Here is a 57671-nt window from a genome sequence, read left to right as displayed (position 1 = left end):
GCAGAAGGCTACCTTTTTCAAATTCTCAACCACAACTTTGAATTTACCGGAGATGTATGCGTATTTCCCAGTGTCCGATTGTGGAGGAATAGGCCTGAATACCGTTTTGTTGGCGCTCTTCATGAACAAATTACTTTGTCTATTATTAAACGGAGCACAACGGACAGCTTGTTAATGACACCGATTCGTATTCATCATTATGGATATTCGGCAGCAGTAATGCAGAAAAAACGCAAAGTAGAACGAAATATAAAAATTGCTGAAGCGGAGGTGAAAAAACATCCTGGCCATCCATTTCATTATTACAATCTTGGTACGGAATATTTAAATGTAAAGCGATATTTGGAGGCAAGTCAGCAATTTCAACTTGCTCGCAAGCATTTGCAGGACTTTCAAGAAATCTGGGTAGCAAGCTTGTTCAAGAATTATACCAGTGCGCTACTGGCGATGCGGAACTTTCCCGAAGCCATCCATCTTCTTGATGAAGGAATACAACTTTTTCCGGATTTTACAGATCTCATTTATTTGAAAGCAGTTTGCCTTTTTGAATTAGGTGAATACTCACAAGCGATAGAGATGTTTCACCAATGTCTGGCTATGGGATCATCTCCTATTCATAAGTATCCCAGCAATAAGGCATTAAGTAATGAGAAAGCCCATTATGCTTTAGCGCTTTCTTACAGAAAATTAAATCAAGTCGATAAGGCGGTTCACCATTTCCAGCAGGCATATGTATGTAACCGAAAATGGACGGAGCCTCTTTATCAACTGTTTCCTTTGCTTTGTAAGAAAAGTTCGGTGGAAAAAGCAACGGCGAAATTGCATGAGCTTGTCCAGCCTGCCCAGACCGTAGACTATATGTTGATGGCGCAACTCCTCATAACATGGTATCAATTTACAGCAGCCAAACATTATTTGCTGGAAGCAGAACGGATAGAACCAGCTAATCAACAGATTTTTTACCTTGCGGGAATTTGTGCGTTGCGAGAAGGAAACTATGCTCAGGGCATTTACTGGTTGGAGCGCCTGAATAAAACGTTCCCTAATTATGGCGTATCACGCCTTTTTCTTTACTATTGTTACGCAGCGAGCGGGCAACAAGAAGCCGCCCTTCATTTGATGAGCAGCATTGGAAATAATGAATCTCTTTTGCGCGCGCTTGCGAAAGTATATTTAGAGGAAGCCGCCCTGTTGCTACAGGAAGGGCTGTTTTATCATCCTGATTCTAGCATCATCAACAAAGAACAAATTCATCAAATCCTGGAGGTTATGTCCCTTGCCTAAGTTCCCTTGCCTGAGCTTGTGTATGCTTGTTAGAGATGAAGAAGAGTGGATGGCCCGTTGTTTAAATAGCATAAAAGATGTAGTAGATGAAATGATCATTGTCGATACAGGCTCGTCTGACCGTACGGCAGAAATTTGCCAGTCGTTTGGGGCGCAAGTATTTCGCTTTTCCTGGAATGGGAATTTCGCGGATGCCTGCAATTTTGCTCTAGAACGTGCAACAGGGGATTGGATTCTCTGGTTGCATGCTGATGAAGAACTTGATGAAAATGATCGGGATCAACTGCGCGCAAACCGGGATAAAAAAGAATACCATGCTTTCTGTCTGCCTTTCATTACGTACTATGGCGAAAGCTCCGTAACAGAAAAAGGAATTCAGACATCCCATATCCGACTGTTTCGAAATCGCATGGGTTATCGCTTCATTCATCCGCTCTACGAGAGGCTAAATATTGAAGAGGTAGAAAACGACGCGAAAATTGGATTTCTTCCTGTAAAAATTCATCGTTATGGATACTTACATCATGTGATTGAAAAGAGAAAAGAGGCAGGCTCACCACTCGATGCAGGCATCGATCGTATCTTCCACCCGCTGATTCAATCGCTGATTGCGAAGCGAAACTATATTATGTCGCTTCATATGCTTGAAAAGTTAGAGCATATCGGCCTATCGAATGATTGGCTAAGCAGCATGAAAGGATTATCTTTCATGGGGATTGGATTACTTCCGAAAGCGAAAGCGCTATTGGCCAGTGTGCCGAGTTCAAGCCTGTATTATTTTCAGTCGTTAGAAGCGCTGTGTATCATTGCTTGGGTTGAAGAAAAATTCAATGAAGCCGATATGTACGTAAAGCAAATGGAGACGCTGGCAGGTCATGATAGAAAAACGGTGACCTTCCGCTTGCTTCATCAACGATTTACTACAAACCATATGGACGATACGAAAAACATAGATATCGAAGCCGTTAGTGAAGTATTTGGTAAATGTGTTGAACTTAATGGAAAAAAGCAGCTGGAACAACTTGTTTCGTTCATGCATAAGACAGAAAATACGGTGTTGCAGCAAAAAGTCTCCAAATTAGTAGATGAATTTGGATATGTGCCCATAAATATGCCTTGTTCTGAAAAGACACAAGAGAACCCTTTGTTATATGCCGCCCACTTGCTTTCCCAACAAAAGTACCCGGAAGCGAGAAAACTTTATAAACAGATGATAAACCAGCAGCCGTTGCAAGACGAGATCCGTTGCAAATTAGCGGCGACCATGCTCCTTGAATTGAAGCAACTGTTAGCAACGAAGGTAGCCCTTTACCCCAATTTATACAATTTGTATCAAGCTGTTACCGGTCTACACTCTACATTAGAGTACCCATCCAATCCTTCTGTATGAATCAAGCAGCCGTATCTGGTGTTTTTTTCTAAAGTGAAACGTAACCATCCAATTAACATCATGTGTACAGGGGTTCTAAACATATCATGGGTAAATAAAATACTGGAGGTGTGCGCTTTGAATTCGGATACGTTTAAAATAAACTGGGTAGGCTCACAATGTATCAATCATAGCTTAGCCTTGGTAAACCGGGAACTATGCAAAAGGCTCATCGTCGAAAACAAATTTGATATTGGGATTATTTCCTATGAAGAAGATTCAAACTTTGTTATGGATAAAGAAATGAAGTCAATTAAGGAAAGATACGTTACGAGAGATAGTCAGGCAGATATAACGGTAAGGCATCAATGGCCGCCCGACTTCACCAGGCCAAATAGCGGTAGATGGATTTTAATGCAACCGTGGGAATTCGGCTCCATTCCACGGAAATGGTACATTCCTATGAAATATTGGGTGGATGAAATCTGGGTTTATAGTACCTATAACAAAGCATGTTATGTACAATCGGGAATTCCCGAGAGCAAGATTAAAGTCATCCCGCTTGGTGTCGACGAAAATACGTTCCATTATCATGTGGAACCGATGGCTTTAAATACGAATAAGTCTTTTCGGTTTTTGTTTGTCGGTGGCACCATTTTACGCAAAGGGATTGATATATTATTGCAGGCATACTTAGATGAATTCACACCGGAAGATGATGTTTGTTTGGTGATTAAGGATTTTGGAACGAATTCGTTTTATAACGGGAGGAATTTGGGAGAGCTGATTCAACAGTTGCGGTTGGATAAAAAAAATCCCGAAATATTGTATATAAATCACGAACTGTCCCCTGACGAACTCGCGGGTTTGTACAAAGCATGTGGTTGTCTGGTTCATCCTTACCGCGGAGAAGGATTTGGGTTGCCCATTATTGAAGCGATGGCGTGCGGTACGCCCGCAATGGTTCCTTCTTTAGGGCCGAGCAAAGATTTTTGCCATGAAGGGATTGCTTTTTTGATTTCATGTGAGCAAGAAAAATGGCCAGACAAAAAAATCGGTGACATGGAAACCATTGATTTTCCATGGTGGTTGAAAATTAATAAAAATGAATTGCAAAGAAACATGAGATTCGTCTATGAAAACCAGGATGTAACAAAGCAGAAAGGACAAAAAGCAAGCCAGGAAATTCTCTCTACATTTACCTGGAACCGCAGTGCCCAATTGGTTTCTGACCGTTTACAAGCAATGCTTTCGGAGAAGCAACCAACGAGAGCAAGCGATCAAGAAATTATCAGCACCGAAATCCAAAAAGGGGTGGAGTTATATCAACAAAATTTAGGAAATGAAGCACTGGATACTTTTTTGCGTGTAATGGATGCATATCCGACTTCCCTTCATGCCCGGTATTATGCGGCGACTCTTCTTTTTCGAAAAAATGAGACAAGGGCGGCGCTTGAACAGTTTGAGTTTATCTCTAATATTATGCAGCAGCAGAATGAAACCTTTCAGGCTACGCTCTGGAACTATATTGGTATTTGCTATACGAATCTCAAGGAATATAATAAGGCGCTGGCGGCGTTTCGCAAAGGGATAACAGGAAATCCCGTAAACAGGTCTGAGGTGATCAGTTGTTATCAGAAGATGATACAACAGTGCAAGAAAAAGGAACAACTCATTGAATTGTATCATGATGTAGGCAGGCATTATTTCGAAATGGGCAATGATTTCCGCGCGAGGGAGATGTATGCTAAGGCTTTAGAAATCGACGCCAACCGGCAGGATGTACAACAAAGCCTGCAAAAAGTGCGGGAACGAATATTGCTTACAAAAGAAACATACACAAGCCATCAGGCGGGATTTGAAGGAAAAGACGTTCAGGAATTGTATCATCGTATCGCCCACAAATTTGAAGGAGAGGAAGACGCTATACGTCAGCTTCGGGAATACTGGGTGCCTTATTTTCTTCCGGGAGACAAAGTGTTGGATATCGGGTGCGGCAATGGGCTGCTTATGGAGATGTTGAATCAAGTTGGCGTCGAAACAGTCGGGATTGATTTTGACAAGGAAAAGGTTGTGCAGGGGAGGGCGAAAGGATTAAATATTGAGGAAAAACGAGCAGAAGATTTCCTGGCTGGGAAAGAGGAGATGTATGACGGAATTTTTATGGGACATATTATTGAGCACCTTGCGCCCAAAGATTTGTTAAACTTGTTCATTCAATGTGTCAAATCCTTAAAGAACAATGGAAAGATCATCATTTTGACCCCAAATATTGCCCATCCTCCTGTAGTTGAGAACTTTTGGCTGGATTTGACGCATGTTCGCCCCTATCCAAAGCGGTTAATAGAATCCATTTTAGAAACGTTCGGGCTAACGATAAAAGAGTCCCATTATCAATATAATAACTATGATTATTATGTAGTAGCGCAAAAGCGTGCTTATGAGGTATTATGGCATTCCCCGATTTATAACGCTTCTGGATATGCTGAGGAACAGAAAGTTTTTCTGGATGCATTAAAGCCGTTCCCTTTAAAAGTAAAAATTGAGCCGGCAGAACATCAGCAAAAGCCTGAATTAACAAACACTGAGATGAGAAATTACGTAACAGCTCTGCAAAATAACACATTGAAACAACCGCTTATTCATTATCAAGCCGCCCCGGCTTATTTGTTTTCTTCTCCTTGTGCTCCCATCTCCATTGGCCGTACGATGTTTGAAACAGACTCACTTCCGCCCGGTTGGGTAGAGAAGATGAATGAGTTGACTGAAGTATGGGTGCCCTCTGAATTTAATAGAGAAACATTTGCAGCGGCAGGTGTAGAAAAAGAACGAATCTTTATTTTGCCGGGAACAATTGATGGTAAGCTATATAATCCGGAACGAGTTCAACCTTATCCTCTCGCAAGTGCGCACGCATTCAATTTTTTGTCAGTATTTGATTGGAATAAGCGCAAAGGCTGGGATGTACTGGTTAGTGCCTACTTTAAAGAATTCTCTTCTAAAGAGAATGTATGTTTGATTTTGAAGGTAAGTAAGATGCTGGAAGGAAATATAAACCCTCGCGCAATGATTTTAGAGCAGGCAAAAAGAATGGGAATAAGCGACATTCCTCCTGTACAAATCATTGACTCTTATTTTACCGAAGAAGAGATGATTCGATTATATGCTGCTGTAGACGCATTTGTACTGCCTTCACGTGGAGAAGGATGGGGGCGTCCCTATATGGAAGCGATGGCGATGGCTTTGCCGACGATTGGCACGCGCTGGGGTGGACAGACCGCTTTTATGAACGATACAAATAGTTATTTAATTGATATAGAAGGGCTAGTTCCTATTGAGCGGAGCATTCCATATTTCGGAGAGTTGGATGGCCACAAGTGGGCTGAGCCGAGCGAGAAACATGTAAGAATTTTGATGCGCCAAGTATATGAAAATAGTGAGCAAGCGAAACAGGTCGGGATGAAGGCGAGAAAAGATGTCCTTGACACATTCTCAAAACAAAAAGTAGCTGAACGGATGTACCGGCGAATGGATGAGCTTGTGAAACATTTTTATGGTTGAGAGGGTTCTTATCCTCTTACCACTATACAATGTTGAAACATCAAGTCATATGTGTAGAGAGCATGCGTGTGCAAAAATATGGGCAAAAGGTTGATAGAAAAGTGAAATTAATTTTACTATCCGGCGGGTCAGGAAAGCGGTTATGGCCATTATCCAATCCTTCTCGTGCCAAACAGTTTTTGAAAGTTTTAAAGCATGAAGGCACGAAATTAGAATCTATGGTACAAAGAATTTGGCGGCAATTATGTTCCGCCCAGTTAGCAGATGCGACCTATATTGTCACAAATAAAGAGCAAGTGGATATAATTCAAAATCAAATAGGGGACAGGATTCGGTTAATTGTAGAACCAGAGCGGCGGGATACATTTCCCGCGATTGCCTTGGCTGCTAGTTATCTTTATTCTTTCGCTCAAGTAAGTTTGGATGAGATTGTATGCGTATTGCCTGTCGATACGTATGTAGAAGATCGCTTCTTTCAGAAGATGGAAGAGGTAGAGCAAGCGATTCGTGAATCAAAGGCTGACATTGCTTTAATCGGAGCTTATCCAACCTCCCCTTCCGAAAAATACGGTTACATTGTTCCTGTTCATCATGAATTGATAATGCCTTATATGACAGTACGAAAGTTTATTGAAAAGCCTTATAAAGAGAAAGCGCAAAAGCTAATCGAGCAAAAAGCATTATGGAATTGTGGAGTGTTTGTGTTTAAGCTCAGTTACCTGCTGAATCAATTAGTCAAAAGAAGGCTTCCGCTTCGCTATGAAGAACTGGTTGCACGATATGCTGAATTTCCTAAGAGCAGTTTTGATTATGAAGTGGTAGAAAAAGCGGATCAGATTGTAGTCATACCTTATGAAGGCGATTGGATAGACCTGGGGACATGGGATGCGCTAACAGAGAAGATGGATACTCATGTAATCGGGAAAGGAATGGTAAGCATTGATTCAAACAATACGCATCTGATTAATGAACTGGAAATCCCTGTTGCTGTTCTAGGTTTATCTAATATTGCCGTGATTTCAAGTCCTGATGGGATTTTGGTAGCGAATAAGTCAGCCAGCCCGCGCATGAAAGAAATCGTGAAAGATATCGGACAACGACCGATGTATGAAGAGAGGCGCTGGGGCTGGTACCGTGTCTTGGATTATAAAAAGCTTGAAGATGGAAATGAAGCATTAACCAAAAGACTCAAAGTGCTAGCTGGAAAAAACCTTAGTTATCAAATTCACTTGAAACGAAAAGAAGTCTGGATCATTATTTCCGGAGAAGGCGAATTTATTCTTGATGGAAAGGTGTCGCGAGTAAAACAGGGAGATGTGCTCCAAATTCCTGTTGGTTCCAAGCACGGGGTCAAAGCAACCTCCGATCTGGAGTTGATTGAAGTGCAAATAGGCAGCGAGCTTGTGGAAGAAGATATTATTCGTCTCTGTATGACGTGGGAAGAAATAAAAAGCGTGTGAAGCACTTGCTTCATACGCTTTTTCAATACTTCTACAAAATGCTCCAGTTCGCGCATCGTAATTAGGCACTGGCTTTTGCCGTCGATGGTGGTACATGTAAGCTGGTCTCACCGTTTTTTTCCTTTTGCATAAAATAAATAAGCTTTAGAGGTAAGGGGGTGAAACATATGAATAGACCCATTCAATATATAGATGCTCATACTGTACTAACAACTTTGTTACATGGACCTTATATCTATTTAGATCAAAGGGATGTTTTACAAAATCTTATCATCCAACACGGTTTTTGGGAAAAGTGGGTAACGGATACTTTTTTAGGTCTGGTAAAACCAGGGATGACGGTGTTAGATATCGGCGCCAATTGTGGTTATTATTCCCTCCTAGCTGCAATGCATGTTGGCCCACAGGGAAAAGTTCATGCGTTCGAGCCGAATCCATTTCATCATGATAATTTCATGAAGAGTATAGCGATAAACGGGTTTACGCATGTTGAGTTACACAAAGTAGCATTAACAAATACAAATGGTGAAACGATGCTATATATTCCTGGAACAGGAGGAGCTAGCATTTATAACCCAGGGACTCCAGGGACAGCAGAAGTGAAAGTACAAACCGTTGTGTTCTCGGAATATTTCCCGAAACAGAAGATAGATGTGATCAAGATTGATATAGATGGGTCGGAACCGCTGATGATGGATGGCTTATTCCAGCTTATTGATAGTAATGATGAAATCCAAATTATCATGGAATACTGCCCGGTTCTGTGGAGTGCAGGCGGGTATCATCCTTTACCTATTTTGCAAAAATTCGCCGAACGTGGTTTCAGTTTTCATATTATTGGATATGATAGTCAACTTGTTCCAACAACTGTCGAGGCACTGGCGATGTATTCAAGACCCGAACACCTCGATCTAAAGATTGGAAGGAGTAAAGCTTTATGTTAATCTCTCAACTGTGTAAAGAACAGGACTTTGAAACAGAGTGGTTTAAGAACGCTTGCACGCAGTTGCAGCATCCTCATGTGTATCATCGAAAATTATGGGAGTTTTGTTACATTTATCAAGGGCTTCTTGAACGTGGGATGCTTGCTTCTGGTAAAAAAGGATTGGGGTTTGGCGTCGGCAAAGAGCGGCTTGTATCCCTTTTTGCAGCACATGGATGCCAGATTGTGGCGACCGATTTGGATGTTGATAGAGCGAAAGTGCAAGGGTGGGTAGACTCGAATCAACATAGCAATCATCTTGATGAATTAAATCAATACGGATTGTGCGATGCGGAACAGTTCTGCAAATTCGTCACCTTTGAAAATGTGGATATGAATCATATTCCTGATAAATACGAGAATCGCTTCGATTTCACATGGTCGTCATGCGCATTCGAACATTGTGGTTCCATTGAATTAGGAAAGAATTTTATTATCAATCAGATGAAATGTTTACGTCCCGGTGGCATAGCGATTCATACCACAGAATTCAATGTTTCTTCTAACGATGAGACATTGGAATATGGCATAACCGTCCTTTTTAGAAAAAGGGATATTGAATGGATGGTGGAAACGTTACGGGCAGCAGGACACTCCATTGACATTGATTATTCTCTTGGGAATGGGCAGATCGATTCATTTATCGATGTTCCGCCTTATACAAGCCAGTACCACCTGAAGCTGCAAATTGGCCAGTTTGTGTCTACTTCCATCGGTCTTATTATAAAAAAAGCGGAGGCATAAAGAGCATAAACATGAAAAGAAGCCAGATTTCCCGGAGGAAGGAAACACTGGCTTTTTGCATGGTAACGGGTTGCTACTTCTCTTTCATTCGTGCTAAATCCGCTTCAACCATTAATTGAATCAGTTCTTCAAAACTTGTTTTTGCCTCCCAGCCAAGCTTTTTTCTTGCTTTGGCCGGATTTCCCAGAAGAATATCAACTTCTGCAGGACGATAAAGCTCAGGATCGATGACAAGATAGTCTTCATAATTTAGTCCTGCATAGCTAAATGCAATTTTACACATATCTCGAACGGATGCTGTTTTTCCCGTAGCGATCACGTAATCGTCAGGATGTGGTTGCTGCAACATGAGCCACATTGCTTCTACATAGTCACCCGCATATCCCCAATCCCGTTTTGCATCAATGTTTCCTAGTCGAAGCTCGTTCTGTTTGCCCACCACGATCCGGGCTACGGCGTTGGTAACCTTGCGGGTCACGAATTCTAACCCGCGCAGCGGAGATTCATGGTTAAATAATATACCGCTGCAAGTAAACATATTATAACTCTCGCGATAATTTTTTGTCATCCAATGACCAAACAATTTTGCGACACCATACGGGCTTCGCGGATAGAATGGGGTTTCTTCCGATTGAACAGGTTGCTGCACCAATCCGAACATCTCGCTGGAAGAGGCTTGATAGAATTTAATTTGAGGATTGGTGAGCCGGATGGCCTCCAGCATATGCAAAACGCCCATCCCCGTCACCTGTGAGGTAAGGATTGGCTGCTGCCAGGATGCTCCCACAAAGCTTTGTGCAGCCAAATTGTATACTTCATCCGGCTCTATTTTTTCTATAATTCGGATAAGGGAAGAGAGATCCGTGAGATCGCCATCGCTATATTCTACTTCTGTATCTATGTTTAAATACGATAATCTCCAGAGAGCATTCGTGCTGCGGTGCGCAAGCAGTCCTACAACTCGGTATCCTTTCTTTAACAGCAATTTCGCCAGATAGGCGCCGTCCTGACCAGTGATTCCGGTAATTAACGCCGTTTTCATCCACGCTCACTCCTTTTGCACTCTCCCTTTTTGTTCGCAAAATTCCACTTTCCTATCTTACATACCATATGAAGGAAAGAGCCAATTTGTGATTTGTAGGAGCAAGGGGAGCTACGGCTATGAGCGTACTTTTGGTTCATTCAGAGATGGCGCAAGGCTTTTAGTTATTGCTGCCTTTCTCCTTTAGCTTGTAAAAAAGCGATGCAGTTCGTCCATGCTTTTCGTTAGGCGGGCGGGAGGCAGGCTTGCGAGAATTTCGGAGCCGTACGGCTTTGTATGCAGGCGCGAATCGAGAATCACGACCACGCCGCGGTCGCTTCGCGTTCGGATCAGCCGCCCGAATCCTTGTTTGAGCCGCAAGATGGAAAACGGCAACATATATTCCCTGAAGCTGTTCTGGCCTCGTTTATCGAGACGGTTCATGCGGGCTTTAGTAAGCGGATCGGTTGGTACTGGAAACGGCAACTTGACGATTACGACGCATATTAAATCGTCACCCGGCACGTCGACCCCTTCCCAGAATGATTCACATCCAAAGAGAACGTGATTTGGTTGTGAACGGAATTGTTGCAGAAGCGTGTCACGTGATAATTCCGGTCGGTGTAACAGGCCGGTTAGTCCGTGTCGTTTAAGCCAGGGTATCATCGCTTCATATACTCGGTTCATCTGGCTGTATGACGTAAACAGAAGAAATGTCCTTCCGCGTGTCGTCATGACAATTTCTTTCATTGACGCGATCAAAAAAGCTTCGAACTCTTTTTCCGCAGGAGAGGGAGCTTCATTAGGTACAAGCAGGATCGCCTGCTGTTCATAGCGGAACGGACTTGGCGTTTCTAACGCTTCGTATTCGTCGATGCCCATCCGGTTCGCCACGAACGAAAAATCGCCCTGTGTTGTTAGGGTGGCGGATGTCATAATCACCGTTTTTTGTGTAAATAACTCTTCGCGTAGCAGTTCGCTCACGTCGATTGGGGCCGAGTACAGATGCAATAGCGAAGCCCAGGCAAAATCATCGCGAATGAGCGAGCGATGCCCTTCGGCCCCGGGTTCTTCGTATGCAACCCATGTTGCCCATTCATCGGGAGACTCGTTGCACAGCACATGTGTAACCATTCGTTCCATTTGTTCGATTTGGGAAATGTAGCGGCTGAGTCCGATAACGGTTTCCTCTTCGCCTCCCGCTGCTTTCAATTCTTTATGTTTATCGGCGAACAACGTTTTCCACTCTTTAAAAAGCGGAGCCACTTCGTTGTTTGCGATGATGCTTTTTTTTAGCAAATATTCGTTTTGTGGCCGTTCGGCGAGTGCGCGTGCCAGCGGGGCGAACAGTTCCACAAGCTTTGCTACGAGTCGCGCTCGGATGCTTTCCGTTTGCTGCTGTAAATCTGACGAATCCAGTTCCCGCGCCCAGTGCGCCCGTTTTTTCAGAAAGCGGTTGAATAATATGTTTATTTCTTCGATACTTACATGGTATGTATACTGTTTTGTGACCTGATCTTCCACCCGGTGCGCTTCGTCCATAATGACTGCATCGTATTCCGGTAGAATGCTCGCGCCTTGGCGTCTTAGGATCAAATGAGTAAAGAATAGCGCATGGTTTACTACGATAATTTGCGCATTTTGTAATTTTTTACGGGCGTTTTGAATAAAGCATTGTTTATAGAACGGACTGTTTTTGCCAAGACAGTCATCGCTGTCGCCCTGGATCGCCTGAAACAGCGCAGGCGGAACCGGCAGTGGAATTTCTTCGCGGTCTCCCTTTTTCATCGCCGGGAGCTGTTCTCTCAGCTGCCTTACTATTTCCCGCTCCGGCGTTTCTGTCGTTAAACTGTCTTGCCAAAGCTCCTCCAGTCGCCGTTTGCATATGTAATGACTGCGGCCTTTGGCCAACTCGTAGCGAAACTCTTCAGCTAATTCCGGCGCAAGTTCGCGGATGACTTTATGTGCCATCGGCAGTTCTTTTTCGAGTAGCTGTTGTTGCAGCGTGATCGTATTGGTGGAGATAATGACACGCTTTTCGTTTTTGAGCGCCCACCATACAGCCGGTAGCGTGTAGCCGAACGATTTGCCGGTACCTGTTCCCGCTTCAATAAGGCCATGTGTTTCCTGCTTCAGGCAACGCAGCACGAGATTGGCCATTTCAAATTGCGCCCGTCGCGGTTGATAGGCGGGCACATGCTTGGAAAGGATTCCATCCCGTTTAAAAATTCGGTACAAGGTTTTTGAATATGTCATCATATATAAATAAAATCCTTACTTTTTCTTTCATCATAGCAAAATGAATATTCTTATTCCATATACGTCACGATTATTATTTTGATTTTGCTAGCAAACCCGGCAGGAATCCGCAAAAAAAATGGTGAAAATAAGGTATGGGAAACAAAGAGACGGCCGCTCTTGTTTTTTGTATTCGAGGGAAGCGAATTAGGGAAAAGAAAGGTTATAATAGATAGAGAAGCAGAACGATGCACAAAGAAAGGATGCGAAAGATACTTATGACTCATCAGCTTCAGCAACAAATCCTTCGAGAATTGCATGTCAGCCCTACCATTGTACCGGCTGATGAAGAAAGGCGGCGGATTGATTTTCTGAAAGCATATGTCATTCAGACCGGGATGAAAGGATATGTGCTCGGAATTTCTGGCGGCCAGGATTCTTCGCTGGCTGGCCGCTTGGCGCAGCGCGCGATGGAAGAACTGCGTCGTGAGACGAACAAAGAGTATCTATTTGTCGCCGTTCGTCTGCCGTATGGCGTGCAAAAAGACGAGGAAGACGCGCAGCGCGCGCTTGACTTTATTAAACCGGACAAAACGATTACAGTGAATATTAAACCGGCGGTGGACGCCGCATACGAAGCTTTTAAGGCAGCGACGGGAGAGACGTTGTCCGACTTTTTAAAAGGCAATATAAAAGCAAGAGAACGTATGAAAGTACAGTATGATATTGGCGCGCATTATCGATTGCTTGTGATCGGTACGGATCATGCCGCGGAGGCGGTGACCGGCTTTTTTACCAAATACGGGGACGGCGCGTGCGATGTGACTCCGCTGACAGGACTTACTAAGCGCCAGGGGCGCGAATTGTTAAAGCATATGGGAGCGGACGAACAGATTTATATGAAAGTTCCAACCGCGGATTTAGAGGACGATAAACCGCTGCTCCCGGACGAGGTGGCGCTGGGTGTTTCTTACGAGGAAATTGACGACTACCTCGAAGGCAAGGCAGTGGATTCGAAAGCGGCGGAGGCAATCGAGCGCCATTATATGAAAACGCGCCATAAGCGTCATCTTCCGGTATCACCTTTTGATACGTGGTGGAGAAAATAGAGCGCCAAGGTGCGGAAAGGGAAGTCCGTCGACCGTTCGGAAAATCTTAAGCCGATCGAGGAAATTTTGCAGGGCTAATACATATCAAAGAAAGGAGAACAAGATAGTGGCAAATCCAGAGGATAAAAAAGGGTATACGTTTGCGCCGTACTCTGGCAGAGTGGAAGCGGGCAAAATCCGTGAACTTGCGCTGGCGCTCGGCGACGACAATCCGATCTATACCGATGAAGCGAAAGCGAAAGAGGAAGGGCTCGACGCCATTCCGATCCAGCCTACATTCATGGAAGTAATCGACATGTGGTATGGGTCAAGCTTTGAAGATTTGATGGAGCAGCTTGACATTGACATGAAAAAATTGCTGCACGGTGAACAGGAATACGAATATTTCGCTCCTGTATACGCAGGGGATATGATTTACGCCGAGACAAAAGTCACCGATGTAAAAACAAAGCGAAACGGTATGGCGTTTTACACGCTTGAGACGATATACAGAAATCAAAACAACGAAAAAGTAATGGCCGCCCGCATGATGTTGGTCAAAACGCCGTAAGGAGGAAGAATATGGAACCATATTTGCTTGCGAATCGTGATGTGCAGGTGGGGACCGAACTGCCGCCGCTTGAAAAACCGCCGATTACCCGGATGCAACTCATTAAGTTCGCCGGTGCGTCAGGTGATTTTAATCCAATACATACTGTGGAAAGCGTGGCGCAGGAGGCCGCGCTTGGTGGTGTTATCGCCCATGGGATGCTGATTATGGGGTTTGCTGGCCAGGCGCTTGCTACGTGGGTGCCACGTGCATCGATTAAAAAATTTGGTGTCCGATTTTCTGCCATTACCCGCCCGGGCGATCAGATTACCGTGCGCGGACAATTGACCGCGAAGGAAGAAACGGATGAAGGGACATTCATTAAAATTAAACTTCAGGCCGTAGATCAGAAAGGTGAAGTAAAAGTGAAAGGGATGTGCGAAGCATTGCTTCCACGCGCCTAAGTAGCGGCGGGATTGTAAAAGGCGCTGTACGGCTGCGTACCGTGCTAGATGGCATCTTATTTGACTGGTACCTGTGCTAACGATTGGATTGTGGGTGTAAAAAATATTTTTAGTAGAAAGAGGTGTGGGAAATTTTTGTTTCCCGCACCTTTATGTTTTTTGCGTTTATCGCGGTGGATATGTTGCCATTTGGCCAAGCGGGTAACTGTATTCAATCGGTTCATCAAACGTAACATAATCAAGGTATACCATGAGCAACAAATACCGTGTTCCTGTTTCGGGATCGCTGAGAATGATATGATCGCGGCCAGCAGCTTCAATCACGCCTTTAAACACTTTTGATTCGCTGGTGCCGCCCCGCTCAAATGTCATGTATACGGTTGCTACTTTCCCGCGGTTGAGACGCAAAATGTTTTCAATATAAGACTGTTCCAGCGGCAGCATGCTTGGCATAGGCACTTGTAGCTGTGCTTGCGGCGGGGCGGTCGGAGTTGTAGGCGTAGGACTTTGACTTACACCGGGTGTTTGGTTTTGCGGAATGTTCCATCCGTATAAATATTGTGGATACGTTTGGCGATTTTCAATTGTATAATACGGATAATACATATTGCTCCTCCTTAATACGTTTGGTATACTGCAGGACAATTCTCCGGAACGGGCTGGAAAAAGCAATGAGATTTATACCGGCCAGCATTCGGTTGGTTGAACCATTGAGCAGGACAATCTTCTGTCGGTTTAAAGAACCACAAAGAGAAGCTTGCCGGATGGTATCGCTCTCCATTAATTACTTTTCTTGCTAGACGAATCTCATTCGCTCTTGCCCGTTGATAAAAATATCCCTTTTGTGTAGCTTCGAAACCACCAGGATACTGAAATACCATTTGTCGAATGTCGGTAATGGGTTGGAAATCAAGGCAATTCGCTCTTACGCGATTAACGCCGACATTTCCGACCATAAGCATGCCTAAATTACCTTCGCCTTCTGCTTCCGCGCGTATAAGCCGGGCCAGCAATTTAACGTCCTCTTCTGTTGCACGTACAACAGCCAATTTTTTCACCTCCCGCTTCCTTACTTATCATATTGAGGAAACGAGAAATTGGTGATTCGCCTATACGTTTTATGGCATTTGTTTTATTATGAAAAAGTGGTTCGTTATACACAAAGTGAAGGAGTGAAAAGCATGGCACAGGATGTGAAAAAGACTACGATTGGTTTTGTCGGCACCGGGGTTATGGGCAGAAGCATGGCCGGTCATTTGTTGAAAACCGGTTATCCGTTGCTTGTCTACAACCGCACCAAGGCCAAGGCAGAAGAACTGATTGCGGCCGGAGCGGTTTGGAAAGACACGGTTGCTGAACTGGCGCAAGAAGCTGACGTTATTATCACGATGGTTGGTTATCCGAAAGATGTTGAGGAGACGTATCTAGGTGAGAACGGGATTTTGCCGCACGCCAAACCCGGTACATATGTTATCGATATGACTACATCGAGTCCGCTTCTGGCAAAGAAAATCTATGAAGAAGCGAAGAAAAAGGACATTCATGCGCTGGATGCACCGGTATCCGGCGGTGACATCGGGGCACGCCAGGCAAAACTGGCTATTATGGTTGGTGGGGAAAAAGAAGCATTTGAAAGGATGAAGCCGATTTTTGAGCAAATGGGGACGAATATCGTCTACCAGGGAGAAGCCGGCTCCGGACAGCATACGAAAATGTGCAATCAGATCGCTATTGCGTCCGGCATGATTGGCGTATGTGAAGCAATGGTATATGCGAAGCGAGCAGGTCTTGACCCGGAAAATGTTTTGAAAAGTATTGCCACCGGCGCGGCTGGAAGCTGGTCGCTTAGCAATCTGGCGCCGCGCATGTTGAAAGGTGACTTTGCGCCGGGCTTTTATATTAAACACTTTATTAAAGATATGGGGATCGCGCTAGAAGCCGCAGAAGAAATGGGAATGATGACGCCGGGGTTGAAGCTGGCCAAGTCGCTGTACGACGAGCTTGCGGAGAAAGGCGAGGCAAATAGCGGCACCCAGGCATTATACAAATTGATAGACCAGCAGTTATAAGACGCCAGGAAAAGTAACTTGGCAGAAGAGCTAACAGCCCTGATTTACTGCGGCAAAACGGTAGATCTGCTCGCATCTTTGGGCATTGGTGTTACCGCTAAGCAAAAATAAAAAACGGTAACAAGGAGGAGCACTAAGTGATGAAGCCGTTGTCTTTGATGTTTTTGGCTGTGCTATTGGCGTTGCTGGGGAATGGTTTTCCCGTTGGTGCGGAAAGCGCCGCGTCGAAAAAGAGCGCCTATGTGGATGTGGCGGTGGCTACCTTGTGGATAAAACCGGATATTGTCCGCCCTGTTGATGCTCCGTCGCTCACACATCCTGTCGATATGTGGAAGTGGACGCGCTCCATGACGCTGGAAGAAAAACTTGGCTTGGTTCCAAAACTGGAGACACAGGCATTGTACGGAAACAAGGTCACAATTTTGGAACGAAAAGGAAAGTGGGTGAAAGTGGCGGTACACGGTCAACCCACTCCACGCAATGCACAAGGATATCCCGGCTGGATGCTGGCTACCCAACTGACATATAACGAACGCTTTGCCGCAAAAGATGGCCAGCCGTTTGTGCTGATCACGTCTCCGACAGCGAAGTTGTACAACTCGGCTACTTTAAAACATGAGGAAATGGAAATTAGCTATAATACGCGCCTGCCTTACGAACACGAAACGAAAGACGCCTATCAAGTACTGAAGCCGGACGGTAAGCATGCTTGGGTGAAGAAGCAGGACGCTAAAGTGTACGCGTCAATGAAAGCTATCCCGAAACCGACCGGAGAGCAACTTGTGAAGACGGGTAAGAAGTTTCTTGGTTTGCCGTATTTATGGGCAGGAATGAGCGGTTTTGGATTCGATTGTTCCGGCTTTACGTTTACGGTATATCAGTCGCACGGCATAACTATTCCGCGCGATTCATCCGTACAGGCGAAATACGGAACGCCGGTGGCGAAAGAAAAACTTAAGCCGGGGGATCTTCTGTTTTTTGCGTATAATCAGGGGAAAGGCAAAGTTCATCATGTGGCAATGTATGCCGGGGATGGTATGATGATTCATTCGCCGAATTCGGCGCGTACGGTGGAAATCATTCCTGTAGATACGCCAGAGTACGCGAAAGAATTTGCCGGCGCGCGGCGCTACTTAAAGTAGACAAAGCCCCCCGCCTACACGGAATAAGGCGGGGAGGGGGTAGTTACTTACATTTGGCGGGAGGACGGGAGCGTTTCGTCGCCGTATATTTGGCATTCCTTGAGAGGAATGACTTTTGTGTTTTTGGCGAATTTATAGCTGAGCCACAGCACGATGAATAGCGGTAGTCCAATGTAAGAGACGAGCACGCCATTCCAGTCAATGGTTTCTCCCGTAAACGCTGAGTAATTTTGGCCGAGGATGACAATAAGACAGAGGACGAAAGCAAAAATTGGACCGAACGGGAACCATTTCGCCCTATAAGGTAGCTTGTTTACATCGTACCCTTGCGCGAGATAAGCTTTGCGGAAGCGGTAATGGCTTATGGCGATCCCGATCCAGGCAATGAAGCCTGACATGCCGGATGCGTTTAAAAGCCACGTATACACGACGCCATCTCCAAATACAGAAGCAAGGAATGCGGCTGCACCTACGAATGATGTTAAAAGCAGGGAGTATACCGGAACGCCGCGTCGGTTCACTTTTGCGAACAATTTTGGGGCTTTCCCTTCTTTGGCGAGTGCCCACAGAATGCGTGTGGAAGCGTACATGCCGGAGTTGCCAGCGGATAGTACAGCCGTCAAAATCACGGCGTTCATGACCGATGCCGCGAAGGCAAGCCCTGCTTTTTCAAACACGATCGTAAATGGACTCATGGCAATGTCTTCGATGCCATCATGAACCAGGTTTTCGTTGTTGTACGGAATAAGCAGACCAATAACCAGAATCGCCAACACATAAAACAGCAAGATGCGCCAAAACACTTGCCGAATTGCTTTTGGCACATTTTCTCTCGGATTATCGCTTTCGCCGGCCGCAACGCCAAGCAGTTCCGTTCCCTGGAACGAAAAGCCCGCGGCCATGAAAATGCCAAGCATAGCCATAAAGCCGCCGTGGAATGGTGCGTCATCTACGGTAAAGTTTTTAAATCCTATCGCTTCACCGCCCATAATACCAATAATCATGAGCAGACCAATAACGATAAAAATAATGACGGTCGTTACTTTAATCAGCGCGAACCAATATTCCGATTCCCCGTATCCTTTTACTGATAAATAGTTTAAGCCGAACATCAGAAGAAGAAATAAAGCACTCCAGAGCAAGGACGGGCTATCCGGAAACCAGAATTTCATGAGCAACGTTCCCGCAGAGAGTTCTGCCGCGATCGTAATCGCCCAGTTATACCAATAGTTCCAGCCTAGCGCGAACCCAAGCGCCGGATCGACAAACCGGGACGCGTAGGTGCTGAACGAACCGGATATTGGCATAAATGTAGCCAGCTCGCCAAGGCTTGTCATAAGAAAATATACCATGATGCCAATCGCGATGTATGCGGTGAGCGCGCCGCCCGGACCGGCGTCATGAATCGCGCTTCCGCTTGCGAGAAACAGACCGGTACCGATCGAACCACCGAGAGAAATCATGGTAAGATGGCGGGCTTTAAGTCCGCGTCGCAACTGTCCTGCAGACGCTTGCTCGCGTGGCTGTGAGGAATTCTCCGTTGTTATTTGCATCGCAAAAACACTCCTTTTACTGTTGTGGTATGATGCTAAACTAAAGGAAGGAGTGCGAAATAAAAAATGCCGCCGGAAGGAAATCTCCGGCGGCATTACGTAAAATCCGCATCATACCTTCCATGAAGATAGCGCATCACGTTCGTTCAGAAAGCAAACGTGACAGTTCTGCCCCTGTTCGGTGACAGCCCCAGCCCGCGCGCACGGAGAACGCACACAGACTTCGGCGATTTTTCCTTTCCGACGAATTCATAGACGTTCTCCGCGTCTCTCCCGCCGTACTTATAAAAACCGCGACCTCTACCTCATCTATATGATGATGAGGATTTTTTCTATGAATTTACATAAACAAAAATAAGTATAGTAGAAGTTGAATGATAAATCAATACTTGAAAATTTGGAATGAATTATTGACCCGAAGATGCGTACATCCGGTAGGGTGTAATAACCGTTTGTAAAATAAATTTTGATAGAGATGATTGGAAGGGGCTTATATCATACAGAATTGATACATGTTAATGGAAATACTTATCATTGAATGTGTTTCTTTCGAAGACAAAAGTAAGCAGGACGAGAATGGATACTACCTGCTTCGCGCAAGGTGCATCCGCTTCTCTTTTTCACTCCTCCTGCCTTTTTTGTTTTATTGTATGATACAATAAAAACAAAAAAGGAGCCATGTGTCCTGCTTTTATACGATCACTTGTTTTCTCAACGTTTTTTTCAGTTCTTTTTTCAGGCGCGGGTCAATCGTCTTCGCTTTCATGATCTGCTCGTATGCCCGGCATAGCGAATGCCAGTAGGACGCGTTATTGCGCTCTGGAGCTGTCTTCAAGAACGCGATATAATGCCTGACTGCCTGATCGGTGAGTGGTTTTTTCAGCATTTCATCCGTCACATAGACCATTTTGCGCTTTTGTTCGTCTTTGTACGCCACATACGAAAAGCCGATAATGATACTGAACATGAAGAAGATACAAAGAATTTGCATCATCATTGTTAAACCTCTTTCGTTTTGAACATGAGTTTTGTTCTAGCCATGCCACAGCATAGCAGAATTTATACCTTTTGGCACTAGGGTTTTTGTTTTTTTAAAAAATTATTCAAGAATATGGGGATTATATGTTTATACCTCCAGATACTTTCGCGCAATCAGCCATTCGAAAATGGGTTGAAAATCAGAATATTTCGCTTGTTCAAGTTGCGGGACGTTTGCGGGAATTGCTATACCAGTTTGAGCTTGCGGGGGACAAAAAGCGTGCGGAGCGATGCCGGGATTTGCTCGACAAAGCGGAAGCATCCGAGTTTGTCATCGCATTTTGCGGTCATTTTTCGGCTGGCAAATCGACGATGATTAATGAGTTGATAGGACATGATTTATTGCCAACAAATCCAATTCCGACAAGCGCTAATGTGGTGAAAGTCAAGACAGGGCCTGCGCGCGTGACAGTGACGTTTAAAGAACAGGGGGAAGTGAATGTTACCTACCCGTATGATATGCAAGAAATTCAGGCATATTGTACGGATGGTGATCGGGTAGACCGGGTGGAAATCAGTTACCCAAATGACCAGCTTCCGCCGGGGGTGACAATTCTCGATACGCCAGGTATTGATTCGACAGAGGATGCGCACCGGGTGGCGGCGGAATCGCAGTTGCATACGGCTGACCTTGTACTGTATATCATGGATTACAACCATGTCCAATCTCGGGTGAACAAGGAGTTTATCGAAACGCTGCGAGAGCAAATGAAACCAACCTGGCTCTTGGTCAACCAGATCGATAAACACGTGGCGTTCGAAGTGCGGTTTGCCGAATTTCGGAGCAAAGTTGAGGACGTGTTTACAGGGCAGGAAACGGACGCTTTTCCGCTTTTTTTTACGACAGTGCGTGAGCCGGATCATCCGCACAATGATTTGCCGCTTGTAAAGCATCGATTGGCGGATGCGATCGTCAAGAAGCGGCGTCGGATCGTGGAAACCGTGCTTACAGCAGCTTGTTTGCTGATGCGCGATCATTTAATGTGGCGCGAAGCGACGCGGCGGCCGGAGATTGACGCATGTCATGCGAAACTTGGCACATATCGGATGGAAGATGAAGAACGCATCGCCCGTGAGTTGAGAGAAGCAAAAGAGCGTGAAGCGGCGCTTTCCGAGGAAACCGAGCGGTTTGAACAGGAATTTTTGGCCCAACTTGAGCGGTTGCTTAACAACGCGAATTTGATGCCATATCATACGCGCGAACTGGCGCGTGCGTTCGTTGAATCAACGCAAGTGAGTTTTCGTGTCGGTCACTTGTTTTCGGGTCGCCGGACTAGGATCGAGCGGGAGCGGCGGCTTGCGCGCTTTCACAAAGAGGTATGTGAGAATGCGGCGACATATATTGATATTCACCTTAAAAAAATGATGCTTGAACATCTGGAAGTATACGGGGTGGAAGACGAAAAGCTGCGTCGCTCCATTTACGAAATGAAAGTGCCGATTACGAAAGAATGGTTAACCGGTTTGCTAAATAGGGGCGCGCTGTTTAACCGCGAGTCTGTCATGCGCTATACTTCTGTTGTCGCAGACGCGATTCGCAGGCTGTATTCTGAAATGGCAAAGGAGAAAATGGAAGCAGCGCTGGCTAATTTAAAGAAAAACCGACAGAAAAAAGCGGACGCGCTGGCGGCAGCGCGCAGGAAGCTTACCGAAAAGCTCACGGCAGCGCGGACGCTGCGGACGATAGCGGAAGGACAGGTGCGCGCCTTAAAACAGATGATGGCCGCGCTTGACGGAGCGCGGGATGAATACCATCCGATTGAAGAAGAGGTAGGGGATGTGTCCGCCGCATTCCTGGCGTTTGCCTCGCGTGGAAGACGGGAAAGGGCAAGAGCACGGGTACATATCGGGCGCAAACAGGGAACAAACAGACGCTCGCGCAAAGAAAATGCCGGGCAAATAAAAGCGCGTGCTGGCGCTGCGGTGCAAGCCCTTGAAGAAAGCGCCCGCCTGCTTACGTCTTTACCCGGTTTCCATGAGACGGCGCAAGAGCTTGCGGCGCGTGCGGATCGGATGAGAAGGCGGCAGTATACGATCGCCTTGTTCGGTGCATTTAGCGCCGGAAAATCATCGTTCGCTAATGCCTTGTTAAAAGACATGGTATTGCCTGTATCACCACATCCGACAACCGCGACGATTAACTACGTGCTTCCGCCGGCGGAAGGGCATCCGCATGGTACGGTCGTGGTTAAATTTAAAAGCGAAAAACAGATGTTGAGCGATATGAATCAGGCGCTCGAGCTTTCGGAGCGGCATGTGTCTTCGTTCGCTGAATTGGAAGCACTGCTCGACGCGCATGAAACATTCATGCGGAAAAGGAAGGAAAAACGGGTGAAGGCGGAACGGGAACCGGGCGCTATGGGGCAAGAAAGCGGACAGGCGGAAGCCGAAGAAGAGCGTGACCCGTTGGAATTGTTACGGGATGAACATCTCTTTTTCTTAAAGGCGGTGCGAAACGGGCTTGCTTGGATGCAGGGTCGCTTTGGAACGGAACAGAAAGCGACGCTGGAGGAAATGCCTGCGTTCGTCGCCGTGGAGGAACGTGCCTGTTTCGTGGAACAGGTGCAGCTGTATTACGATAGTCCGCTGGCGCGTCAAGGCGTTATTCTCATAGATACGCCGGGCTCCGGTTCGCTGAATGCGCGCCACACAGAGGTCGCGTTCAATCACATAAAGCATGCGGATGCGGTCGTGTTTGTAACCTACTATAACCACGCGTTTTCGCGCGCGGATCGTGAATTCCTTATTCAGCTAGGCCGCGTAAAAGAGCATTTCGCCAAAGACAAAATGTTTTTCATCGTCAATGCGGCTGACCTAGCTGGTTCTGAAGACGAGATCGACGACGTATTGGCTCATGTGGAGCGCAATCTGCTTGCCTGTGGGATTAGAGGAGCCCGCCTATATCCAGTATCAAGCCAAATCGCCGTATTGGCCGAACGGCACGCACGTGGGGAATTGACGGAACAGGAAGCAGCGCTGTACCGCAAGCTAACGGGTACGGGATCGGACGAAGTTCCCCTTAATGGCGCGGAAGGACGGTTTTTTTCCGGGATTACGTTGTTTGAGGAAGATTTTTATCGGTTTGTAATGGATGAATTGACCGAGGCGGCGGTGGACGCGGCATATGAAGAGATCGGACGCGCGCTTGCAATTCTGGACGCTTGGCGCACGGAGGCACGGGCCGGAGAAAAAGAACGGCAGGAAAAACGAGTACAGGCCGATAGGGCAAGACGCGATTCGTTGGATGTAGTCAATCGATTGGATACAGAGATTGAGCGCGGGCTAGTCGAGCAGGAAATTGAAGAATTGCTCTATTATGTGAAACAACGCGTATTTTACCGGTACTTTGACGAGTTTAAGATTATTTTTAACGCGGCGGCGTTTTCGGATGAAAAAGAGGAAATGCAGACCCTGTTGCGTCGCTATACAAACGAGATGCTCCGCTTTGTTGCGTTCGATTTAGCGCAGGAGATGCGGGCGACTTCGCTTAGGATTGAAAACTTTCTTGCGCGTATTTTGGGCGGGATTCGTCTCCGGGCGGAACGAGAACTCCAGGAAGTGGATGGAGGGTTCGCGCTTCCGGTGTATGAAGCGCCGGAATTTGCTGCGCTGTCTTTTCCGGCTGGCTTGCATGAGTTGAACGCCTCAGCGTTTGCTGATTTACTCGCCCCATATAAAAGCCGCAATGCTTTTTTTGTGGAAGAAGGGAACCTTAGATTGCGCGATGCGCTCGAAGTTCGGTTGCGGGAACCGGTAAGCGAATATGTGACGGATTGCGAGGTGCGGATGAAGCGGGCGTACCTTCCAGCCTTTGATGAAGAGGTGGCTCGGATATGTCAGGAGATACGACGAAAGGTGGAAGAATACTATACGGGTAAGCTAACTGCGCTTGGAATGACCACTAACATTCAAGCGCTTGACGATGCGTATGAATTATTGCAAAGACTTTATCATTCGCGCCCTAGACGAACAGCATCCACTTAAAAAAGTGATATAAACACTATGCAAAAATTATATAACGTTGTATAATAAAAAAAGTTATAAAGCATGTCCCCTTTTAGCCATTCTATCGTGGTAGTTAGTGTGGCACATTTTTCGCCCTGGAAACAGGGCTTTTTTTTATCGTTCGAGAAATACGTTTGTTGATTATCCAAGGCCACCTTCATTCTCGATTGATTGCAAAGAACGGTTCCCCGGTTTTCGACAGGGAGTTTTCCGGAACGCGGGCAACGTGGTTAATGAACTTCGGGATTACCTGTGATACAATTTTTGAAGATTAAGGAGGAGATCCGTTGTATAAAGTGTTCATAGTCGAGGATGAACCAAAAATCGCTGAAATGCTGGCCGCTCATCTGGAAAAGTACGGATATCAACCGTATGTTGCCTGCAATTTCAAAAATTTGAAGCAAGAGTTTCTGGAGGTTCGCCCGCATCTTGTTCTTTTGGACATTAACCTGCCTTATTTCGACGGGTTTTACTGGTGCAGGCAAATCCGCACGGTGTCCAATGTGCCGATCGTTTACGTGTCGGCCCGTTCGGGCGAGATGGATCAAGTGATGGCAATCGAAAACGGCGGGGACGACTATTTGACCAAACCGTTTCATCTCGACGTCGTACTTGCAAAGCTGAAGAGTTTGTTGCGTCGCACCTACGGTGAATACGCCTACTCGGTTTCTTCTTCAGACATCCTCGATCTGTCCGGGCTGGTGCTCGATCGTTCTCGTTTTACCGCGGAGTTCAGAGACAGATCGATCCATCTGAGCAAGACCGAGTTTCAGCTGTTGGAGGCGCTGGCACGAAAAGCGGGACAGGCCGTAAGCCGGGAGACACTGCTGGAGACGCTATGGGATGACACTACATTTGTGGATGATAACACGTTGACGGTGAATGTAACTCGTCTTCGCAAAAAGTTAGAAGAACTTGGCCTGGGGGATTGCATCGAAACGATTCGCAGACACAGGTACAAGTTGAACGTTCAATGGGCGGATGAACAAGCAGCGTGGATGGGAGGAGAGGAACCGTGACCCTGGCCCGCTTTCTTTGCGATCGTCTGCCACTTTTGTTGCTATACTCGGGCTCGTCCGCATTGGTGCTATTGTTTCTGTGGTTAGGTTTGCACTTTCGCGGGGTGGGCCTGACAGTATCCGAGATTGCATACATGGCGATTTTGCAAGCTTTCGCCGCGTTCCTGTATCTCGCTTATGACTACATTCGGCATCGGCTGCTCTACAGACAGTTGAAGACCTCTGGCAAAGATTTCGATGATGTGCTGCGCATCATGAGTCCGGTCACCGGCGAGGAAGAAGCATTGGTGCGCCGTTTGCATGACATGCATCGCGTGTATGCGACCGAACTGTTGAAGCACCGGCAGAGTCAGGAGCGCCATCTCGAATACGTCCAGATGTGGGTACACCAAATGAAAACGCCCGTGTCCGTCATCGCCCTTCTTCTGCAGCAGCCTCCAGATACGGCGGAACCGGAGCGCATCCAAGTGGAAACGGACAGGAAATGGCTGCATTTCATGCTGCAGCAGTTGATCTCGAATGCGCTGAAGTATTCGAGGTTAACCGGACGCACCGGGCTGTCCCTCGACCTTCGGGTTCGCCGGGAAGGCCGCGCTGTTTTGCTTCAGGTTGAGGACGAGGGGGTTGGTATACCCCCGGAAGATTTGCCGCGTATCTTCGAACCGTTCTTCACAGGCGAGAACGGTCGTCTGACGAAGGAGGCGAGCGGCATGGGACTATACCTGGTCAAACAGGTGCTCGACCGGCTGGGGCGCCGCATTGAAGTATCGTCTTGCCCGGGGGAAGGTACGACCGTGACGATCGTGTTCGAAACGCGGTCGCTGACAAAATTGACATGACAAAATCCAGGCGAACCTTGCAAAATTGTAAGGTTCGTCTTTCGTTTTGTAAGCTTGAGCAATGTAAAAAATGACCGGTTGCGGTACTATAATGGAGCCAACAGATAGCCAAAATGTAAAGAAGGAAGTAATGATAGGAGGAAGATACCATGCAATTGCACACAAAAGCATCCGGAGCCGCCGCACCGGTTTTGCACGCTGAAGCATTGACCAAAATTTACGGTTCAGCGAAAAATGCCGTTCTCCACAAAGCGCTGGACGAGGTAAATCTGAAAGTGTATCCCGGCGAATTTGTCGGCATCATGGGGCCATCCGGTAGCGGCAAGACGACGCTCCTCAATCTGTTGGCGACGATCGACCGGCCGACGTCGGGCAGGGTGACGATAAACGGAATGAACCCTGCAACCATGAGCGCGAAGGAACTCGCGCTGTTCCGCCGCCGTCAGCTCGGTTTCGTTTTCCAGGATTTCAACCTGCTCGACACGCTCTCGATCCGGGAGAATATTTTGCTTCCGCTGGTGCTTGATAATGCGAAATCGAAGGTTATGGAAACAAAACTGGAAGAACTTGCCCGCCACCTGAACATCAGCCAAATTCTCGATAAGCGGACGTACGAGGTGTCGGGTGGACAGCAGCAGCGGACAGCGATCGCCCGGGCGTTGATCCACGATCCTGCCCTCGTGTTGGCGGACGAACTGACCGGCAACCTCGACTCTAAGGCGGCTCACGATGTCATGAGCGCTCTGAAGGACATGAACGAGCAGCGCGGCGCAACGATTCTGATGGTGACGCACGACCCGTTCGCGGCCAGCTTTTGCAAGCGCGTCCTCTTTATCAAAGACGGCAAGTTGTTCTCGGAGATCCGCAGAGGAGATAACCGACAGGTATTCTTTCAGCATATTCTTGATGCGCTGAGCGTCCTGGGAGGGAATTTCAGTGAAGTTTCGGCATCTCGCAACTAGCAACATTCGAGGCAACTGGCGCCAGTATACAGCGTTCTTTTTTAGCAGCGTTTTCTCGGTTATGATCTTTTTCCTTTACGCCCAGTTCATATTGCACCCGGATGTCGTGGGGGGGGGAAGCTGCAGGCAGCCAATTACGTGAAACAAGGAATGGTTGCCTGCGAATACATTATCGTCATCTTCTCCTTCTTCTTTGTGTTGTACTCACTGTCGGCGTTCCTAAAGTCACGGAGCAAGGAATTCGGTTTGCTGTCGCTGTTCGGCATGACGAATGGCCAAATCCGGCGAATGGTGCTGACGGAAACGATGGTTATCGCTGCTTTGGCGACCACCGTTGGCATCGGACTCGGTCTGTTGTTCTCGAAGTTGTTTTTGCTTGCGTTGAGGGAAATTTTCAAAGGCGCGCGTTAGGCGACTTACGAGACGCAGATTTGTGGAATCGAATTTAATAACCGGAAACAGGTACGTGAGCTGGATAGAGCAGCTCCGGATGGAATTTTCAAATTTTCGCTTATCATGGAAACAGGTGCCGCTGTTATGTTATCATCGTTATGTCAATACTTTCGGGCAGACAGGAGGAATTGAGCATGATTCACAGCATGTCGAACAACGCGGTCCTGGCGAACGGCGTCAAAATGCCGTGGCTCGGGCTAGGCGTATGGAAGATGAGCGAAGGCGGCGAGGTGGAACAGGCTGTCAAGGCGGCGGTTCGTGCAGGGTACCGAAGCATTGATACCGCGGCCGTCTATGGCAACGAAGCAGGCGTGGGCAAGGCGATCAAGGAGTGCGGCGTACCCCGTGAACAATTGTTTATTACAACGAAAGTGTGGAACAAAGATCAAGGTTACGATTCCACGCTGAAGGCTTTCGAAGAAAGCCGAAACAAGCTGGGTCTCGAGTATGTCGATCTGTATCTGATCCATTGGCCGGGAACGAGCAAGTTCAAGGAAACGTGGAAAGCTCTTGAAAAATTGTACAAAGACGGGCTTGTCCGCGCAATCGGGGTAAGCAATTTTAAAGTGCACCATCTGGAAGAGCTGATGGCTGACTGCGAAGTAGTGCCGATGGTGAATCAGGTCGAGTTTCACCCGCTGCTGACGCAGCAGGAGCTGCGCCATTTCTGCAAGGAGCACCGGATTCAGCTTGAAGCGTGGAGCCCGCTTATGCAGGGACATCTCGATTTGCCGGTTCTGACCGAACTGGCCGGCAAATACGGCAAAACGCCGGCACAAATCGTTCTGCGCTGGGATTTGCAGCACGGTGTGGTGACAATCCCGAAGTCGACCAAAGAAGAGCGCATCCGCGAAAATGCGGACATCTTCGACTTCGAGCTTTCGCTTGAGGATATGGCGGCACTCGATGGTCTGAACAAGGATCACCGTTTCGGCCCTGATCCGGATCAATTTTTCTGATGACTACAGCCCTCCTTTACGGAGGGCTTTTTTCTACCTCTTATGAATCGCTTTACAATAAGTGGAAATAAGTACTCCTAAAGCAGGGATGCCTGGGGATTTTATGCTGCCAAAGTTGAGTAATTAACATGAATTTCCTGGTATGATACCTAGGAAGATGTGCATACCATAAAGTAGTTACACATTTTTGGAAAAGAGGTGTGAAACATGAAACGAAAGTTCGTTACCACTGTAACAGCGGTGACGTTTGCGGTGTCCGTCTTCCCCATGCCGGTTGTGCTTGGCAGCGAAGTCATGAACACGACCGAGATGATTAAAAAGGCGCAGCGGCCGGAATATAAGACGCGTGCGGATATTCCAGCGAGGTACAAGTGGAACTTAGAAGACATTTATATAAGCAAAGAGGCCTGGACAGCCGATCTTAAGAAACTGGAAAGAATGGCAAACGCGTTCCCGGCCCATCAGGGGAAATTGGCGGAATCATATGCTGTGTTTTTGAAAGCGCTTAATGATTTAAGTGATCTTATGCGGTTGCGCGATAAGGTATACGTATACGCATCCATGGGCTTTGATGTTAATGCCTCCAATTCTTCATTGAAAGAATTGTTTGATAAGGCGGAGAAAGCAAGCGTGCTCGTTTCGGAAAAAACGTCTTGGTTTACACCGGAAGTGCTGGCCATTCCACCAAACAAAAGAAAAGCGTATCTGGCCAAAAAGGAGGTTGCCCCGTATAAGCCGTTTCTTGAAGATTTGGAACGGATTAAGCCCCATACGCTGAACAAAGAAACGGAAGCACTGCTGGCCCAGTTTTCACCGCTCGGACAGAATCCAGAAAATGTGTATTCGTTGCTCAGCAAGGATGTGAAATTTCCGAAAATTAAAGACGAGAACGGAAAAGAAGTGCAATTGACGCGTGCCAATTTTACGGCTTATATGGAAAGCAAAAATCGCAATGTCCGGAAAGCGGCATTCGAAGCGTATTACAGAACGCTTGAAGAGTATCAGGATACATTTGCTCAGGTGCTTTCTGGAAAAGTAAAAGCGAATAATACGTACGCCAAGGTACGAAAGTATCGCAACGCGTTGGAAGCGAGCTTAACGCCAAACAATGTGCCGGTAAAAGTGTATGACCAGTTGATTCAAAGCGTCAACAAGGGGTTGCCGCTTTTGCATCGCTATATGGAACTGAAAAAGAGGATGCTCGGCGTCAAAGAGCTGCACATGTACGATATCTATACACCGATTGTAGAGGCGAATTCATCGTATATTCCGTACGAAGAAGCGCAACAACGGGTGCTGGAAGGGCTTAAGCCGCTTGGTGAGGAGTACGGCAAAGTGCTAAGCAAGGCGTTCACAAGCGGGTGGATCGATGTGTATTCGACCGCTGACAAGCGTTCCGGCGCATACCAATCAGGCGCGTACGACACACATCCATATGTGCTATTAAATTATCAGGGTACGACTGATGATATATTTACGATTGCGCATGAGCTTGGGCATGCTATGCACACATATTATACAAATCGAACCCAACCGTATATTACAGCCAATTATCCGATATTTACCGCGGAAGTCGCTTCTACACTAAATGAGGCATTGCTATTTGAAAGCATGTATGCTAAGGCGAAAACAAAGCAAGAAAAAATATATTTGTTGAATCAGCGCCTCGAAAATTTTCGGACAACGCTATTTCGTCAGACACAGTTTGCTGAATTCGAAAAACTGATTCATGAAAAAGAACAGGCAGGCGAGTCGTTGAATGCGGAAGCGCTTAAGAAAATGTATATTGATATCAATAAAAAATATTATGGAGCAGCCATGGTGAATGATAAAGAAATTGCGATGGAATGGGGACGCATTCCGCATTTTTATTACAATTTCTATGTCTATCAGTACGCGACCAGCTTTGCCGCTTCCACAGCGCTGGCTGAGCAGGTGTTGAAAGAGGGCAGACCTGCCGTGGATCGGATTCGGGAGAAGTTTCTATCTGCGGGTAATTCCAAAGCGCCGATTGAAATATTACGGGAAGCAGGTGTTGATGTATCTACATCTAAACCAATCGACGATGCATTGAAAGTGTTTGCAGAAACATTAAATGAATTGGAAAAACTGATAAGCCAAAAATAATGATAGATCATCTTCATACATTATTTTTGCTTTATGTTTTCTATGAATTTTTCCATAGTTGAATATGTCATTGGACCCATAACATGCTGGCGGATGATTCCGTCCGCGTCGATAATAAAACTAGTGGGAACAATAGTAACTTGATACATGTCAGCCACATGCGACTTCCGGTCAAGCAGCACTGGAAACTGCATATTCATTCCTTGGGCAAACCGTTTGACATTCGGCACGCTGCTTTCCGTTTCCGTAAGATTGACAGCTAGAATTTCTACATTTTTCTCTTTATAAGCACGATAAAATTTTACCATATCAGGAATTTCCTCACGACACGGAGGGCACCAGGTCGCCCATATATTCAAAATGACGATCTTTCCTCGCAAGTCGGACAAGTGCATGGTTTTGCCGTCCAGTGTCTCCAACGTAAAATCCGGCGCCTTCTTGCCTTCCTGCACCCCTATTTCTACGCGCTGTGTTTCTTGTTCTGTCTTTGGCTCTATTTCTTTCCTTGTCACTGTTTTATTTGCTGTCGTCTCAGCGCCGGTCTGTGTTTCTTCTTTTTTACTGAGCGTGCTGTAGAGCATGCCGCCAATAAGCACAAGCAATACAAGAAGTACCGCCATTTTTTTCATGGACTCTCTTCCTTCCTTCCATGTTTTTTCCCAATGTACCTGTCCTATAAGTATAAGCCGAAAGCAAGCAAAAATAGAAGTCTAAGAAAAACCCCCGGAATTTTTCGGAGGCTTGCGTTGTATTTGATTTGATTTCTTCTTCTTGTCAGAAATCCTTTCGTATGATATAACTTCATCTGTCTACCATACTAAAGGAGGAAACAGTGTTGTTAAATGCAGTGGTTGTATCTGTGCTTGTTATCGTTGTGCTGTCGCTTTTGCGGATTAATGTTATTTTTGCATTAATCGCCGCGGCGATAACGGCTGGTTTAATGGGGGGACTCTCGCTGAAAGAGGCAGTTTCCACAATGATTGAAGGGATGAGCGGACAAATGGAAACGGCGCTCAGCTATGTGTTGCTTGGCATGTTCGCAGTCATGATTGCTCGTTCTAATATTACGTCCATTCTCCTAAAGAAGTTAATTAGTATACTGAAGGGAAAGCGCGGTGTTTTGCTTGTCACGATTGCGTTTGTGGCATCGTTATCACAAAATGTTGTGCCGGTGCATATCGCATTTATTCCTATTCTTATTCCGCCGCTGCTTTCTCTGTTCAATCAGATGAAAATTGACCGCAGGGCTGTTGCTTCGGCGCTTACATTTGGTCTACAGGCTCCGTATATTATGATTCCTGCTGGTTTCGGACTTATCTATCACGGTATTGTGGCAAAAGAGATGGGAAAAAACGGGATGCCAATTGATGTATCCATGTTTCCGAAAGTGATGCTGATTCCGGGGCTCGGGATGATTTTCGGGCTTTTTATTGCGTTGTTTATTTCATATCGCAAAGAAAGAACGTATGTTGAAAAAGAAAATACGCTTGTGTTATCAACAAAAAATGAACATGCAACAACAGCTTTTACCGGTAAGCACGCGCTTACCCTGACGGCGATTCTAGGGGCGCTTGGCGTGCAACTATGGATGGAATCCCTTGTGCTTGGTACATTAACTGGAATTCTGTTGATGTTTATATTCCGTATTGTTTGCTGGAACGAAGGCGATGAGGTTGTACAGCGCGGCGTGGTCATGATGGGATTTATTGCATTTGTTATGTTGCTGGCGTCCGGTTACGCGTCTGTGCTGCAAGAAACCGGGGCGGTCAAAGGGCTTGTAGCGGCGAGTGGCGCATGGCTTGGAAGTAACAAAATGCTGGCTGCCGCTATTATGTTGCTGATCGGACTTCTTATTACGATGGGCATCGGCTCTTCTTTTGGTACAGTGCCGATTATTGCAACGATTTACGTACCGCTATGCGCCGAGCTTGGCTTTTCGTCTCTTGCGACCGCAGCGCTTATCGGGACAGCGGGTGCGCTTGGCGATGCTGGATCGCCGGCTTCTGATAGTACGCTCGGGCCGACGTCTGGCCTAAACGCAGACGGACAGCATGATCATATATGGGATACGTGCGTCCCGACGTTTTTGCATTACAATATTCCTTTATTTATATTTGGATTCATTGCGGCTATGGTACTATAATTGATAAATAAAATAAAAAGGCGATGGTGTCGTGCGTGTGTGCAGGCAGCCATCGCCTTTGGCTATATTGTCTGAAAAATTGTGGTTGACGACCAGCGCAATGCCTGCGATGAGTACAGACGGGCTCGCGAGGTAGCAGGCGCATCGGAATGATCCTTGGACGTTTACATAGTCAAGTTTGGTTATATTCACACAATCGTTATATAGTTTAGCTATAATGACAGATAATGATAATAAAGTGTGATAGATTGCATGCCTATTCTTTTGCGGTTCGGGGTTAGATTCCACTATCCTTTGCTACAGGATAGGTAAGATAACAAAGGAAATTCATAAAGGGGAACATAGGAATGGATGAACGAGCGTTATTGCTGTTAGGTTTATTAAAGAATCAGAGCCAGCACGGTTATCAAATTAACGAATTTATCGAACGAAATGTAAGTCAGATTATGAATTTGAAAAAAGCGACGGCGTACGCCATTCTAAACCGACTGCATGAGGCCGGCTATGTGACGTTGCGTATGGAGCAGGAGGAGAATCGTCCGCCGCGCAAGGTGTATTCGATTACGAAAGAAGGAGAGAAGGAGTTTTACCGCCTCTTGCAAGAGAATCTTTCGCATTTGGAGCAGGTCACGCTGCCGGGCGATATCGGGTTGATGTTTCTTGATCATCTTTCGCCGTACGAAGTGATATGTTGCCTTCAAGCAAGGCTCAAAAATCTGGAGGAACAGATTAAAGTGTATGAAAGAGTGCCGAAGCATGAGCATAATCCAAGCGTAGACCTAACCATCGATCGCCGCCTTCGCTTGCTTAAAAGCGATCGGGATTGGCTTCAGGACACAATTGCTCACCTTTTGAAAAAACAGAGACGGGACACATGATATCCCGGTTCCCTGTAAAAATAAGGGAGACATGTAAGAGGGATTGTAAGCGTGCAGAGAGATTGTAGCAATCATAAGGAGGGAAAACAGGGCATGAAATGGATTTATTGGATGGCGCTATTCAACACAAAATTCCAAGCGAGCTGCCTTGTGAAGCGGATGGAGGAAGACTGGTGGACAAAAGGATACAGGAGTCCTCGTGTCATTGAAATTTTTCGGGTAAAAGACGGGCGCTATGGCGTCCGCTATATGTGGTAACGCAGAGTGGATATCATGCGAGTCCAACTCAGCAGGTGCCGTCCCGCCGTCTTTTTCACATTCGTTCGTTAACAGGATATCCTTCACGCACCAAGCGTTTTTCAATGCGTTCGATATGTGCGCGGTTGTTTGTTTCCAGCTCCAGTTCCACTTCTGCTTGACCTGGAACAATGCGCGGGCTGATACGGTGGTGATGGATGGAAATAACATTGGCGCCTTCTTGCGCCAGGATCGATAGCAGGCGATTAAGGTTGCCCGGCTTATCATGCACGGTCGTCGCAATGCGTATATACCGGCCTGATTCGATAAGACCGTGTTCGATGATGCGTGACATGAATGTCACATCTACATTTCCGCCGCTCAAAATGACGGCCACTTTTTTATTGGTCAACGGTATGCGGCGGTACAAGAGCGGCACGAGTGCGGCGGCGCTGGACCCTTCGACGAGCAGTTTGCTGCGTTCCAGCAGATACAACATTACGCGCGAGATTTCGATATCTTCAGCTAGAAACACGTCATCCACGTATTTTTGCACCAATTGATACGTTAGGGTACCTGGTTTCTTGACTGCAATACCATCAGCAATCGTCCCGGTGCTTTCTACAAGTACCGGTTGTCCCTGGCTTAACGATGCGGCCATACTGGCGCATGCCGCGGCTTCTACGCCATAAACCTTCACATGAGGCTTAAGCGTTTTTATCGCTGCCGCAATTCCGGCGATAAGTCCTCCACCGCCAATCGGACAGACGATGGCATCCACATCAGGCAATTGCTCAAGCACTTCCAGCCCGATGGTTCCCTGGCCTTCGATAACACGCGGATCATCGAAGGGGTGCAAAAATGTAGCTCCGCTCACTTTTTGCACTTCAAACGCTCTTTCTAATGCTTCATCAAATGACTGACCGTGTAAAATGACCTGTGCGCCGTACTTTTGCGTAGCCTGCACTTTGCTGAGCGGGGCGCCTTCAGGCATAACGATGGTGCTTGTGATGCCAGCTTTTGTACTGCTGAAAGCAACACCCTGCGCGTGATTGCCAGCGGAGGCCGCCACTACCCCGCACGCTTTTTCTTCTTCGCTTAGGGAAGCGATTTTGTTATAAGCACCACGTACTTTGAAAGACCCGGTTTTTTGCAGATTTTCTAGCTTTAAATAAAGCTGGTTTTCGGCCAGTTCGCTGAATGTGGTCGAGTAGTCGAGCGGAGTGTAGCGGACGACAGGTTGAAGGATAGCTCTTGCCTGCCGGATCCCGTCGAGTGTAATCATGTGAATCCGTCCTTCCGTAAGAAATAGATGGTGCCTTTAATTATAATGATACGAACGTCGATGGATTCCCATTCCCTTCGGCGGCAAGAGAACAGGAAAACTGGAATTTAAGTCAAATGTATCATCAAACTTGTTCCGATATGTTAGATTTTCCTATTGTACTATTTTGTAATTCGGTTTGTCCAAAAGCCACCGTAAAAAAATCTCGGTTCGTACGAAATCACAAACGCTTTCGGCGCCAATTCTTTAATCGTCTGGTACAACTTCTTCTCGTTTCTTCGTTTCGCGAGTACATTCATTACAACACGCTGCCCATCTTTACCGTTTGCTTGCCAACTGGTTACCCCATATCCTTTTTCACGCAGGATACGGCTAATATCATTCTGAGATGAATCAAGTACAATTTGCACAGTTACATAGCCAAGCGCTAACAGTTCCTCGATTTTGCTACCCATATATACGCCGGTGCCCCAGCCAATACAATAAGCCGCAAGATTGAACGGATTATTAAGATTACCAAGCACAAGAGAAAGACCCATCAAATATACGAACACTTCCACCATACTGACGAGGGAGGCTAACAGCTTCTGTCCCTTCATCACCATAATCATTCGGATAGTAAAAAACGATACATACACAATATTAATGGTAAAAATAATGAGCAGCTGTTCCATTGTTTTGCCCCTCCTGTTTCAATGCAACATACAACTTTCTTTCCTTTCATCTCGCATAAAATATCATACTCCTACAAAAACTGTAAAGCTAAAAGCTCACTTCTTAACAAAAAAAGCGATCTCCCTTATGTGGGAGACCGCTGAGCATCATGTTTATGATGTAGCTATTACTTTTTCCGCAATAGCTACCACATGCTCCGGTGTGAACCCGTACTCTTCCATCAATTTTGTGCCAGGAGCGGATGCACCGAACCTAGTAATGCCAAGCACCTTGCCTTTATCGCCTACGTAGCGTTCCCAACCAAGCGGATGCGCCATTTCGATAGCGACGCGAGCTTTCACGTCCGGTGGCAACACTTTATCTTTATACTCTTGCGGCTGCTGTTCAAACAGTTCCCAGCTCGGCATGCTGATTACGCGGATGCGGCGGCCTTTCGTTTCAAGCTTTTGCTTGGCCGAAAGCGCTAGGCTTACTTCTGAACCGGAGGCAATAAGCAACAAATCCGGTGTACCGTCCGTATCAGAGAGTATGTACGCGCCGCGCGCTACCGATTCAGTCGCTTTTTCTTTTGTTCCTTCAAGTATAGGCAGGCCTTGGCGGGACAGAATCATCGCGATCGGCCCTTTGCTGCGGCTTACCGCGTAACGATAGGCGGCGATTGTTTCATTGGCATCAGCTGGACGCAGCACAGTTAAGTTTGGAATCGCGCGCAGCGCAGGCAAATGCTCAATCGGTTCATGCGTTGGTCCGTCTTCACCAACGGCGATGCTATCATGCGTGAATACATAAATGACAGGTACATCCATCAGCGCCGAAAGTCGCATGGCCGGACGGAGATAATCGGCAAATACGAGAAAAGTGCCGCCATATACTTTGACGCCGCCGTGCAGCGCCATTCCGTTCATGATAGCAGCCATTGCATGCTCGCGCACGCCGAACCAGATATTGCGGCCTTCATACTGGCCGGGCATAAAGTTCGGCTCGTCTTTAATCATCGTCTTGTTGGATGACGCCAGATCAGCAGAACCGCCGAGAAAGAATGGCACGGTTTTTGCAATCACGTTAATCACTTGGCCCGACGCTTCACGCGTTGCGACTTTTCCATCTTCTGGAGCGAAGGAAGGCAATTCGCTGTCCCAGCCTACGGGCAATTCTCCGCGCATCGCTTGTTCGAATTGTTTGGCAAGATCCGGATGAGCTTGTTTGTACGCTGCAAACTTCTCGTTCCATTCCTGTTCGGCCCGCTGCCCTCTCATCTTGACTTCCAAGAAGTGAGCTCGCACTTCTTCCGGGACTGTAAACGGTTCATGTTCCCAATCATACGCTTTGCGTACCAGTTCGATTTCTTCGGCGCCGAGCGGCGCACCGTGCGCTTCCGATTTTCCTGCTTTGTTCGGGCTTCCGTACCCGATCGTTGTGCGAATTTCAATTAGCGTCGGGTGTTCTGTTTCGTTTTTCGCCTTGGCAATCGCGCAGGAAATGGCTTCGATATCGTTACCATCTTCCACACGCAAGACATGCCAACCGCATGCTTCAAACCGCTGTTTCACATTTTCAGAGAATGCAAGGCTTAATTCTCCGTCAAGGCTAATATCATTGGAATCGTATAACACAATCAGGCGCCCCAGTTTCAAATGGCCAGCAAGGGAAATGGCCTCAGCCGCTACACCTTCCATCAGATCGCCATCCCCACAGAGGACGTATGTGTAATGATCAACAATATTATGGTTTTCGCGGTTGTATTTTGCGGCAAGGTGGCGTTCGGTCATCGCCATGCCGACCGCCATCGCGATTCCCTGTCCAAGCGGGCCAGTCGTTGCTTCCACGCCCGGTGTGTGACCGTATTCCGGATGTCCCGGCGTAGGACTGCCCCATTGGCGAAAGTTCTGTAAATCATCAAGTGACACATCATATCCGGTCAGGTGCAGCAGGCTATACAATAGCATGGAACCATGTCCTGCCGACAGCACAAACCGATCTCGATTCGCCCAGCTTGGATTGGCGGGGTTATGCTTCATAAAACGCGTCCAGAGCGTGTACGCCATTGGCGCTGCTCCCATTGGAAGGCCGGGATGACCGGACTTCGCTTTTTCTACCGCTTCAATCGAAAGAACACGTAGGGTGTTGACTGCGAGCTGGTCAAGCGTTTGGTTGTTCATTCCGTTCCAAAGCCCCTTTCATGGTTCATCATCTTCTCGATGCATGTGTATGATGTCTTCCTACTTTTCATTATGCCAAAAGCAAGCTGACAAATAAAACTTTTTCCAGTGTATCTTTCATTTGTCGAGAGAACAGCACGTTATCGGGCTTTTGTAATTTGTAATATGGAGCACAGCCTTGTCATTTTTCTTGAATGTTTGGGTGATTGCATCTGCAATAGGGGGATATTTCATGAATTCATCTCAAATATTTCTTTTCAAATGGATGGCAGCTTCTGTTAAATAAGTTTGGTAAAGTAAAGGGAATACTGTGTTTATACCGCGGTGTATGAATATGTAAATGACAGTACATAAGGAGGAGGGAATGCGTTGAAAAAAAATACGATTGCCTTCGTTTTTGCACACCCGGATGATGAATCATTTGCATGTGCGTCAACGATTCGTGAACTAGTTGTTCGAGGGAATCATGTTGTACTTTGTGTGGCAACCCTAGGTGAAGCCGGGAAAACGGGGCGTTTGGGCCCCATGACTAAAGAAGAGCTGGCGGCAAAACGGAAACAGGAATTGCAAAAGGCAGCAGATGTCATGGGTATATTTGCAATCCATCATTTAAATTATCCTGATGGGAAATTAGCTAGCATAGATCGTTATCAATTGGTAAATGATATTGTCACGTTTCTTAATGATCAGCAGGCGCAAATTGTTATCACTTTTTCGGAAGATGGTATTTCTGGACATCCGGATCATACCGCAATTCATCATGCTACGCGTGAAGCCATACTAAGTGGGGAATGTCCAACTGTACAAAAATTATATTATGTTGCTAGTCGAGCACTAAAAGAAGCAGGTCATTCTCCAACTGTGAAATTTGATAGTCAAATTCATTGGGAAGTAAAGGTAAAAGCATTATTGGCTCATGAGTCACAAATTGGGTCTGTCAAAAGGGTATTTGGGGATTTGCAGGAACCGCTGAGTGGATTTAGATTCGAATCGTTTGTTTTAGCCTGGGAGCGAGGCGTATATTGGCCGAATAAGAAGGAAACGTTCTTAACAGATGACAGGTAATCTATAAAAATAAGTTGCTAGGTATATGTCTTGGCAACTTATTTCAGCGACATGCCTTCTGGACATTGGGCGTATACTAGCGTAGAATAGGCAATTAAGAAAGGGATTGTAAGCGGCTATCAGGTAAGTGAAGCAAAGTTTTTTTGATATATATGCATTATTTTTTAAAAGGATTGGAAACGATGAACCGCGATGAGACTTGTATGGCGTGCGGTAAGCCGATTCAAGAACGAGTATATGCTGTTTATCGCAGCGCCGCCGAAAACAAAGAAGAAGAGAAAAACGTAGCTGGGTTCTTGTGCAATGTGTGCAGCAAAAGGCATAAAATGAAACCAGTAGGGAGAAAAAACCCGTTTGTCAAGCTGGAAAAGTTGAAAGAGAGGTTGGAAAGGTAGGTGCGCGTATGTCACAGAAATGGGGCGCGGACTGACCAGTAGTCATAGATGCTTGTATTTATTTATCACTATGCTATAATATATAGAAAAAATTGTGCGGCAACGGAGCCACTGTCATATTTGGCAGGGGCTTTTTGCGTTTGCGAGGAGGAAAATGTGCATGGCAGAAGAGAAAAAGCGGTTTATCCAGGAATTTGTGCCGGGCAAACAGGTAACATTAAGCCATTTAATCGCCAATCCGGATGAAGATATGTTTGACAAGCTGGGAATTCCACAAGGGGGTTCCATCGGTATTCTGACGCTGACCCCGAGCGAGACGGTGATTATTGCCGGCGATTTGGCGACGAAGGCGGCCAGTGTAACGATCGGCTTCCTTGACCGGTTTACCGGCAGTCTCGTCTTGGTCGGCAGCGTGTCAGAAGTGGAAACCGCAATGCAGCGCATTAATGAATTCTTAGCGCACAATCTCGGTTATACGCCGGCCATGATTACGAAATCATAGTCAGGGAGGAAAGGAAATGCAGAAAAAACATCGCGCGATGCTGATTGGTGCCATCGGGGCAGGCAAATCCACGCTTACCAATGCGCTCTTAGGACGCGATGTGCCCGCTGTGAAAACTCAATCGCTCATCTATCGGGACTGGATCGTAGATACGCCGGGCGAATATACCGAAAACCCGCTGTTCTACAAAAATATCATGGCAACGGCGCTTGAAGTTACCCATGTGCTTTTTATTCAGGATGCGACGAACCCAAAGACCATTTTTCCCCCCGGGTTTGCAACAGGTATCCCGAAGCTTGCTATCGGGGTAGTAACGAAAACCGACGCTCCGGAGGCAGACAGAGAACGGGCGGCGCGACAATTGCGGCGTGCGATTCCGGATGGCCCAATTGTGTTCGTTTCAGCGTATAAGAACGAAGGGTTAGAGGAAATGAAAGCGTTGATCTCGTGCCATTCACGTGAAGAAATGAAAGATTATTGCGCGAATTCTAAATCAGAAAATATTTCTTACATGTAACCCTTTACAGATAATTTTATTTCTATTATCATTAAGATAATAAAATGAATATCTGACAGGCAAAGGCGCCTATCAACAATGAGGAAGTGTGCGTGTTGTTGGAGGAGCCTTTTTTACGTAAAAGGAGTCTTTCAAGTATGATTGATGTCGCAGAAGCAAAACGAATCTACCATTTATGCCAGCAGTACACTCCTCTTAGCGAAGAAGATATTCGAATTATTATCGGAAAAAGTGAAGCGCTACAAATGATAGCGGATGTTTCCCAAGCGAACGTTTTTATCGACTGCCCGGTGAAAGATCGGAGCGCTGTCATTGTGGTGGCGGAAGCGGCTCCCACAACCACGCACTCATTGTATAAGGAGAGCGTTGTGGGAAAAGAAGTGTTCGAATCGTACGAGCCTGGTGTGTTTCGTGCCTATCGGACAGGAAAGCCCGCGATTATGAACCGGGCGTTGACTCAGGAGGGGCACCACGTTAAGCAAAATGTGGTACCGATTAAGAACGGCAAAGGGCAAACGATCGGTATGCTGATTTTGGAGCAGGATATTACACTGCAGGTAAAGCATGAAAAGGAATTGGCTCTTTTATCGGAAACAACGCAGGAATTCAGCCGCACGTTCTGGGATTTGATTTCTAAAGAACAGTCGATTCCGGATGTAATCGAAGAAGCGCTACTTCTATTGCGCGAAGATGGGACAATTCTGTACGCAAACAATTTTGCGATCGGCCTGATCGAATCGCGCAGCGGTCTCACGAGACAAAATTACACGGATAAAAAAGTGGACGAAATTTTTCCGTTCATTGCTGAGAGCGATTATCTCCATGACGGGGTCATTCAGCGAGAGGTACACGACCAAGGCATGGTGTACGTTCTGCGCAGCATTTGCCTGCAGCAAAAAGATAAGAGACGGCGCCTGCTTCTTTATTTGCGAGATATTACCGATTTACGGGATAAGGAGCGCCAGTTAATGGTTAAATCAGCGGTTATCCAGGAGATTCACCACCGGGTGAAAAACAATTTGCAGACGGTAGCCGGGCTGTTGCGTCTGCAAATGAGACGGGGAGTTCCCGATGAAGCAAAGGGGCTGTATCAGGAATGCTTGAACCGGATTATTAGCATCGCAACCGTTCATGAGGTACTGTCATACAACGGAATCGAACAGGTAGCGATGAACCAAGTCATCGAAAAGATCGCGCGCATGCTCGTTTACAATATGGCGTCTGAAGAATGCAAAGTGGATGTTGTCATGGAAATTGAGGAAATCGCTCTCCAGTCCAAACAGGCGGTATCGCTTGCACTGATCCTGACAGAGTTGGTTCAGAACAGTTTAAAGCACGGGTTTGCGGGACGTTCCTCAGGCGTTGTTCGCATCCATTTTTATAAGCATGGAAATGAGCTCTGCCTTTGTGTAGAAGACGATGGGAAAGGATTTGAAGCGCAGTCAGCAACCGACCAGCTCGGGCTTGAAATTGTGCGAAATTTAACGCACTTTGACCTGTGTGGAGCATTTGAGATTATGCAAAATGAAGGGGGAGGCACGCGAGCAAGCGTCTCCTTTCCGGCAGAACAGGGGGAGTGACGGGTGAGTAAAGGCAGATTGATGGTCGTGGACGACGAGTCTATCCTGCGCATGGATATTAAGGAAATGCTACAGGAAGCTGGATATGAAGTGGTGGCGGAAGCAAATAATGGGGAAACCGCGATTGAACTTGCCGCCCGCCATCGTCCTGACTTAATCGTCATGGATGTAAAAATGCCAAAGATGAATGGATTGAAGGCGGCCCGTATTATTTACCGTTCATTTGATATTCCGACGATTCTGCTGACCGCGCATACGGAAGAAGAGCTCATTGCGGAGGCGAAGGAAGCACATATTTTCGGATATTTAGTCAAACCGATTACCGAAAAAGATTTGATTCCGGCGGTGGAGGTTGCTATCGGCCAGTCCCGGCATGTGAAATCGCTCCTCGGCAACATTAAAGAGATGGAGAAAAAAATGGAGATACGCAAACGGGTGGAAAAGGCGAAAGGAATTCTGATGGATGTCTATCAACTAAACGAGGAACGCGCCTATCAAACGATGCGTACATACTGTATGAATACGCGCAAAACGATGGGCGAAGTGGCGGAATACGTCTTAAAGAACCGTGCGCTTGACATTCATTCGCTTCTTTAACAACAATGTTTTGGTTCATAAAACAAAAAAAGAATAGACAGAGGCAAAGGCGCCCTATGTGACGGACCCCTACATTCCGTCGTATAGGGCGTTTTTTGGATACAAAGAAAGGGGGGGAATCATGCGCCGGGTTGAGCGAGAAGTTGAACAGATTATTAGCGCAGGTATCGACATTGGGACCAGCACCACAAAATTGGTGATTAGCCGCTTTTCTCTGATGAACACGGCTGGAGCCAGCCAGGTGCCGCGCATTGAAATTATTGACACCGAAATTATCCATAAAAGCCCGATTTACCGTACTCCGCTCAGCGCAGATTATTTGATTGACATTCCCGCCGTATTTTCCTTGGTGCGCATGGAGTATGCAAAAGCGGGTATCCGTGCGGAAGATATTCAGACAGGTGCGGTGATTATTACTGGCGAGACAGCGACCAAAGAAAATGCTGAAGAAATGGTACGCCGCTTGTCCGATGAGGCAGGTGAGTTTCTCGTCGCCACTGCAGGACCAGATTTGGAAGGGATGATTGCGGCCAAAGGTTCCGGAGCCTATGAATATTCGAAAGTGACAGGCAGAACGGTGGCCAATATTGATATTGGAGGCGGAACAGCCAATATCGCCGTTTACCAGGCAGGTATATTTAAAGGAACGTGTACGCTTCATATCGGTGGCCGGCTCATTGAATATGAGGATGGACAGGTAAAAAAGATTTCGTCGCCTGTACAGAAGTTGATCGCACAAAAAGGAATTCAACTGGCCCTGGGAGATGCGGCGGACTCTTTGGCCATCCGTGAAGTGACGGTGGCGATGGCGGACACGCTCGGCCGGATTTTAGATGGAAAAGTGGAGCTGGAAGACGAGCCGTTGCTGCTCGGTCACCCGCCGGACTGGAATGTTCCGGTAGAAGACATTATGTTCTCAGGCGGTGTGGGTGAGTGCATATACCATTTGGAAAAACGTGAGGAAGAAACCGGTATGCCTGTCTACAACGATTTAGGCGTACAGTTGTCCGAAGAACTTCGCCGTCATCCGGCGCTTGCACGCTGGAGATGGATTCAGCCTAAGGAGACTGTGCGGGCGACCGTACTTGGCGCGGGAACGCAGACGACAGAAATCAGCGGCGCAACGATTCAGGTCGAGAAGGAATCGTTGCCGATTAAGAATTTACCTGTTTACCGTCTATCATTTGAAAATGAATCGAACGGCACGCGCGAGAAAATATTTCGGGCGGTGGAGCAGGCGATTGCCTTGTATGATCCGAACAGGGAAGGACGGAATTTCGCCCTCTATCTGTCCGATGTGCCGATGCTCAGGTTTTACGAGGTGCAGGAAGTAGCGGCCGCGATTCTGGAAGCATTCTGCAAGCAGCCGGATCAAGGTCAGCCGCTTGTCATTGTCGTGGAAAACGATATGGCCAAAGTGCTTGGGCAATCGCTCATGGCTATGAAAGCGGAGCGCAGTGTGCTTTGTATCGATCAGATACATGTGGAAAACGGGGATTATCTTGATATCGGACGGGTGCTGCAATCAGAGGTTGTGCCTGTCGTTGTCAAAACGCTCGCGTTCCATTCTTGAGAAAGGAAGGTGTACCGATGAGGTTGAAGACGACGCTGCAAAACCAGGTATATGAGTTTAAAGATTTAAAAGAAGTATTTGCCAAGGCAAATGAGGAGAAATCAGGTGACCGGCTTGCAGGCCTAGCCGCCGAAACGGTGCAGGAGCGCATCGCAGCCAAGCAGGTGCTCGCCGGATTGACGCTTGAGGATATTCGCTACAACCCTTTGCTTCCACCGGACGAAGATGAAGTGTCTCGCATCATTGATGAACAGGTCAACGAGACCATTTTTCAGGACATTAAAGGTTGGACAGTGGCAAAACTGCGGGAGTACATTTTGAACGATCGGGTAGGGGACAGGGAATTGAAGCGGCTGAGCCGCGGGCTGACAAGCGAAATGATCGCAGCGGCCGCAAAGCTAATGTCCAACCTCGATTTAATTCACGCTGCGAATAAAATCGAGGTGATTTCCCGTTGCAATATCGCCATTGGACAGAAAGGCACGCTCGCGTCCCGCCTGCAGCCGAATCATCCGACCGATAGCGTGGACGGTATTCTTGCTTCGCTGAAAGAAGGATTGTCTTATGGTGTAGGCGACGCAGTTATCGGCATCAATCCGGTAGACGATTCGGTGGACAGTGTAAAACGGCTCCTGCAAGTGACACATGAGTTTATTAGAGAATGGAAAATTCCGACACAAAACTGTGTGCTTGCCCATGTTACTACTCAGATGAAAGCGATTGAACGCGGTGCGCCTGCCGATATGATTTTCCAAAGCATCGCTGGGACGGAAGCGGCTAACCGTTCCTTCGGGATTACCGCCGCGATGTTGGAAGAGGCGAAGCAAATGATCGCTGAAAAAGGGATGAGCCAGGGGCCGCAGCGTCTGTATTTTGAAACAGGCCAAGGCTCGGAATTGTCAGCGGAAGCGCACCACGGCATCGATCAAATGACGCTGGAGGCGCGAAACTACGGTTTTGCCCGAAAGTTTGATCCGTATATTGTCAACACGGTTGTCGGCTTTATCGGACCGGAATATTTATACGACAGTAAACAGGTCATTCGTGCCGGGCTGGAAGATCATTTTATGGGCAAGATGCATGGCATTTCGATGGGGGTAGATATTTGTTACACCAACCATATTCGTGCTGACCAGAACGACATGGAAGAACTTGGTGTGCTGCTGACGGCGGCCGGCGTCAACTTTATTATTGCCACCCCAATGGGAGATGACTGTATGCTAAATTACCAGTCGATGAGCTATCACGATATCGCGACATTGCGTCAGACGATGGGCAAGAAGCCGGCGCCGAAGTTTGCAGCCTGGCTGGAAGAGATGGGAATTACGGAAGGCGGTAACTTAAGCAAACGGGCCGGCGATCCGACGATTTTTGCACGTTAGGAGGAGAGAAAGTGGATCAGCAGCTAATTGAAACCGTAACCCGTCTTGTCATGGAAAAATTGAAAGCGGTGGAAGCGCAACAGCCTCTTAAAGAACCGAAGCTGAAAGCAGAAACGAGAAGTTATGGCTCCGTGAAAGTATGGGATCATGTAGCATCCGGACGGGAGAAAATCACGGAGAATCCAGTCACCCCTGTAACGGAATCTACCGCCCGGCAGACGAAGCCGGTGGAACCTTCGGCGACTGGTGCTAACGGTGGTAGGAAAACAGGGATTGAAAAGCCGCAAAATAAAGAACAACTGTTAACCTTGATGAAGCAGACTCCGGCCCGGATCGGCATCGGACGCGCCGGACTTAGACCGAAGACGGACACGTGGCTTACGTTTCGCCTTGACCATGCGGCCGCGGTGGACGCCGTGTACGGTACGGTGAATCCGGAGCTGTTGAAACGGCTGAACCTGTTCAGCGTAGCCACCTGCGTAAGCAGCAAAGAAGAGTATATTCTTAGGCCAGATTTAGGGCGCCGTTTGAGTGAAGAGGCGAAAAAGACGCTGCGTGAACGCTGCAAATATAAGCCGAAAGTACAGATTGTTCTCTCTGACGGGTTGAGTTCACAGGCGGTCGATACGAATGCGGAAGATACGTACTTAGCTCTTATGCAATCGCTGAAAAACCTTGGCATTGAAACTGGCACACCTTTCTTTGTAGAGAAAGGTCGCGTAGCGGTGATGGACGACATCGGCGAGGTGCTTGAACCGGACGTAGTCGTATTGCTTATCGGTGAGCGTCCCGGACTGGTTAGCGCGGAGAGTTTGAGCGCGTACTTGTGCTATCGTCCGCGGAAAGGGACAGTGGAAGCGGATCGCATGGTTATTTCCAATATTCATGCGGGCGGGATTCCGCCGGTAGAAGCGGGAGCGTACCTCGGCAATGTAGTCCAAAAAATTCTGAAGTATGAAGCGAGCGGCGTATCCCTCGTGCAGAAAGAAAAATAGAGGAGGTGGGGAGAAGTGGAACTTCAGCCGATTCGAGCAGAAGTGCTGGCGGTGCGCATGATTCCGAATGTAGACGAGGCGCTGGCCGAGCAGTTCAAACTAAAGCCGGGCCAGCGAAGTTTGGGAATGATTACAACCACCATTGACGACGTAGGTTACACTGCGCTTGACGAAGCAACCAAGCGGGCGGAAGTGGAAGTTGTATATGCTCGTTCGTTTTACGCAGGCGCGGCGCACGCGTCCGGTCCGCTGTCCGGTGAATTTATCGGTATTATCGCAGGCCCTAATCCGGACGAAGTGGCCAGCGGTATTGAAGCGATCGAAAATACCATCCGCTACGACGCATATTTTGAGGCGTTGAATGATGAAGGCACGCACACCTTATATGCACATGTAGTGGCTCGCACCGGAAGCTATCTGTCGAAAGTGGCGGGCATTAACGAAGGGGAGCCGCTGGCGTACTTAATTGCCCCGCCCCTGGAGGCGATGTATGGGCTAGACGCCGCGCTGAAGGCAGCGGATGTGAAACTGGCCGCATTTTATGGGCCGCCGTCCGAAACGAACTTTGGCGGCGGGCTTCTTACCGGAACGCAATCAGCTTGCCAGGCAGCAGCGGCCGCTTTTCGTGACAGCATTATTCAAATCGCCCGTCAGCCCCTTGTCTGGTAAGCGAGCAGGAAAGGAGTGAGCAGTTTGCAGTTGGATCGAGATTTGCAATCGGTGCAGACAATGCGAAACGCCGTGCGTCGAGCGAAACAAGCCCAGCAGGAGTTTAAAGGTTACTCACAGGAGCAGGTGGATCGCATTGTCAAAGCCATGGCCGATGCGGCGTACGAAAAAGCGTACGATTTGGCTTGCCTGGCTGTAGAGGAAACCGGGCTTGGCGTTATCGAGCATAAGGTGATTAAAAATCAGGTTGGATCCAAAGGGGTATATGAATCAATTGCCGGTGTCAAAACGGTTGGTGTCATCCGGGAAGTCCCGGAGGAAAAGGTGGTGGAGATCGCCGCGCCGTTCGGTGTCATCGCCGGGATCGTACCAGTTACCAATCCGACTTCGACCGCGATTTTTAAAAGTTTGATCGCTCTTAAAGCACGGAACGCCATTGTTTTCAGTCCGCATCCGTCCGCGACGAGGTGCACGGTGGAAGCAGCCCGCGTCTGCTATGAAGCGGCTGTGAAAGCCGGAGCGCCGGAAGGCATCATTGGTTGGATTGAAGAGCCGACCATGGGAGCAACGGAAGGGCTGATGAAACACCCGGATGTACATTTGATTCTGGCGACGGGCGGCAGCGGGCTGGTACGTGCTGCTTACAGTTCGGGTAAGCCAGCATACGGCGTTGGCCCGGGCAACGTACCAGCCTACATTGAGAAAACGGCGAAAGTGGCGCAGGCCGTTCAACGTATTATTGATAGTAAAACGTTTGACAACGGTACCATTTGCGCCTCGGAACAGTCGGTTATCGTTGATCGTAATGTACGGGAGCAGACGCTGCGCGCATTCAAAAATAATGGAGCATACGTGTTAAACGAAGAGGAAAAGAAAAAAGTTGAACATGTTATCTCTCCCATGCGCGGCAAGCTGAATCCGGCGATCGTAGGCAAGAGCGCGTCAGTGATCGCGGAAATGGCCGGCATCCGGGTTCCGCAGGAAACAACGCTCTTGCTTGCGGAAGAAACGCAGGTCGGCAAAGAGATACCGTTCTCGATCGAAAAATTGTCTCCGATTCTCGCATTGTACACGGTGAACGGTTGGCAGGAAGCAAGCGATTTATGTGAGAGGTTGCTGGCGCTTGGCGGTCGCGGTCATACGCTGGTGCTGCATACGGAAGACGACGAAGTGGCGCGGACGTTTGCCCTGCGTCTGCCTGTATCACGCATTCTTGTCAACACCCCGTCTTCCATCGGCGCAGTCGGGGCAACAACGGGACTTACCGCATCGATGACGCTTGGCTGCGGAACGTTCGGCGGTAATATTACCGGAGATAATATTACGGCGCATCACCTGATGAGTATAAAGCGGTTGGCCTACCATGCGAAAGATGTGACCGTACCGAAGCCGGGAAACGGCACTGTAGACGTTCGTACAGCGAGCGCTAAAGAGAAAAGCGAAACAGGGCAAATCAAGGAAGTGGTAGCTCAGGTGCTGGCCCAAGTCGGACCGGTTGGTCGGATGGACAAGCAGACGGTGGCTGCTATTGTGGATAAAGTGCTCGCGCAACTATAAATTTATCACCGATTTGACGCATCGGCATTGACTTGTGCTGAGAGTGTGTCGGTATAGTAAGCAAGATCTATATGCAAAAGGATGTTATTTTTACAGATTACAATATATGAGGAGGAATAAATGATGGCAAGAGAATTAACAGCCCTGGGAATGATTGAGACGAAAGGCTTGGTTGCATCCGTAGAAGCTGCGGACGCAATGGTCAAGGCGGCGAATGTTCATCTTATCGGGAAGGTGCATGTTGGCGGCGGCTTAGTAACCGTGCTGGTGCGCGGTGACGTCGGAGCGGTGAAAGCGGCGACGGATGCTGGAGCAGCCGCGGCGCAGCGCGTTGGTGAACTTCTTTCCGTCCATGTTATCCCGCGCCCGCACAACGAACTCGAAAGCATCCTGCCGAAGGCGCAGCTTGATTCATAATGATTACCGATAAAGCGATTCTTGAGCGCATCGTTGAAGAGGTGCTCGCCAGGCTCTATCCGGCCGCTGAACCTACGCGGCCGGTCAAACCTGGACTTTTGCTCGTCTATCCGGGCGAACTGGAAGCGAAAGCCGTTGATATTATTGAAAAAGAATTGCAGGCAGGATGGAATGTATATCATGCGCGGGTGGAAGAAATCGAGCATGTGTCTTTGCACCGTGATGTGAAGCAAACGGTATTTCTTGAGACAAGTCAAGATTTAATTGTTCAGGGCGCGTTAGGGCTTACTGGAACCGTGGAAAGCCGGTTGCTTGCGGAAGCGTTGCTGGCGGGCATTCCTGCGTTGCTTGTCCCGTGCGTTTCCTTGAAATGGCTTCTTCATCCAAAAACGGGAGACGCGGTGCTCTCCCAGTCGGCCAAGCGCTACAGACAGCATATTCGCGCCTATACAGACACGCTTCGTTCCTTTGGTGCTACCCTTGGCTCTATTGCGGATGTACTGGCGTTGGCTGACGAGGAGGCACGGATGGAAGAAAGAGCAGAAAAGGGAGGAATGCCGCGTTTGCGCCCTGTAGTATTTGAAGGGAAAGTGCTGACCCACAGCGATGTGCAGCAGGCGAAAGAAGGTGTGATTTACGTATCCCCGTCCACGGTGATTACACCGTTAGCTCGTGATGCAGCGCGTGCAGGGGGCGTTACGATTCAAGTGGATGAGGGGTGATGCACCGTGCGCATAGGAACCGTAGTTGGCAACGTGTGGGCAACACGCAAAGAAGACGGATTAACCGGGCTTAAATTTTTATTTGTACAGTTGGAGGACACAAAAGGCGTGCCGGTAGATGTTCCGCTGATCGCCGCTGACCGCATTGGGGCAGGAATCGGCGATACGGTAATGGTCACGCTCGGCAGCGCCGCCCGGTTTGTCATTTCGGAAAAAGATGTGCCGATTGATGCCGTAGTTATTGGCATTGTGGATTCAATAGATGTGGAAAGCAGGTGAAAGATAAATGGCACAAGCGCTTGGTATGATTGAAACGAGAGGGTTGATCGGTTCGATCGAAGCGGCGGACGCAATGGTGAAGGCGGCTGATGTGAAGTTGCTTGCCCAGGAGAAAGTGGACGCCGCGCTCGTGAGCGTATTTATTGAGGGAGACGTAGGTGCGGTACAGGCCGCACTGGAAGCAGGTAAAGCCGCGGCGGAACGCGTCGGCGAACTTGTATCATGGCATTTTATTCCGCGTCCCGATGAAGAGGTGCGCGCGGTGCTAAAAAAGTCTGATCCGCCTGCTAAGCCTTCTGCCCCAGAAAAAGAAGCGAAAGCGGGCGGTGCCGGAACACGACGCAAAAAAGAAGCAAAAGACGCAGCGCAGCCGCAGGTCGTAGCAGCACCAGACATTTCCTTATCAAAAGATCAGGGTGGCGACGCAAACGGTTCAGAAGATACAGGTAAGCCGTCAGGTAAACGGTAAGAGGCTCTGGGTGGAAAGGAGGGAAAATCATTGAAACTTTCGTGTGTAATCAAAAACACGAGCTATTCTTTCTCGTCCGTAAAAGAAGTGCTGGCAAAAGCAAGTGAGGAAAAGTCCGGCGACAAAATGGCAAAAATCGCGGCTGAGTCTTCGCTCGAACGGATGGCGGCCAAAGTGGTGCTTAGCGAAATGCGGCTTGCGGATATTTATGAAAATCCGGTGATTCCTTATGAGAAAGATGAGGTAACGCGGGTTATTTATGACGGAATAAACCTGTCCATTTATAACGAGATAAAAGACTGGAGCGTTGGAGAGTTACGGGATTATATATTGTCTCACAGGACTGGGGCACACGAGTTGCAGCGCTTAGGTCGTGGGTTGACGAGCGAAATGATTGCGGCGGTCGCCAAACTCATGTCAAGCATTGACCTGGTAATGGCCTCACAGAAAATTCGCCCTACCGCTCACTGTAATACGCTTATTGGCGAAGAAGGAAGGCTGGCGTTTCGTTGCCAACCGAACCACCCGACTGATTCACCGGAAGGGATTCTTTTTTCGATTAAAGAAGGTCTGTCATACGGCTCAGGAGATGCAGTTATCGGGATTAATCCCAATGTAGATACAGTAGAGTCAGTATCGCGGCTGCTGCACATGTCACATGACTTTATAATGAAATGGGAGATTCCGACGCAAAATTGTGTGCTGGCCCATATTACAACACAGATGAAAGCGCTGGAAAAAGGTGCCCCGATCGCACTCATGTTTCAAAGTTTAGCGGGGACGCAAAAGGCGAATGAAGCGTTTGGTGTTGATAAGAAATTGCTTGATGAAGGGCTGGCTATGATGCGTCGCCTTGGCACAGCCGCAGGCCCGAACGTTATGTATTTTGAAACCGGGCAGGGTTCGGAAGTGTCGCTGGACGCTGCACACGGCGTGGACATGCAGACGCTTGAAGCCCGTACGTATGGTTATGCCCGCAACTGGCAACCGTTCATGGTGAACAATGTATCCGGCTTTATCGGCCCCGAGACGCTTTATGATGGGCGCCAGATGATCCGCGCTGATCTGGAAGATTTGTTTATGGGCAAATTGCACGGTTTGCCAATGGGGATTGCTCCGACGTATACGAACCATATGTATGCTGACCAGAATGATCAGGAAATTGCTGGTATGCTGACCGCTTTGGCGGGCGCGAATTTTTATATGGGGGTGCCTGCCGGAGACGATGTGATGTTAAATTACCAGGATACAAGCTACCACGATGATGCGAGCCTGCGGGAAATGCTAGGCTTGCGTCCGTTGCGAGAGTTTGAAAAATGGCTTGAGAAGATGGGCATTATGGAAAATGGAAGGCTCACCGAACGTGCGGGCGATCTTTCCATATTCGATTAGGCGGGGTGAGGATATGAATCAGGAAAAAATTGAACAGGTCGTCGAACAAGTGCTGCGGGAATTGACGAAAAAGCTTCAGGATGAACGAGCGGAAGCGCCTGAGTCGCAGGAAATCACCCATGCCGAGACCATTTATTTTTCAGAGCAAAAAGAAATCGGGGTAAAACACCCGCACAATCGGGCCGCGATTGAACGGGCGCAGCAGGTGACGCCGGCCCGTATCGGCATTGGTCGCGCTGGCACGCGCATGCGGACGAAAGACTACCTGCAATTTCGTATCGATCATGCGGCGGCGCAGGACGCAGTCATGAAAGATGTGTCTGATTCGTTTCTTGCTTCCCTTGATTTGCCTGTCCTCCATACTTGTGCGGAAGATATGGCCACTTATTTGATGGATTTGGATAAAGGAAGAAAGTTGTCTGATGAATCAGCCCGCTGGCTGGAAGAGAACGGCGATAAGCGGAAAAACGTACAGATTCTCGTTTGCGATGGTCTCAGCTCTTCCGCGGTAGAAGCGAATGCCCGCGATTTGCTTGCATCTTTGACACAGGGTCTTACGCTAAAAAATTTGAGCATGGCCAAGCCGCTATTTGTGAAACGGGCGCGCGTCTGGGTGCAAGATCATATTGCTTCCATTGTAGATTGCGATGTCGTTATATCCCTTATTGGCGAACGTCCAGGGCTTGCCACAGCGGAAAGTTTAAGCGCGTATATGATATATCGCCCGAACGAAAAAACGGTAGAAGCGGATCGAACGGTTATTTCTAACATTCATAAGGGTGGTTTTCCACCTTTGGAAGCGGGCGCGTATCTGGCTGATTTAATAGAAGACATTATTCGTCATCAAGCGAGCGGCGTAAAGTATATGCAAAAGAAGAATAGTCAGAATAGTTAGTCTATCGGGAGGATTGCTTTATTTATAAAGGGGGATTAACGTGGCGCAACTCGGTACGTATGTTATCTATTTGCTAATGGCTTCCGCAGTTATCGGAGCGATTGCGGCCATTCGTGACAGCGAAAAAGGATTGGGCCGCGAATTTATGGAAGGTCTGCATTCCATCGGCTATATTTTTGTTCCATCTGCTGGCATTATGGCAGCGATTCCTTATTTGTCTCAGGTCATCGAAGCCATATTTGGGCCTTTATATAATATGGTGGGTGCGGATCCGGCCCTTGCTGCTACTTCCATTATCGCGGTCGATATGGGTGGATATCAATTGGCAGAGAAACTGGCGGAGACGAAGGAAAGCTGGATTATGGCGATGATCACGGGCTATATGGCGGGCGCGACGATCGTATTTTCCATTCCGATGGGACTTGCTATGTTGGACAAGCGCGATCATAAATATATGGCGCTCGGAGTGATGTCAGGGATTTTGACTGTTCCTATCGGTGTATTTATTTCCAGTCTTTTGATTGTTTTGTCCGATGCGAAAGTGAGGAAGATAATTGCGACGGACGGCGAGGCAACGTATCAGCTTGCGCTGAGCTTTGGCCAGATTTTTCTCAATCTGGGTCCGCTCGTGATTTTCGTTGTGCTGATTGCGCTCGGTTTACGTTTCTTACCGGATATGATGATTAAGGGATTTATTTGGTTCGGCCGGATTATGGATGCATTTATTAAGCTTGTGCTTGTATTCTCTATCGTTGAATATTTTACGGGCGTATTTACGAAGCTGCTTGGCAGCTGGGGCTTTGATCCGATTATCGCGGATGCGGAAAACCAGGTGCGTGGTCTTGAAGTTGCCGGTTATATTGGTATTATGTTAGCGGGCGCTTTTCCGCTCGTTTATATGCTCCGGAAATATGGAGCAAGGCCGCTGGAGGCGGTTGGACGCCGGCTTGGCCTGAGCGCTATTGGCAGCGCCGGGTTGCTTGCTACCGTCGCTAACATTCTGGCGATGTTCCGCCTTGTAAAATCAATGCCGCCGAAAGATAAAGTGGTGAATATTTCATTCGCAGTATGTGCAGCATTTTTGTTTGGCGATCATCTGTCCTTTACCGCCAACTTTCAGCCGACACTAATTCTACCGATTATGTTGGGCAAAATCGGCGCAGGGGTCATTGCGATCGCACTTGCGTACTGGCTTTCTGTACCGAAGGCGCTGGAACTGGAAGAACAGGATCGCGCCCTTGGTGTGATTGGAGAACATGAATACAAAGAGATGAGCGACAGGGTGGATGTTCCACTTGAAGGCGACGAGCAACCATATGATCCGAAGCTAAGCGGGCTCTAACATTTTGTATATTGGTGTGAAAGAATCAGCAAGCCGCTTCCCACATGTTTCCGGCAAGACGGAAAAAGGGAGCGTGCTTGCTGATTTTTCTGTGGCATTTGCGGAACCAGGCATTTGAAACAGTGGCGCAGAAAATGGTAAAATGCAATGTAAGTTATTTTTGGATGCGTTGTACAATGCGGCATTTTTTAGGAGGTTTATGGATGGAAATTACGGTCAAAGTGAACAGGTATGTCGATGCATTAAAAGAAGTGACATATTATCTCGTATCGGTTAATGCAAGAGAAGGACTCCTTCGCAATGATCATATCGATAAATTGCTTGGCACAAGCTACCGAGATATCGCGTTTGCGCACGGAGGATTTGTTGAGAACGGAAACGAAGTGTATTTTGCGACCCGCGAGGAAGCGGAAGAAGTGCGCGACATCATTAAAGAAATGCTCCGCAGCCGGTTCGAACAAGCGATGGATAAAGAGCTTACAGAAAGCTTCGTCGAGTGGGAGGTTCTTGAGAAAAACGCAGGCGTTGTTATCATTGCCAAAGATTTTCCCGATTTGGACGGAAATCCGGTTATGGTCGTGATGAACGAGGATGTATATTTGCTTCAAGTTCCCGGAGAAGAAAAATATGTTGCTCTTGCTCGATACCGTGAAGGTGAAGCCAATTATAAGGCGGAGAGCGACGAATTTGAGCATTGCATTATGGCACTGACCGATAAAGAAATTGTGCGTGTGGAGCAGGATGCGGATGAAATTTTTACATGGGATGTGCTTGAAGAAATTTCCGAAGTATATAAACGGTTCGCAAACATTCGCAAACAGTATTTGCGTGTCGTAAAATAAGTAGTAAAAAATCCCGCCGATTCGGACGGGATTTTTTCGTAGTTTCAAGCCATGAAGTGAACAGGAGGAAAGCGCGGCATGAAGGTCAGCATTGAATGGACATACAAAGCGGCAGGTCGTACTGCATTCGGAAAAACGAAGCCGCTCAATCCATAGAGTCGAACAATGAGGCGGACGCGCTAGCCGGGCAGGCGTTGCGCGGAGAATTTATCGTAAGCCGCAAGCAACTGTGAAAAAACTGGCATGTTCAGATATTTTAGTATAAGATATGAGTATTCGGAAATATAGAAAAAGTCGTATTGTGACAGTGATGGACGACAGAAGTGGGGGATTAAGAAATGAAAGTAGCAAAGTTCGGAGGTACGTCTTTAGCGAATGCCGAACAAATTAGAAAAGTGTGCGATATTGTGCTTGCGGATCCGGATCGGAAAATTATCGTCGTATCCGCGCCAGGAAAAAGAGATAGAAATGACACGAAAGTAACCGATTTGCTTATCGCCTTGGCGGAGAGGTATTTAGCGGAAGGCGAAGCGGAGGCGGAATTGGCGGCAGTAGTGGAGCGTTATCGAGAAATCGCCCGAGGTCTTGAATTGTCAGAAGAGATTGTGGATGTAATCGAAGCGGATCTGCGCGAACGCTTAAAATTGGATCGCAGCCGACCTGAGATGTTTATGGATGCCCTGAAAGCGAGCGGGGAAGACAACAACGCCAAAGTTGTAGCACGCTATCTGCAAAGCAAAGGCGTTGCGGCCAGCTATGTCAACCCGAAAGAGGCGGGGCTTTTGGTCAGCGATGAGCACGGCAATGCTCAAGTGCTCCCGGAATCGTACGAATATTTGCGCACGCTCCGGGAACGGGAAGGTATTCTTATTTTTCCGGGCTTTTTCGGATATTCTCCGGCCGGAGAACTAGTGACATTCTCACGCGGCGGCTCGGATATTACTGGCTCAATTTTGGCCGCGGCCGTCAAGGCGGATTTGTACGAGAACTTCACGGATGTGGATTCCGTATTTTCCGCCAATCCGAACATGGTAAAAAATCCGCAACCGATTGAAAAACTTACGTACCGTGAAATGCGGGAATTGTCATACGCTGGCTTCTCCGTGTTCCATGACGAAGCGCTAATCCCGGCTTTTCGCGCGGGTATCCCTGTTTGTATTAAAAATACAAACAATCCCTCAGCTCGGGGCACAATGATCGTGTTTGAGCGTGAGCCGAATGGGAATCCTGTGGTTGGCATTGCCAGCGCGGACGGTTTTGTCAGTATTTACGTCAGTAAATATTTGATGAACCGTGAGATTGGGTTTGGCCGTCGGCTGCTGCACATTCTCGAAGATGAAAACCTGTCGTACGAACATATTCCGTCCGGCATTGACGATATCTCGGTCATTTTGAAGGAAGATAGATTCGATGCAGAGATTGAGAAACGCGTGGTAGAGCGTATTCGCAAGGAATTGGCTGTAGATGATGTCGTCGTGCAGCGCGGATTGTCTATGATCATGGTCGTAGGCGAAGGCATGCGCCACAATGTTGGCACGACGGCACGGGCGGCTGGTGCGCTGGCGCGAGCACACGTTAATATCGAGATGATTAACCAAGGATCTTCCGAAGTCAGCATGATGTTCGGTGTGCAAGCGGTAGACGAGGAAAAAGCGGTGCGTGCCATTTATGAAGAGTTTTTTCAAAGCGGCCCCGAAAAAAAGCACGCACTCGAAAAAGAAACAGTAACGAACCGATAAGCGGATTAGCCATAAAAATCGAATAAAAAGGAGGGGGAAGCGTAGAGCCGGCACGATTTGATCTAGTCGGCCCTGCGCGCATCGATATGTATATGGTCATTTACGATGCGATAACGGATTTTGGGTTCCTGTACAAAAAGGTCGAAGCATTCTCTACCTTGGACGAAGCAAAAGCGTTTGCCGTCGAAAAAAAGAAGGAAGGCGCACAAAATATCAAGCTCGTGCGAGAAGTAATGAGTTTGTGAGACAAACGGGGGTAGAAGATGAAACAGCGGATCTGGATCTGCTGCTTTTTGCTTATAGCACTTGTAGCGGCTGGATGTACGGAGCGGCAGGAAAAAATGGTATACTTAGGTGAATCAAAGAATTGGAAAGCGATGCTTACGGCCATTCACACCCCAGGTTCAGACAAAGAAACGCAGGTGCTTCGCCTGTCAT

The 57671-nt window shown here is 47.6% G+C and carries 54 protein-coding genes and 1 riboswitch (2 of these 55 cut by a window edge); of the genes, 44 read left to right on the top strand and 10 right to left on the bottom strand.

The features are described from left to right. From ACH33_RS10570 to ACH33_RS10545, 6 genes are all read left to right on the top strand, one after another. On the top strand, positions 1 to 1284 hold the 3' portion of the coding sequence (locus ACH33_RS10570) for a tetratricopeptide repeat-containing glycosyltransferase family 2 protein (protein WP_057898988.1). Its footprint begins 321 nt before the window's first position; the window shows 1284 of its 1605 coding nt (coding positions 322-1605); its start codon lies beyond the left edge, outside the window; its stop codon occupies positions 1282 to 1284. Beyond that, entirely contained in the window at positions 1277 to 2674 is a 1398-nt protein-coding gene (locus ACH33_RS10565; RefSeq protein WP_062731155.1) for a glycosyltransferase family 2 protein, read from the top strand. The genes ACH33_RS10570 and ACH33_RS10565 overlap by 8 nt, the downstream gene beginning before the upstream one ends. A 117-nt stretch (positions 2675 to 2791) precedes the next feature. Continuing rightward, positions 2792 to 6214 (top strand): glycosyltransferase, encoded by a 3423-nt coding sequence (locus tag ACH33_RS10560; protein ID WP_057898986.1) that lies wholly within the window; start codon positions 2792 to 2794, stop codon positions 6212 to 6214. Between the two features lie 101 nt (positions 6215 to 6315). Further along, positions 6316 to 7674, top strand: coding sequence for a sugar phosphate nucleotidyltransferase (locus tag ACH33_RS10555; protein ID WP_057900338.1), 1359 nt, complete (start codon positions 6316 to 6318; stop codon positions 7672 to 7674). Positions 7675 to 7841: 167 nt separating this feature from the next. Beyond that, positions 7842 to 8618 (top strand): FkbM family methyltransferase, encoded by a 777-nt coding sequence (locus tag ACH33_RS10550; RefSeq protein WP_057898985.1) that lies wholly within the window; start codon positions 7842 to 7844, stop codon positions 8616 to 8618. Further along, positions 8612 to 9400, top strand: a complete 789-nt coding sequence (locus tag ACH33_RS10545; protein ID WP_057898984.1) for a methyltransferase domain-containing protein — start codon at positions 8612 to 8614, stop codon at positions 9398 to 9400. The genes ACH33_RS10550 and ACH33_RS10545 overlap by 7 nt, the downstream gene beginning before the upstream one ends. 73 nt (positions 9401 to 9473) lie before the next feature. Here the strand turns inward: ACH33_RS10545 and gmd are convergent, their stop codons facing one another. Beyond that, positions 9474 to 10442, bottom strand: coding sequence for a GDP-mannose 4,6-dehydratase (gmd, locus tag ACH33_RS10540; protein WP_057898983.1), 969 nt, complete (start codon positions 10440 to 10442; stop codon positions 9474 to 9476). A 183-nt stretch (positions 10443 to 10625) separates the two neighbouring features. Further along, the gene (locus ACH33_RS10535; protein ID WP_057898982.1) at positions 10626 to 12680 is read right to left on the bottom strand and encodes an ATP-dependent DNA helicase; all 2055 of its coding nucleotides are present in this window, start codon (positions 12678 to 12680) and stop codon (positions 10626 to 10628) included. A gap of 257 nt (positions 12681 to 12937) precedes the next feature. On the opposite strand from ACH33_RS10535, the gene nadE reads away from it, so the two are divergent. The 3 genes from nadE to ACH33_RS10520 all read left to right on the top strand — a co-directional run bounded on the left by nadE (position 12938) and on the right by ACH33_RS10520 (position 14761). Continuing rightward, positions 12938 to 13768, top strand: coding sequence for an NAD(+) synthase (nadE, locus tag ACH33_RS10530; RefSeq protein ID WP_057898981.1), 831 nt, complete (start codon positions 12938 to 12940; stop codon positions 13766 to 13768). Between the two features lie 106 nt (positions 13769 to 13874). Then, positions 13875 to 14318 (top strand): MaoC family dehydratase N-terminal domain-containing protein, encoded by a 444-nt coding sequence (locus ACH33_RS10525; RefSeq protein WP_236781860.1) that lies wholly within the window; start codon positions 13875 to 13877, stop codon positions 14316 to 14318. 11 nt (positions 14319 to 14329) lie between these two features. Next, entirely contained in the window at positions 14330 to 14761 is a 432-nt protein-coding gene (locus ACH33_RS10520; RefSeq protein ID WP_091259882.1) for a MaoC/PaaZ C-terminal domain-containing protein, read from the top strand. Between the two features lie 165 nt (positions 14762 to 14926). On the opposite strand, the gene gerQ is transcribed toward ACH33_RS10520, so the two are convergent. Both gerQ and ACH33_RS10510 read right to left on the bottom strand, forming a co-directional pair. Continuing rightward, positions 14927 to 15367, bottom strand: a complete 441-nt coding sequence (gene gerQ, locus ACH33_RS10515; RefSeq protein WP_082706004.1) for a spore coat protein GerQ — start codon at positions 15365 to 15367, stop codon at positions 14927 to 14929. Positions 15368 to 15378: 11 nt separating this feature from the next. Further along, positions 15379 to 15810, bottom strand: a complete 432-nt coding sequence (locus ACH33_RS10510; RefSeq protein WP_057900335.1) for a cell wall hydrolase — start codon at positions 15808 to 15810, stop codon at positions 15379 to 15381. Positions 15811 to 15888: 78 nt separating this feature from the next. Here ACH33_RS10510 and ACH33_RS10505 point away from each other — a divergent pair, with 78 nt between their 5' ends. Together ACH33_RS10505 and ACH33_RS10500 are read left to right on the top strand one after the other, a co-directional pair. Next, positions 15889 to 16830 (top strand): NAD(P)-dependent oxidoreductase, encoded by a 942-nt coding sequence (locus ACH33_RS10505; RefSeq protein WP_257721567.1) that lies wholly within the window; start codon positions 15889 to 15891, stop codon positions 16828 to 16830. A gap of 140 nt (positions 16831 to 16970) precedes the next feature. Next, positions 16971 to 17972, top strand: coding sequence for a C40 family peptidase (locus ACH33_RS10500; protein WP_082706003.1), 1002 nt, complete (start codon positions 16971 to 16973; stop codon positions 17970 to 17972). 47 nt (positions 17973 to 18019) lie between these two features. Here the strand turns inward: ACH33_RS10500 and ACH33_RS10495 are convergent, their stop codons facing one another. Further along, positions 18020 to 19525: an amino acid permease gene (locus ACH33_RS10495; protein ID WP_057898979.1), complete on the bottom strand. Its 1506-nt coding sequence runs from the start codon at positions 19523 to 19525 to the stop codon at positions 18020 to 18022. Between the two features lie 121 nt (positions 19526 to 19646). Continuing rightward, positions 19647 to 19836, bottom strand: a riboswitch (Lysine riboswitch). A gap of 380 nt (positions 19837 to 20216) precedes the next feature. Next, entirely contained in the window at positions 20217 to 20522 is a 306-nt protein-coding gene (locus ACH33_RS10490) for a hypothetical protein (RefSeq protein ID WP_057898978.1), read from the bottom strand. A gap of 125 nt (positions 20523 to 20647) precedes the next feature. Between ACH33_RS10490 and ACH33_RS10485 the strand changes: the two genes are divergently transcribed. The 7 genes from ACH33_RS10485 (at position 20648) to pepF (ending at position 30927) form a co-directional block, all read left to right on the top strand. Continuing rightward, positions 20648 to 24547, top strand: coding sequence for a dynamin family protein (locus ACH33_RS10485; protein ID WP_057898977.1), 3900 nt, complete (start codon positions 20648 to 20650; stop codon positions 24545 to 24547). 308 nt (positions 24548 to 24855) lie between these two features. Then, the gene (locus ACH33_RS10480; RefSeq protein WP_057898976.1) at positions 24856 to 25587 is read left to right on the top strand and encodes a response regulator transcription factor; all 732 of its coding nucleotides are present in this window, start codon (positions 24856 to 24858) and stop codon (positions 25585 to 25587) included. Beyond that, the gene (locus ACH33_RS10475) at positions 25584 to 26426 is read left to right on the top strand and encodes a sensor histidine kinase (protein WP_057898975.1); all 843 of its coding nucleotides are present in this window, start codon (positions 25584 to 25586) and stop codon (positions 26424 to 26426) included. Before ACH33_RS10480 ends, ACH33_RS10475 begins: the two co-directional genes overlap by 4 nt. Before the next feature lie 149 nt (positions 26427 to 26575). Continuing rightward, the gene (locus tag ACH33_RS10470; RefSeq protein WP_057898974.1) at positions 26576 to 27388 is read left to right on the top strand and encodes an ABC transporter ATP-binding protein; all 813 of its coding nucleotides are present in this window, start codon (positions 26576 to 26578) and stop codon (positions 27386 to 27388) included. A 138-nt stretch (positions 27389 to 27526) separates the two neighbouring features. Next, positions 27527 to 27799: an FtsX-like permease family protein gene (locus tag ACH33_RS20110; RefSeq protein ID WP_236781858.1), complete on the top strand. Its 273-nt coding sequence runs from the start codon at positions 27527 to 27529 to the stop codon at positions 27797 to 27799. A 176-nt stretch (positions 27800 to 27975) separates the two neighbouring features. Next, positions 27976 to 28800, top strand: a complete 825-nt coding sequence (locus ACH33_RS10460) for an aldo/keto reductase (protein WP_057898972.1) — start codon at positions 27976 to 27978, stop codon at positions 28798 to 28800. Positions 28801 to 29007: 207 nt separating this feature from the next. Continuing rightward, on the top strand, positions 29008 to 30927 hold the full coding sequence (gene pepF / locus ACH33_RS10455; RefSeq protein ID WP_057898971.1) for an oligoendopeptidase F: 1920 nt from the start codon (positions 29008 to 29010) through the stop codon (positions 30925 to 30927). A 20-nt stretch (positions 30928 to 30947) separates the two neighbouring features. Here the strand turns inward: pepF and ACH33_RS10450 are convergent, their stop codons facing one another. Next, entirely contained in the window at positions 30948 to 31556 is a 609-nt protein-coding gene (locus tag ACH33_RS10450; RefSeq protein WP_057898970.1) for a TlpA disulfide reductase family protein, read from the bottom strand. 206 nt (positions 31557 to 31762) lie between these two features. On the opposite strand from ACH33_RS10450, the gene ACH33_RS10445 reads away from it, so the two are divergent. The 3 genes from ACH33_RS10445 to ACH33_RS19855 all read left to right on the top strand — a co-directional run bounded on the left by ACH33_RS10445 (position 31763) and on the right by ACH33_RS19855 (position 34206). Then, on the top strand, positions 31763 to 33070 hold the full coding sequence (locus tag ACH33_RS10445; protein ID WP_082706002.1) for a Na+/H+ antiporter family protein: 1308 nt from the start codon (positions 31763 to 31765) through the stop codon (positions 33068 to 33070). Between the two features lie 347 nt (positions 33071 to 33417). Further along, a complete protein-coding gene (locus tag ACH33_RS10440) occupies positions 33418 to 33948 on the top strand; it encodes a PadR family transcriptional regulator (protein WP_057898968.1) in 531 nt (176 codons plus the stop codon). Between the two features lie 93 nt (positions 33949 to 34041). Beyond that, positions 34042 to 34206, top strand: coding sequence for a hypothetical protein (locus ACH33_RS19855; RefSeq protein ID WP_175493539.1), 165 nt, complete (start codon positions 34042 to 34044; stop codon positions 34204 to 34206). A 55-nt stretch (positions 34207 to 34261) separates the two neighbouring features. Here ACH33_RS19855 and ilvA read toward each other — a convergent pair whose 3' ends face one another. From ilvA to tkt, 3 genes are all read right to left on the bottom strand, one after another. After that, positions 34262 to 35470 carry a threonine ammonia-lyase gene (ilvA, locus tag ACH33_RS10435; protein ID WP_057898967.1) on the bottom strand — a complete coding sequence of 403 codons (1209 nt, stop codon included), beginning with the start codon at positions 35468 to 35470 and terminating at the stop codon, positions 34262 to 34264. A gap of 161 nt (positions 35471 to 35631) precedes the next feature. Further along, entirely contained in the window at positions 35632 to 36144 is a 513-nt protein-coding gene (locus tag ACH33_RS10430; RefSeq protein WP_057898966.1) for a DUF2179 domain-containing protein, read from the bottom strand. Between the two features lie 153 nt (positions 36145 to 36297). Continuing rightward, a complete protein-coding gene (gene tkt / locus ACH33_RS10425) occupies positions 36298 to 38304 on the bottom strand; it encodes a transketolase (protein WP_057898965.1) in 2007 nt (668 codons plus the stop codon). Between the two features lie 369 nt (positions 38305 to 38673). On the opposite strand from tkt, the gene ACH33_RS10420 reads away from it, so the two are divergent. The 23 genes from ACH33_RS10420 to ACH33_RS10320 form a co-directional block, all read left to right on the top strand. Continuing rightward, positions 38674 to 39369: a PIG-L deacetylase family protein gene (locus tag ACH33_RS10420; protein WP_057898964.1), complete on the top strand. Its 696-nt coding sequence runs from the start codon at positions 38674 to 38676 to the stop codon at positions 39367 to 39369. A gap of 152 nt (positions 39370 to 39521) precedes the next feature. Continuing rightward, the gene (locus tag ACH33_RS10415; RefSeq protein WP_057898963.1) at positions 39522 to 39764 is read left to right on the top strand and encodes a hypothetical protein; all 243 of its coding nucleotides are present in this window, start codon (positions 39522 to 39524) and stop codon (positions 39762 to 39764) included. 160 nt (positions 39765 to 39924) lie between these two features. Next, positions 39925 to 40266 carry an ethanolamine utilization microcompartment protein EutS gene (gene eutS, locus ACH33_RS10410; RefSeq protein ID WP_057898962.1) on the top strand — a complete coding sequence of 114 codons (342 nt, stop codon included), beginning with the start codon at positions 39925 to 39927 and terminating at the stop codon, positions 40264 to 40266. Positions 40267 to 40282: 16 nt separating this feature from the next. After that, positions 40283 to 40783 carry a EutP/PduV family microcompartment system protein gene (locus ACH33_RS10405; protein ID WP_057898961.1) on the top strand — a complete coding sequence of 167 codons (501 nt, stop codon included), beginning with the start codon at positions 40283 to 40285 and terminating at the stop codon, positions 40781 to 40783. 137 nt (positions 40784 to 40920) lie between these two features. Then, on the top strand, positions 40921 to 42363 hold the full coding sequence (locus ACH33_RS10400; protein ID WP_057898960.1) for a sensor histidine kinase: 1443 nt from the start codon (positions 40921 to 40923) through the stop codon (positions 42361 to 42363). 3 nt (positions 42364 to 42366) lie between these two features. Further along, complete coding sequence (locus tag ACH33_RS10395; RefSeq protein WP_175493538.1) at positions 42367 to 42960, top strand: ANTAR domain-containing response regulator; 594 nt, start codon at positions 42367 to 42369, stop codon at positions 42958 to 42960. A 121-nt stretch (positions 42961 to 43081) separates the two neighbouring features. Continuing rightward, the gene (locus ACH33_RS10390; RefSeq protein WP_057898959.1) at positions 43082 to 44533 is read left to right on the top strand and encodes an ethanolamine ammonia-lyase reactivating factor EutA; all 1452 of its coding nucleotides are present in this window, start codon (positions 43082 to 43084) and stop codon (positions 44531 to 44533) included. 17 nt (positions 44534 to 44550) lie between these two features. Beyond that, a complete protein-coding gene (locus ACH33_RS10385; RefSeq protein WP_057898958.1) occupies positions 44551 to 45915 on the top strand; it encodes an ethanolamine ammonia-lyase subunit EutB in 1365 nt (454 codons plus the stop codon). An 11-nt stretch (positions 45916 to 45926) separates the two neighbouring features. Then, the gene (gene eutC, locus ACH33_RS10380) at positions 45927 to 46910 is read left to right on the top strand and encodes an ethanolamine ammonia-lyase subunit EutC (protein ID WP_057898957.1); all 984 of its coding nucleotides are present in this window, start codon (positions 45927 to 45929) and stop codon (positions 46908 to 46910) included. Between the two features lie 15 nt (positions 46911 to 46925). Next, entirely contained in the window at positions 46926 to 47579 is a 654-nt protein-coding gene (eutL, locus tag ACH33_RS10375) for an ethanolamine utilization microcompartment protein EutL (protein ID WP_082706001.1), read from the top strand. A gap of 24 nt (positions 47580 to 47603) precedes the next feature. Further along, complete coding sequence (locus tag ACH33_RS10370; RefSeq protein ID WP_057898956.1) at positions 47604 to 49136, top strand: acetaldehyde dehydrogenase (acetylating); 1533 nt, start codon at positions 47604 to 47606, stop codon at positions 49134 to 49136. 123 nt (positions 49137 to 49259) lie between these two features. Beyond that, positions 49260 to 49553: an ethanolamine utilization microcompartment protein EutM gene (gene eutM, locus ACH33_RS10365; protein ID WP_057898955.1), complete on the top strand. Its 294-nt coding sequence runs from the start codon at positions 49260 to 49262 to the stop codon at positions 49551 to 49553. Continuing rightward, complete coding sequence (locus tag ACH33_RS10360; protein WP_057898954.1) at positions 49553 to 50275, top strand: hypothetical protein; 723 nt, start codon at positions 49553 to 49555, stop codon at positions 50273 to 50275. The genes eutM and ACH33_RS10360 overlap by 1 nt, the downstream gene beginning before the upstream one ends. Positions 50276 to 50281: 6 nt before the next feature. Then, positions 50282 to 50554, top strand: a complete 273-nt coding sequence (locus ACH33_RS10355) for a EutN/CcmL family microcompartment protein (RefSeq protein ID WP_057898953.1) — start codon at positions 50282 to 50284, stop codon at positions 50552 to 50554. Between the two features lie 7 nt (positions 50555 to 50561). Next, entirely contained in the window at positions 50562 to 51023 is a 462-nt protein-coding gene (locus tag ACH33_RS10350) for a BMC domain-containing protein (RefSeq protein ID WP_057898952.1), read from the top strand. A 30-nt stretch (positions 51024 to 51053) separates the two neighbouring features. Continuing rightward, positions 51054 to 52415, top strand: coding sequence for an ethanolamine ammonia-lyase subunit EutB (locus tag ACH33_RS10345; protein ID WP_057898951.1), 1362 nt, complete (start codon positions 51054 to 51056; stop codon positions 52413 to 52415). A 13-nt stretch (positions 52416 to 52428) separates the two neighbouring features. Further along, complete coding sequence (gene eutC, locus ACH33_RS10340; protein ID WP_057898950.1) at positions 52429 to 53310, top strand: ethanolamine ammonia-lyase subunit EutC; 882 nt, start codon at positions 52429 to 52431, stop codon at positions 53308 to 53310. Positions 53311 to 53350: 40 nt separating this feature from the next. After that, positions 53351 to 54652 carry an ethanolamine utilization protein EutH gene (eutH, locus tag ACH33_RS10335; RefSeq protein WP_082706000.1) on the top strand — a complete coding sequence of 434 codons (1302 nt, stop codon included), beginning with the start codon at positions 53351 to 53353 and terminating at the stop codon, positions 54650 to 54652. A 203-nt stretch (positions 54653 to 54855) separates the two neighbouring features. Then, positions 54856 to 55494, top strand: coding sequence for a hypothetical protein (locus tag ACH33_RS10330; RefSeq protein ID WP_057898949.1), 639 nt, complete (start codon positions 54856 to 54858; stop codon positions 55492 to 55494). Positions 55495 to 55589: 95 nt separating this feature from the next. After that, on the top strand, positions 55590 to 55727 hold the full coding sequence (locus ACH33_RS19300; protein WP_156424049.1) for a hypothetical protein: 138 nt from the start codon (positions 55590 to 55592) through the stop codon (positions 55725 to 55727). A 105-nt stretch (positions 55728 to 55832) separates the two neighbouring features. Then, positions 55833 to 57233 carry an aspartate kinase gene (locus ACH33_RS10325; protein ID WP_057898948.1) on the top strand — a complete coding sequence of 467 codons (1401 nt, stop codon included), beginning with the start codon at positions 55833 to 55835 and terminating at the stop codon, positions 57231 to 57233. Positions 57234 to 57319: 86 nt separating this feature from the next. Next, positions 57320 to 57478, top strand: a complete 159-nt coding sequence (locus tag ACH33_RS19295; RefSeq protein WP_156424048.1) for a hypothetical protein — start codon at positions 57320 to 57322, stop codon at positions 57476 to 57478. Between the two features lie 18 nt (positions 57479 to 57496). Beyond that, positions 57497 to 57671, top strand: partial view of a hypothetical protein gene (locus ACH33_RS10320; protein ID WP_057898947.1) — the 5' end (the start) only. It continues 230 nt past the right edge of the window; 175 of the gene's 405 nt are visible here — the first part of the coding sequence; its start codon is at positions 57497 to 57499; its stop codon lies beyond the right edge, outside the window.

The sequence above is a fragment of the Aneurinibacillus sp. XH2 genome (assembly GCF_001439585.2).
In the GTDB taxonomy this organism is placed as follows: Bacteria; Bacillota; Bacilli; order Aneurinibacillales; family Aneurinibacillaceae; genus Aneurinibacillus; species Aneurinibacillus thermoaerophilus.
Note: the sequence above shows the minus strand (reverse complement) of the source record. Positions and strands in the feature narration are given on the sequence as shown.

Coding starts and splice junctions, on each gene's coding strand:
- ACH33_RS10485 (WP_057898977.1), top strand. CDS start 20,648: ATGTTTATACCTCCAGATACTTTCGCGCAATCAGCCATTCGAAAATGG.
- ACH33_RS10330 (WP_057898949.1), top strand. CDS start 54,856: ATGGAAATTACGGTCAAAGTGAACAGGTATGTCGATGCATTAAAAGAA.
- eutC (WP_057898950.1), top strand. CDS start 52,429: ATGAATCAGGAAAAAATTGAACAGGTCGTCGAACAAGTGCTGCGGGAA.
- ACH33_RS10350 (WP_057898952.1), top strand. CDS start 50,562: ATGGCACAAGCGCTTGGTATGATTGAAACGAGAGGGTTGATCGGTTCG.
- ACH33_RS10325 (WP_057898948.1), top strand. CDS start 55,833: ATGAAAGTAGCAAAGTTCGGAGGTACGTCTTTAGCGAATGCCGAACAA.
- pepF (WP_057898971.1), top strand. CDS start 29,008: ATGAAACGAAAGTTCGTTACCACTGTAACAGCGGTGACGTTTGCGGTG.
- gerQ (WP_082706004.1), bottom strand. CDS start 15,367: ATGTATTATCCGTATTATACAATTGAAAATCGCCAAACGTATCCACAA.
- nadE (WP_057898981.1), top strand. CDS start 12,938: ATGACTCATCAGCTTCAGCAACAAATCCTTCGAGAATTGCATGTCAGC.
- ACH33_RS10415 (WP_057898963.1), top strand. CDS start 39,522: ATGCATTATTTTTTAAAAGGATTGGAAACGATGAACCGCGATGAGACT.
- ACH33_RS10405 (WP_057898961.1), top strand. CDS start 40,283: ATGCAGAAAAAACATCGCGCGATGCTGATTGGTGCCATCGGGGCAGGC.
- ACH33_RS10440 (WP_057898968.1), top strand. CDS start 33,418: ATGGATGAACGAGCGTTATTGCTGTTAGGTTTATTAAAGAATCAGAGC.
- ACH33_RS10550 (WP_057898985.1), top strand. CDS start 7,842: ATGAATAGACCCATTCAATATATAGATGCTCATACTGTACTAACAACT.
- ACH33_RS10400 (WP_057898960.1), top strand. CDS start 40,921: ATGATTGATGTCGCAGAAGCAAAACGAATCTACCATTTATGCCAGCAG.
- ACH33_RS19295 (WP_156424048.1), top strand. CDS start 57,320: ATGTATATGGTCATTTACGATGCGATAACGGATTTTGGGTTCCTGTAC.
- ACH33_RS10490 (WP_057898978.1), bottom strand. CDS start 20,522: ATGATGATGCAAATTCTTTGTATCTTCTTCATGTTCAGTATCATTATC.
- ilvA (WP_057898967.1), bottom strand. CDS start 35,470: ATGATTACACTCGACGGGATCCGGCAGGCAAGAGCTATCCTTCAACCT.
- ACH33_RS10500 (WP_082706003.1), top strand. CDS start 16,971: ATGAAGCCGTTGTCTTTGATGTTTTTGGCTGTGCTATTGGCGTTGCTG.
- ACH33_RS10535 (WP_057898982.1), bottom strand. CDS start 12,680: ATGATGACATATTCAAAAACCTTGTACCGAATTTTTAAACGGGATGGA.
- eutS (WP_057898962.1), top strand. CDS start 39,925: ATGGCAGAAGAGAAAAAGCGGTTTATCCAGGAATTTGTGCCGGGCAAA.
- ACH33_RS10390 (WP_057898959.1), top strand. CDS start 43,082: ATGCGCCGGGTTGAGCGAGAAGTTGAACAGATTATTAGCGCAGGTATC.
- ACH33_RS10450 (WP_057898970.1), bottom strand. CDS start 31,556: ATGAAAAAAATGGCGGTACTTCTTGTATTGCTTGTGCTTATTGGCGGC.
- eutM (WP_057898955.1), top strand. CDS start 49,260: ATGGCAAGAGAATTAACAGCCCTGGGAATGATTGAGACGAAAGGCTTG.
- ACH33_RS10360 (WP_057898954.1), top strand. CDS start 49,553: ATGATTACCGATAAAGCGATTCTTGAGCGCATCGTTGAAGAGGTGCTC.
- ACH33_RS10520 (WP_091259882.1), top strand. CDS start 14,330: ATGGAACCATATTTGCTTGCGAATCGTGATGTGCAGGTGGGGACCGAA.
- ACH33_RS10385 (WP_057898958.1), top strand. CDS start 44,551: ATGAGGTTGAAGACGACGCTGCAAAACCAGGTATATGAGTTTAAAGAT.
- tkt (WP_057898965.1), bottom strand. CDS start 38,304: ATGAACAACCAAACGCTTGACCAGCTCGCAGTCAACACCCTACGTGTT.
- ACH33_RS10545 (WP_057898984.1), top strand. CDS start 8,612: ATGTTAATCTCTCAACTGTGTAAAGAACAGGACTTTGAAACAGAGTGG.
- ACH33_RS19855 (WP_175493539.1), top strand. CDS start 34,042: ATGAAATGGATTTATTGGATGGCGCTATTCAACACAAAATTCCAAGCG.
- ACH33_RS19300 (WP_156424049.1), top strand. CDS start 55,590: ATGGACATACAAAGCGGCAGGTCGTACTGCATTCGGAAAAACGAAGCC.
- ACH33_RS10470 (WP_057898974.1), top strand. CDS start 26,576: ATGCAATTGCACACAAAAGCATCCGGAGCCGCCGCACCGGTTTTGCAC.
- gmd (WP_057898983.1), bottom strand. CDS start 10,442: ATGAAAACGGCGTTAATTACCGGAATCACTGGTCAGGACGGCGCCTAT.
- ACH33_RS10430 (WP_057898966.1), bottom strand. CDS start 36,144: ATGGAACAGCTGCTCATTATTTTTACCATTAATATTGTGTATGTATCG.
- ACH33_RS10460 (WP_057898972.1), top strand. CDS start 27,976: ATGATTCACAGCATGTCGAACAACGCGGTCCTGGCGAACGGCGTCAAA.
- ACH33_RS10495 (WP_057898979.1), bottom strand. CDS start 19,525: ATGCAAATAACAACGGAGAATTCCTCACAGCCACGCGAGCAAGCGTCT.